We start from the raw sequence: 57,671 nt of genomic DNA, 5'->3' as shown, positions 1-57,671 counted from the left end.
CTTCAGGCTTTACGATGCTGCCGACCGGAGCAATGCAAGCGATTCCGGCGCATAAAGCTGACGCCATATGCCCCACGGGTTTGCCAGTGTCGCTGTACAACACTTCGTCCTAGTACGCCCGCAACCGGCCATTTGCTGCCCCTCCTCAATCGCACAGTGCCGTCATTCGAACGGCCGGTCTGCCCCGAAAACCGACGAATTACTAATTGGATGCGGATTGCTTTCGTTCACGAACTTTTTCACTGTGGTCTCTGATTTCTACCGCGGTTCATCGCTCATGTTGAGGTTACCGGCGGCGTGCAATCATCGTGTAATCGGAACTGCCACGAAGCGATGAACACTTTGTTCGTTCACCAGCCGACGCAACCACTCGGGGGCGGGTCGCCGCGCTCAGCCTGCAGTTGACAATTTCCCTTCCAGCATCAACGTGCGGCAGAGCTCACTATATCAATCTCGACTCGTCGAATGGTTTGGCAACTGAACTAGTTCCCTTTGTATTGCCTTAGACGGGAGCCCCGTGCGACTATTTGGCGCTGATCCGTTCGACGCGCGGACCACCTACCCCTCTTCTATCCCTTGCCCAAAGACAATCAATGAGCGCGCCTGAGAAGAAGTTTATCTATGCGCTGGTCTATGACGAATTCCGAACAGCCCAAGATCTTCAAGAAGGGCCGTGGGAAGTTCCCTTCTACATTGGACGGACGTCGGACCCGAGCCGGCGAATTGAGCAGCACAGGCGTGAGTCGAGGACGGGAAGCGAGGACAAATACGCTTTTATCCGCAGCTTGGGGGAAAGCAACGCATCGTGGGATTTGCACGTGCTGCTAGAGGTTGACGCCGACGATACTGACCCTTGGGAATTTTGGTACGTCATTGAATACATCCGTAAAGGTCATAGCCTTAAGAATATGCGGTTCGGCGATTTTAATCACTTGACCGCTATTGGAATACACGGCATTGCTCGCGATGAGTCTGTCAAAGACATCACCTCGCTGAAAAGACGCCTGGCAAAAGCGCCATCGCGGTCACTGGCAGTCTACGCGTCTAGCGAAAAGGTCCAGGTACGCGCTATCGCTCGAAGCATTAGATTCCTGCGCAACGAGACGAAAACGTTAGATGGTGGCATCAAATCGCGTATGAAAGTCTATGACACGGGTGAGGGAACGGAAGAAGTATGGGCCGACGCATCAATGACACCGGATGAGATCGCGACGTCCCTAACTCCGAGGGCAAAAGAAGAGGCAAGGCGAATATTCGGATGGCTGACGAGCCTGCGCAGTCAAAGTCAATAGCCGCCCATATCTATGGCTCTGGTCGGCAGTAGCATCATTTAGCGTCTGGCCCACATTCGAAACCCGTCATTGACGTCTCGCTAGGCTAGAAGTCCGCAGAGGGTCAAACTGAGCCGATCGGCGCAATCGGTAACCAAGAAGGCGACCAGAAATGAACGTTAGAAAAATATTATTGTTAGCCGTGCTGGCAACAGCTTCCGGCATGGCGCAGGCGCAGGTCAAACTCATGTTGTTCGGGGGCGCGAGCCATGACGTCTATTTGGGCTGCCTGAACTGCTCGGACCTGGCAGCTGACTCAGTTCAAAATGATATCGGTCAATACGGCTCAGACATTTCGCCGCAGAGTATTTTCAATGACATAGGTCAATACGGATCAGACATATCTTCAGAAAGCCCTTGCAATGACATGGCATCTGATCCGCCCGTTATCGTCGATCAAAATGGCGGATTCTACGGATATCTGACGCTTAATGATTCGCATCCCAAAGCGGTCACTGATCAGAACATCCTGGCATGGCTAAAATATAGGGTCTGTAAAGTGCAACGCTGACTGCATCGAGGGAGCGCTTCCGAGCCGCGCGGGTGAGTGTAACGGGTCGAGAGAACGCATTCGCGACCATGCGAGATTCGGAAGTCCATGCTGTTTGCTTGAGGCAGTAACCGGCCATCTAGAGCCATTCGCCAATGCCTCCACGAGGGCGGTCGAGCCGCTTGCTCGATAGGAATCAGCCTGCGCTGTGTTTTAGTTTTGAGTCGGTTTAAGCTATCAACTAGACTAGCGCAGGGAATCGAAAAGGTCGTCGAGCGTGCGATCGTCGTCCCTCATTTCATGCCGCTGCTCCTTCCACTCTTCATATTTCTGATCTGCGTATGCCTCTTGATGCTCTTCGAACTCAGCCTTAGCTTCGCGAGTTGTCTGGATCGGCCCGTCTAAGTTGAAATCCGTACGGCTAGCGATTGTCGCGAGATCGTCCATGAGAGTTTCATATTCGGGTTCGGACTTGCACTCGGACAATTCATGGTCGAAATAGCGCGCGCTATAAACCTTGGCAGCAGTGTAGAGATGGTCCTTCATCGCGTCGTCAAGGTCCTGTGACTCTAGCGCCTCCAATAGTTCGCGGAGCTCGTCTGACCTACAACCGGTTGACGCTTCCATCGTCAACGCGCGGGCGATGCGCATGCGTACCACTTCATTAGACGGCTGTATCGAGAGAGTACTGGCCTCGATCTTAGCCAGCAGTGCGATGCCGTCACCGATGTGGGTGCCTTCAGATTTCCAACTGGCGATGAGGCCATCAATCGCGGAAGTTACGATTTGACTGAGCACGTCCGACTGGAGCTTTTCCGCTAATTCGATCAGAGTCGCAATACGGAGCTCGATGCTGTCATCGACAAAGGCGACGACGTTATCCATCAAAACGCTGCGCGGTGCAGCAAGCAGGCGCCTGAACGTGTCGGCGATGCGCGCCGCCTCGCTAACGAGGTAGTTAAGGACGCGGGTGTTTTCCTTGGCGAGCGCGAAAGTCCAGATGCGACGAGCCTGTTCGAATCGGACCGCACCCTCGATCATATCTAGCGCATTGGGCGTGTCGTGGCGTACGACGGCGTTGAGCATATCGAGGACCGACGGATCAATGACTTCGATTCGATTTCCGGGTCGGACGAACGACCCGTTGAGCTCGCTGAGTGCCCGGCGCCAATCCGAAGGCTCGGTCTTTAATCCGTAGCGCTGAACCCGCAGCGCATGAAGCCCTCGGAAAGCACGTTCGAGTAAATGAGGACCACATTTGCCGCTGAACGTATACAGCGTAAGCAGAACGCTGCGTGCGGCATCGCTTATCTGCTGTTCATAGGCGTAACGCCATATCTCAGCTGGATCGGCGATTAAATCGCGCACGAAGCTCTGGTATCGCTCAGGCGGAACCGATTTGACACGTCGAAAGGTCGACAGCCAATCGACCAACCGCGGGTTGAATTTGCGGTGTTTGACGATTTCCATGTAGAAGCGGTCGGCGAGAAGCGCCGCCCGATAGTCATCTGGCAAGTCGCTGAAATATATGTGGTTATATAGGATTTCGGCACGCTGCACTCGGCTGTAGTCTCCGATCGCCAGTACGCAGCGGCTGTCGATGAGGCTGGAATGCGCAAGCTTTTCGGACGTGGCAATTGCTTGTTGGAGAATATGTTCGCGGGTTGTCATGACCAACCGAGCGGTGGGCGAGGCTCGAACCATCTCAATAAAATCTAGAATTGCACGATCCTCGTTGCGAGTAAATGCGGTGGTGCGCTCACCTGAAAATGTCGCGCCGAGGAAATCGTCGAAATAGAAAATCTGCTTCTTGCCAGGTTGATAGCGCTCACGGCCGGTTTGAAAGTCAGTAAGGATCGAAATAGTTTCGTAGCCACGCGAAAGGTAGGCGTAGAGCAGCACCTTGGCAAGCGAAGTCTTGCCGACTCCCGGCGCGCCGGAGATGATTGCCACGTGATCGCTCTCAAGCATCGTTAGCGCACGTGGATATGCAGCGCTACGTACGTAGCGGCGAATATCGCGGTGCACCTGTTCAACGTCGAATTCGCTTTGGACGAGCGATGCATTGTGGATTACGCGGTCAAGCACGGCCCTGCTTGTCAGCCAGAGTTTGTAGTGCTGCTGCTCTATTGTTGGATAGAGACCGAGTAGATTGTTTAGGTCATCGGGGCCCAAAATGTCCTCGGTCGCAAGCACGGCGCCGAACAGTGCCTGGATATCCGCTTTATTGGATGGCGTCAATCCGACTGACGTCACGAGCATGTAGCGCGCTGGCTTCAGCCTGGAGACTTTGATCACCTCCTTCTTGAGTTCGGCCATGAGGCCGGCAAGACCGGTTCCGGCGTAGTGTTTGCATTGGACGATAATGTCGCCGGCCGCGCTCGCGCGGCGAAAATCGATACCAAGGTCTCGGCCCGTCTTGAATGATTCGAGGGTGAATCCGTCGCGAGCCTGAATCAGGTCGCGCGAGAGTTCCTCGAAGTCGTGTGGGGAGAGCTGTTTGAAGTCGTAGTTCGGCATCAAAGGATTTCATGAAAGTTGAATCACCTCGACCGTGGACCTGTTTGATCTCACTTTTGTCGGACGCACGAATCGAGTTTTCCGGAAGTACCAACTCGTCAGGTCAATTGTAGATCGTACTGTTTCACTGCAGCGAGCGATTACTCGAATCGACATTCGGTCTTGCAATGAATGCCCCGAAACAGGTGATCATTTCGCTTCAGGAATTGGCCCGCTATGCCGGTGGCCGCTTCGCGTCCGCGAGCTGCCCTTTGCTGGGCGGCGCAGCGAATGTCTCAGAAGGGTCGGTGCTGCCTGTAGACGACCAGCTAGATTCTGGCTTCGCATGCCGTTTGCATGAGGCACCAAGCGGACCATCTTCAGTCGTTCGCCATGGCGCACAGACGGACCCTTGCGCGGGTGCGCAGTTTCGGAAAGAGACATCAGAATGGCCAGCATCGTTCGGAATATTAGTGATCAAGGCGGGACGGTCGATATCGGCTCCGTTCGGCTAAAAGTCGTCTTTCTGTGCCAGGATGCGACCGGCTGCTTCAAGTTCCGCTCCGGAGGTTAGTCGAAGCGATCGACTAGCGCGCCTCCGCGGAGCTCGCCGCCAGTTGCTGGTCCGTCAGGTCGCTCAAGTTTTAGCGCCTGTTGCCGAAAGGTATTAAAAGCAGGTTTGCTGACGTTTCCGAGAGAGCTGATGGATAAACATAGCAACGAATGGTTCACAGCGTTTCTTCGCGAAAAGGCGGCAGAGGCGAAGCGCGACTTAAAATACGACCCCCGGCAGTTTCTTTCTATGCTGGGTGCAGATGGCGGCTATTTGACTGTGGCAAAGCTGGTGGGAGGCAAAAATCCCTCTGACGGCTTCGTCAAGCTCTGGGAAAGTGGACGTCTGGACCTTTCCGTGGAAGCGCTAGTTCTCGAAACGGAATGGATCCGATTTTTTGACGAACAATTGCTCAAAGAGGCCGAGCGAAAGTTGAAGGGGGCCGGTTATCGATACGTACGGTATGTTGCCGCCGAGAGCAGCGAACGACTTCCTGCGGACGTGCTAAAGAAGGCCACGCCTGAGTACATCTGGAAGTCCGTTCAATTGTTTCATAGCGGGGATGTAAGCCACGCTTTTGGTTCATCCACGAAATACGACCTGATCGCCGAGAACGGTAAACGGTTTGCACCGAAAGCCGTCTTTGGCGTTGCCCTGTCCATGGCGTTAGACGGTGCGGCAATCGAGCCGAAGCATTTTTCAGGGGACGAAGCATCGCTATGTTTTGCGCTTCTGCGAGACGCTGGCTATCAAATTGTGCCGAAAGACTCCGACTCTCCGTCGAGCGATCCGGCGTCGATGCCGGAACAGGAGTGGATGGAAGGCGATCGGAAACTTGTCTCGCATCTCAGGCGAGAGCGGTCCACCGGACTGGCAAAAGCTAAAAAGGCGCAGTTTAGGCGTCTTCACGGAAAGCTCACCTGCGAGCGTTGCAAGCTGGATCCAGTTGCCGCATTCGGAACTGAGCATGCGGAAGCTTGTATCGAAGTCCATCACTCGACAACTCACGTCCGCCAGATGGGGTCCCAACACAAAACGACGCTCGATGACGTGCAATGTCTGTGCGCAAACTGCCATCGACTTCTGCATCGACTTTTGCGAGAGGAAGACAAAGTGCATGCCCACGAAGATACGTGATGATTTCCGAGCGACAGAATGCACGTGGGAAGTCGATCCGCGCTTCCTTTGCATCACATGAATACTGCCGCACACTAAAAACGCGGCGCTTGACCAGCGACGCTATGACCGGCTGCTACGGTCGCCTCATGCGGACCACATCAGGCAATAGCGGACCCGGAAGAAGTGTCGCAATTCAATTCGTGGAATACTGCTGCTCGCACTGTAATGCAACGCTGCGCGTCGAGCGCGGAGGAAATAAATGATCTACCGATGCAGCGCCTGCCGAAAAACCTCGTTTGAAACGACGTGTCCGTGGTGCACTGCCAATTCCCTGCAGGATTCGGTGCAGCGCCCGGCGCCAGGACAGCAAGTCCCCCTTGATCCTTCGTTCTACCCAGACTTTCAATATCAAACGAAGGGGTTTTTGAAAGACTTGTTAGGAAAGAAGAAAGAGCAAGCGCAGTTAGCTGAACTGCTTCGAAGTGTATTAAAGAAATATTCAGAATTTCGAAATCCATATTTCGCGAATTTCATTCATACAGTCAGACGTGGAGAGTCGGCCGGCAACGACGTCGCAACTCCGGGCGCGCGCATGAACGGGTCGTACTCACCTTGGGAGTTGTTCCGAGAGGTTCTCATTCGGAAGGGATTCAATGAGCTTGAAGATCTTCCACATCTACTAGATAAGCTCTTATATACGACAGATTTCAACAACTCATACATGGGTTTTTCCGCGGAAATTTCGAGGCACATGCAAGGTTCTGTGTTCGATATCCTACGGTCGTGGATTCAAGAGACAGGTGTGAGCTTCAGAGAGGACTTGAGTCTCCTTCTATATTTTTTGTGGAAGAACAACATTCGGCATCCGAAGTTGCCGTTCTCGGACGAAGCGTCTTCGATGTACGGAATCCCACTTTTGCCGCAGGATATTTTCGAATCTTGGTTGGCAACGTGTGAACACATTTACTTCGACATTCTCGTCGGGCGACTCGAAACAAAACTAGAATACTTTGATCCGAACCAATATGTCACGATGTATCACGTCGACGCCATGGACGGGTACAGTTTTGAGAAATTCCTCGCAACGCTGTTTAGAACTTTAGGCTTCGATGTAGAGGGCACAAAGTTGAGCGGTGATCAAGGCGCTGATCTTTTCGCGACAAGGTTCGGCAAGAAAATGGTGATTCAAGCCAAAAACTATTCTGGCAGTGTTGGTAATGGCGCCGTGCAGGAGGCGATCTCGGCCAAGAGCTTTTATGGCTGCGACGAGGCCATGGTGGTGACGAATTCCTATTTCACGAGGTCGGCACTTGAGCTGGCTACTGCCGCCTCCGTTCGCTTGATCGGCCGGCGCGAATTGCAGATCTATCTTGATGACTATAACCAGCAACTGATTGAGCGATTTCGCTCGTTAGACGTTGCCGGCGGCTCAGAGGCGGGTGGTGCCGGTTCCTGAAGGCAATGCACGCCAAGCGTGCGACAGCAGGGCGAAGTCCGCCATACCCGTTGGTCGGTAGAAGCACGAACTAAGTGGACCGCAGCGCGGATGTCGAATTGTCAGTGATCGCTGATCTGTCCACGCCTGCAACATGCCCGCCGCTCGCCGCGACGTTCTGTGCGGTTGTAGGTGCGAACGGCTGCTGTACGCCGCAATTCGCCGCGCGGATCACAACTTCGCTGGGGAGGGCGATCGCAACGGGTCGTGTGCTTTCGATCGCAAGCCGGCAACGTTTAGGCTGCGCGCGCCCATCGCATGAGACAGCGACCACCAGCCAGGGATATTCATCCGCGCAGTCCAATCCCGATTGAAGTGGTGGCATTTATGGGGGCATATAACCTGTCCGGAATGCCTGTGATGCAGCATTTGCAGGTTCCAGGGCGATAAATGTGTTTCCTCGTGGGGGGGCCACCATCCGGTCAGCGGGGCCACGCGCCGCCTCGCAGGAAACCGCGCATAAAACCCCGTTCGGCTCAGCCCGCACGGGGTTTTTTTGTTATTGAGCCTGCTCGCGCACCAGATCGCGATGCGTGAGATACAGGCGCAAGTCGAATTCGGTCTGATGGTAGCCCGGCTGCATGAACTCACACAGCCGGTAAAACGCCTTGTTGTGCTCGCTTTCCTTCAGATGCGCCAGCTCATGCACGACAATCATTTTCAGGAATTCCGGTGCGCCGTCCTTGAACAGCGACGCGATGCGAATCTCTTTTTTCGCCTTGAGCTTGCCGCCTTGCACCCGTGAGATTGTCGTGTGCAGCCCGAGCGCGTGCCGCATCACGTCGAGCTTGCTGTCGTAGACGACCTTGTCAATGGACGGCCCGCTGCGCACGAACTCGCGCCTGATCTCTGCGCAGTAGTCATAGAGCGCACGGTCGGTCTGCACCGCGTGTCTGCGCGGATACCTGTCGGCAAGATAAGCGCCCAGTTGCTGTTCGGCGATCAGCCGGCGAACCTTGTCCTGTAGGGCGGCCGGATAGGCGGCGAGGTATTTCAGATGCTGCATGGCGGGGTTTGAAGATGCGATGGGTGCCTGACGTATTGTAGCGGCGCGCAGCAACGACCCGCGCGACAAGGAACGGTCAGGCCGTCCCCTGTACGTGCTCATCACGTCCTGCCGCGACCACCGCCGTCCTGCATTCCTCTATCAGACCGCGGAAGGTCGTCGCGTTGCGCGCGCTACCCGCCACTCCGAGGTCGGGCGTGCTTTCCGTCTGCCCGCCGAACCCGACAATCACCGTGGCGGGAGAGGGTTGGCTGCGAATGCGTCGCAAGAGGTTGCGCAGATAAGGGGGCGCTTCGGCGGTATCAAGCGAGACGATGCAGATGATGTTGGCGCGGTCCGCCTCGCGCCCACCACCGCGCGTGTTGCGATAGTGTTCATAGGTTGTGGTGACCGTGGTGATCTGTTGCCGGGCGAGCAATTGTGTGGCGATTGCCGTGGCCACTTCGTCGAATGCACCGCGTCCCGAGATGCACAGAACGACCGCGTCGACAGCGACGAACGGCTTATCCCCCCTGTCGTCGCCGTCAACGGGGCCATAGCGAGGCTCGGCGCGGTCGCCCGCCTGCCTGGGCTCGCCCCCCTCGGCCTGGGGCAGCCGGTCTGGCGCACCATCCACCGTTTCGAGGTTTTCGATGATATCCACCACCGCCTCGTTGAAGCGCGCGAGCTGTTCCGACGTCAGCACGCCGCGCAGCGCATCGTTGCGCGCGAGGCGCAGCCCCTCAAGCGCGACCTGATCGTAGTAGTCGGTCACCGACATCTCACCAAGCAGACGGTCTGCCTGCACGATGGCCTCGTGAGGGTCGTCCGCGAGCAGGCGTTGATAGAAGGTCTGCGCCGGCGTCAGCGCGGGCTGGTCACCTAGCAGGATGGTCAGGAAATTCAGGCGATCCGCATAGCGGCCCAACGTGACGAGACACAGCGTGAGGGGCGTCGACAGCACGAGTCCGACCGGCCCCCACAGCCAGCTCCAGAAAATCGCGGCGACCACCACCGCGAGGGGCGAAAGCCCGGAGCGGCGGCCATACAGCAGCGGCTCGGCCACCTGGCCTGCGACCAGGTCGACGACCACGAACAACACCAGTGTCCAGACGGCCATCGTCCATTGGGGCTGAATCGCCGCGGCGAGGCACACAGCCAGCAAGGCGGCAATCCAGACGCCGATGTACGGCACGAAGCGCAGCAGCGCGGCGACGACGCCGAACAGCAGGGCGCCGGGCACGCCAATGCCGGCGAGTCCCACCGCGAGCACGGCGCCCACGCTGAGATTCAGGCCCAGTTGCGCGACGAAGTAGCGGCTCAGGCGGCTCGCGGCGTCGTTGATGGCGGTGGTGGTGCGATGCAGATCGCGCGAGCCGAACAGGCTGATCAGTCTGTCGCGCAAGTCCTCGCGTTGCAGCAGGATGAAGATCGTCACGACCAGCACAATAAAGGTCGTCTCGAGCGGCGCGATGGCGGGCGAAAAGGCCCGTTGCGCCAGTTGCATGGGCGTGAGGGCGGGCTCGTGGACCTCGACGGGCAATGGCGCGGGGGGCGCGTTTTTGCTGGCCTTGCCGAAACTGCGCGGCGCGGCCGGTCGCGATGGCGCAACCCGCTGCAGTGTGACCGCCGCTTTGCCCAACAGCACATCGGCGCGGCCGACGGTTTTCTCCTGCACCGTCTCGATCTTGCGTTCAATCGCCACCTGGTATTGCGGCAGATCCGCTGCCAGTTGCACGATTTGTGCGCCAATCAGCGCCCCCGCGCCCAGCACGATGGCTAGCGCAAAGAACACGGCAATGAAAATGGACGGCAACTGCCCCATGCGCAGACGCCGCAGCGCCGCCACCAGCGGCGCCAGCAGAAAGCTGAGCAGCACGGACAGCGTGATCGGAATCAGCACCGCGCGCCCGAAATACAGCCCACACACGACGACGACACCGGTGACGACCGACGCGAGCCCATGCAAGGTGGGCGCGCCCGTCGGATACACGCGGTTTGGCCGCCCTTGCGGCGGCAACGAAAGTTTCATGCTTACGAATTCCGGTTGGCGGGACGCGTAATGGCTCCCTCAGGGCCTTGAGGATACAACTGCGGAGCCTAGCAATCTACACGCCCGATACAGGCGATCGTCAGACCAGGGTTGTACGACATGGGTGGCAACGGGCGTCGAGCGTGTTCCGCGGCGCGCAGTTATGCGGCCCCGGCGTCTGGCGATTCCATCGGCTGGGACCTATGGTGTCCCATTGCGGCAGTAGTCGCGATAGCCCGGCTGAGCAGCCAGGCGTTCGAAGTAGTCCGATACGGCAGGGAAATCTGGGTGAGCGAGCGGGGTGCTGAACCAGCGGTTCAGCGACAGGCCAATGGGAATATCTGCGAGCGAAAAATCCGGGCCGGCTACAAATGCGCCGGTGGATTCTAGCTGCCGGTTCAGGATGCCGATATGACTCGCCCAGTTGGCCGATGAAGCCCTGATTGCTTCGGCGTCCTGATGAGCGGGCGAATTCCTGACCAACGCCAAAAGCGCCATCGCGTTAGGGTTCAGCGCGAGAAAATCCGCGGTCTCGGTGGATCTGAAGCCGGTGCCCCAGTCTTCCCGCTCAAAGGGAAGGTCGAGTTCAGCGCAGGTCCAGAGTACCTTGCGGACGTTGATCGACGTGGCCTTGCCGAGAATCTGCAGCATGGGCAATCCAGAGGGTGGCGGGCTCGATCATTCTACGAGGCTGGCTTTGGCCCTGACAGATACAGTTCAGGTCATATCGGGCGGATTGCGTGAAGCGTGCCGTTCGAAGGACCCGACCGGAGGAATGGTGAGGACCGCCGTGCTGAGGCGCATTGGAACCGGTGGGTAATCCCACGTGAACGCTGCCTCGACGCGCGGGGGCCAAACAACAAGGGGCGCTTGAGCGCCCCTTGGAACAGAGAGTAGAGTAGGCCGCGGGTTAGCCGACGATCAGCAGATAGCAGCCGCCAACCAGCAGAACGAACGACGCGAGAAGCGTGGCTGTTCCCATGCGTGTCATCAGACTTGGCCATTCTGGGCGCGGCAACGCTTCGATTTGCACAAGGCTGCGCACCGGAGCCGGATCGCGGCGCATGAAGAACGGCACCAGCGCGATGGAAAGAATCGCCAGCATGATGGCGAAGAACTTGAGAGCGAATGAGTAGTCCATGGGAGCGTCAATGTATGGCGCGCGTACGGATTGGGTGACGCGCTGAGCATCTCATATTAGGGAGTCGCCGCCTTTGCACCTATGAGACGAGTCTGAAATCAAGCGCTATTGCTATAGCGCGCAGTTCGATTTGCTTCGCTGTCGCCTTGGCCGACGCCATCGAGACGGACCCGTTAAGGTGGTTCGCTGGCCCACCGGCTAGCAGGCGACATGCTATGCTTTTGAGGTCCAGATCACGAATCGCTTCGTGGCCGCCGAATCATCCTTCGAGGAGAACACGTAATGTCGATGCGAATCCGAAAGCTGTTCCACGTCACGTTGGGCGGTGTGCTGCTGGCCGGTGCGGTCGGCGCCTATGCAGCGAATCTGGGTTTCCTCAACGACACGCCGATGGCCTACATGAAACAGCGTGACATCGACTCGGTGAAGGCGGCCGTGATGAAGGCGCTCGATGACAAGCAGGACGGCGAGTCGGCTACGTGGGTCAATGAGGGTACGGGTAACAGTGTGCGTATCGATGCGACCATCACACCGCAAAGCACTGCCAAGGACGGTGAGCGCACCTGCCGCGACACGTCGGTCGTGCTGAACTCCAAGGGTCAATCGATGACACTGAAGCCGCAATTCTGCCGTCAGGGCGCAAGCGGTCCGTGGCAACTGCAGAAGAAGCACTGAGCAGGCGCAGCGGAAACGCGCACATGCTCTGTCTGTTGTCGTCTTCATGCGTAGCACGGGTGCCGGGCGGAGTCTCGGGCCGGTGAGCGCACGCATCGTTTCCTGTGGTGTTGTGCTGCTCGATCCGCAAGGGCGGGTCCTGCTCGCCCACGCCACCGAGACGTCGCATTGGGATATTCCAAAAGGGCACGGCGAGGAGGGCGAGGCGCCGCATGTCACGGCGTTGCGTGAAATGGTCGAGGAGACCGGCATCGCGATCGGCGCCGATCGCCTGAAAGATCTCGGCCTGTTCGTTTATCGGCGTGACAAGGATCTGCATCTGTTCGCCGCGCGTGCGAGAGCGGACGAACTGGACCTGACGCATTGCGTCTGCACGTCGCTGTTTCCGCGTCGCTCGGACGGCACGATGATTCCTGAGATGGACGCGTACCGCTGGGCCGCAGCGCACGAGGTCGAGCGGTATGCAAGCCGCAGCCTCACGCGGCTATTTCAGACCACTCTATCGCTCGCTGAATTGCATCAAGATCTGTGACTGCGCATCGCGTCCCGTCACATCACGTCATGTAGAACAGACCACAGCAGACACCCATCAATCAAGCGCACGATCGTTCGGATGCAAAAACAAGGCGCGATTCGCCGCCGACATCGGGAAGTTCAGATTGATGCCATGAGGCGGAATGGGCTGTGTGAACCACACGTTGTAGAGCCGTTCCGCCGCGCCCGAGGTCTGCATCTGCTCGATCACACCGTTCACGAGGTCACGCATCGGCGCGTCCCCTTTGCGGAACATGCACGCATACACCTCATAGCCGAGCGGCGTACCCGTGACGGCAAAATCGTCCGGATGCGGGTCGGTCGCCTTGAAGCCGTAGATGATCGGCTCGTCCATCACGAATGCCACCGCGCGATCCTCCTTCACCGCAGCAAACGCCTCCGGATGGTCCCGCGCGCTGGTAATCCGCATGTTCAGATGCTTTTCGCCGTTCAACTGACGCAGCAAGCGTTCGTCGGATGTGCCAGCGGTTGTGACTACCGGTTTGCCGGCCAGGTCTGCGAAATCGGTGACGCCTGAACGGCGCCGCACAATCATGCGAACCGCGTACTGGAAGAAACTGTCGGAGAACGCTACCTGATTTTCACGTTCGTGCGTGTGCGTGGTGGAGCCGCATTCCAGGTCGATCTGATTGTTCAGCAGCACCGGAATGCGATTGGATGAGGTGACGGTCACTTCACGCACTTTCAGATCGGGCAGGTCGAGCGTTTTCTTGATCTGCTCGACGATCTGCAGGGCGATCGCTTGCGAATAGCCCACCGTGCCATTGCCGTCGGAGTACGAGAAGGGTATCGAGGCTTCGCGCACGCCAAGCACGACGACGCCGTCGTCATGGATTTTTTTGAGGGTGCCGGTGAGTTCCTGTGCCTGCGCTGAGCACGCGAACCATGCCGCCGTGAGCGCGGTCAGCGCGTGGCGCGTGCGTGACGGATGGCTGACTGCAAACATCATCGTTTCCCCCGGGACTGTGCGTGCACTGTCGCTTTCGATGGACCGTTATGCAACGAACGAGTTACGTACTTGCAACGAACCGGCCGGATGCATCAGGCAAACTTCACCCGTCGCTTCCGGCCGCAACGTGATGCGGCCATGCCACGCCTGCTGCGCCGGTCCAGCTTACGCTGGCTTGCCCCAACTGTCGCGCAGACTTACGATCCGATTGAATACGGGCTTACCCGGCTTCGAATCGATACGGTCAGCGACGAAATAGCCGTGCCGCTCGAACTGATAACGCTGTTCCGGCAGTGCGTCGCGCGCACCCGGCTCCAGCCATGCGTTGACCACTTTCTTCGAATCCGGATTGAGCGCTTCGAGGAAATCGCGTCCGCCTGCGTCAGGTTGCGGCTCCTTGAACAGACGGTCGTAGATGCGCACTTCCGCCGGACACGCGCTCACGGCGCTGACCCAGTGGATGTTGCCCTTGACCTTGTAGTTGTTCGCGCCTTCGGTGCCCGATCTGCTGTCCGGGAAGTAGTTGCAATGGACTGCGGTCACATTGCCGTTTTCGTCCTTGTCCGCGCCCGTGCATTCGATCACATAGCCATAACGCAGCCGTACCTTGTTGCCCGGGAACAGGCGGAAGTAGCCCTTGGGCGGCGCCTCGTTGTAGTCGTCGCGCTCGATCCACAGTTCGCGCGAGATCGGGAAGACACGCGTGCCGTGCTCCGGATGATGCGGATGCACCGGCGCGTTGCATTCCTCGATCAGGTCTACGGGGAAGTTGTCGATGATCAGCTTGACCGGATCGAGCACGGCGGCCGTACGCGGCGCCTTGTCGTCGAGATCGTCGCGCAGCGCGCCTTCCAACACGCTCATGTCGATCCACGAATCGACCTTCGTCACGCCGATGCGCTCGCAGAACAACCGGATCGCTTCCGGGGTGAAGCCGCGGCGGCGCAAGCCCACGATGGTGGGCATGCGCGGATCGTCCCAGCCGTCCACGTGGCCTTCGTTGACGAGTTGCAGCAGCTTGCGCTTGCTGGTGATCGCGTACGTGAGGTTCAGACGCGAAAACTCGATTTGCTGCGGCAGCGGACGCGTGAAGATACCCGCTTCAGCCAGCTCGTTCAGAATCCAGTCGTATAGCGGCCGGTGATCTTCGAACTCCAGCGTGCACAGCGAATGCGTGATGTTTTCCAGCGCGTCCGAAATGCAATGCGTGTAGTCGTACATCGGATACACGCACCATTTGTCGCCAGTGCGGTAGTGGTGTGCGAAGCGGATGCGGTAGATGACCGGATCGCGCATGTTGAAGTTCGGCGATGCCATGTCGATCTTCGCGCGCAGGACGTGTTCGCCCTCCTGGAACTCGCCAGCTTTCATGCGGCGGAACAGATCGAGGTTCTCCTCTACCGAACGCGCACGGAACGGCGAGGGCGTGCCCACTTCCGTGGCGGAGCCGCGGTTAGCACGCATTTCTTCGGCCGACTGACTATCCACATAAGCCTTGCCGCGCTCGATCAGCATCTCGGCGAACTCGTACAGCTTGTCGTAGTAGTCGCTGGCGTAATACAGGTGCTCAGCGCCGTCCTTGTTCCACTCGAAGCCGAGCCACGTGACGGCGTCGATAATCGATTCGACGTACTCGACGCTTTCTTTTTCCGGATTCGTATCGTCAAAGCGCAGATGGCAGATGCCGCCGTAGCTGCGTGCGACGCCAAAATTCAGGCAGATACTCTTCGCATGGCCGATGTGCAGGTAACCATTCGGCTCAGGCGGAAAGCGCGTTTCGACACGCTGGCCCCACTTTCCGGAGCGATTGTCGTCGTCGATGATGTTGCGGATAAAGTTGGATGCCGCGGGCGCGTCGTTGCGTTCGGTATTCATGCGAGAAGAAGAAAGTCGGTCGGGGGCGCGCAATGCGCTCACTTGTCTGTCAATTCTACCTGACACCTCTTCATCCAGCAGACCGAGTGCGGCCTCCAGCCAACGTTTCGCGGTATTTCCTGCTCTGCTGTTGTTGTGTTGTTGCCCTGTTTCATGCTGTAACAGGACGTAAAACGCTTTGTTGGCGGCGGAATCACGCCTTTAGGATGCGACCGACGCGGCGCCGCTCTGGCACGCTTAGCGTTGTCGAATCCGCCACACGTGTGAAAAGGAAATCCCTCATGAGTCGGAGTACTCACATCGCGCTAAAACTCGCGGCCTCTACGGTGGCGCTGGTCGCGGGCCTCGCGGCGAACCTTGCCGCCGGCACCCCGGCGCTGGCGAAAACGGCCCCGAAGCCGATTCTGGACGCTTCGGCAGTTGCAGTGCCCGATCAGTACAGCGCTGAGACGGCGCAACAGATCTTCAAGGAAGGCGGCAACGCCGTGGACGTTGCCGTGGCGATCGCCTTTACGCTCGCCGTCACCTATCCGGATGCGGGCAATCTTGGCGGCGGGGGCTTCATGACGCTCTTCGTCGACGGCAAGACGTATTTTTTGGACTACCTCGGACGGGCGCCGCAGCAGTCGACGCGCGAGATGTACCTCGATGACAAGGGACACGCGATCGCGGGTATGAGCGTGGTGGGCAATCGCGCGGTGGCGGTGCCGGGCACGGTCGAAGGCATGTGGGAAGCGCAGCAGCGCTTTGGCAAGCTGAAGTGGAAGGAGGTGCTGGCGCCGGCCATCCACTATGCAACCGACGGGTTCAAGGTCGATTCGCGGCTGCAGCAGACCCACGACGATAGCGCACGGGGGTTCACCGGCAAGACCAATTTCGACGTGTATTTTTCGAACCTCAAAACAGGCGCGGTGTTCCGGCAGCCTGAGCTGGCGCAGACACTCGGCCGTATTGCCAGCGACGGCGGTCGCGAGTTCTACGAAGGCCACACGGCTGAGCTGATTGCCACACAAATGTATGGACACGGGCTCGTTACCAAGCAGGACTTGCAAGCCTACAAGGCGGTCTGGCGCCAACCGCTCACCGCTGACTGGAACGGGTACCAGGTGGTTACCGCGCCGCCGCCGAGTTCGGGTGGGGTCGGCCTGATCCAGATGCTTAAGATGAAGGCCGATATGAAGGCGACCTTCGACGGAGTGGAGTTAAATTCTCCGCCATATATTCACCTGATCGCGCAGATTGAGGACCGCGTTTTTGCCGATCGCCAGCAGTACATGGATGATCCCGATGCCACGCCAGTGCCCGTTGAAAGGCTGATCGGCGACGCCTATCTCGCCCAGCGCGCCAGCGAAATTAGCCCTGATGAAGTGCCTGGCGCGAAGCCGGTAAAGCCGGGCTTGGGCTTGGGCTCGAGTTCCGGGGACGCACAAGTCGAAAAGGCGCAGACCACGCATTTCTCGGTGGTCGACAAATGGGGCAACGCGGTGTCGAACACGTACTCGCTAAACGGCTCGTTTGGCTCGGGCGTGGTGGTGGACGGCGGCGGGTTTCTCCTCAATGACGAGATGGGCGACTTCGTGACCCAGCCAGGTGCAGTGGGCCTGCCTGGTGCCAGCGCCAACGACCTTAATACCATCGCACCGGGACGCCGGCCGCTCTCGTCGATGACCCCGACCATCCTGCTGAAGGACGGCAAGGTGTCACTGGTGATCGGTACGCCGGGCGGTTCGCGCATTTTCACAACGATCTTCCAGGTGATAACGGATATGGACGACTTCGGCATGTCGCCGGCCGACGCGGTCGACGCGATGCGCTTCCATCATCAATTACTGCCGCAAAAGACCATCTACTTCGAGCCGTACCATCCGATCACCGGCGATCTGGCGGATCAGCTCAAGGCCAAGGGCTACACGGTGGAAGGCCAATCCTTTAACGGCGATGTGCAACTGATCCGTGTCGATGGCACGACCCCGCAACCCGCCGCCGATCCGCGTGGCGTCGGCGTGGGCGGTGTGTTCCAATAAACGGCTGGCCGGAATTGGTGGTGAGGATTTAGCCGCTCACGATTCGCCGGTCAGGACCAGATCGTCACGGGGAGGCGCGATGCTCGAACAGCAGGTGTTGGTGTTGCCGGGTTATATGAACTCGGACGCGGGGCATTGGCAAACCCGCTGGGAGTCCTTGCACCCGACATTCGCGCGGGTGCGGATGCCCGACTGGGACCATCCGGTACGCGATGCCTGGTGTCGTACGCTGGACGCTGCAGTTCGTGCAGCGCACGGCCCGGTCGTGCTGGCTGCGCACAGTCTTGGGTGCCTCACGGTGGCGTTCTGGGCCGCGCAGTTTGCTAGCGCCGAGGGCCTCTCCAAGGTGGCTGGCGCACTGCTGGTTGCGGTGCCCGATCCGGATGGTGCGGGCTTTCCGCAAGACGCATCCGGTTTTGGGCCGGTGCCGCTGACCGCGTTGCCGTTTGCCAGCATTGTCGTGGCCAGCACCGATGACCCCTATGGCAGCGTGCCGTTTTCGCAGCGCTGCGCGGCGGCGTGGGGCAGCCGCTGGCACGAAATTGGGGCGCGCGGGCATATCAATGCCGATAGCGGACTGGGTGACTGGGAGCAGGGCCAGCACTGGCTGGCGTCGCTGGGGCAAGGCGGGCGTTCAAACGGTTGAGTGACGCAGGCGTCGCCTGGCCAGGCCACCCACACCCCGCCTGGCCGAACCACCCTTATCAAATGACCGATTGCGCGCGCAACGCCGCGATCCGCTCATCGTCGTAACCCAGCATATCGCGCAGGACCCGCTCGGTATGCTCGCCAAGCGTGGGCGGATGGGTGAGCGCCTGCGGCGGCGTGCCGCTCATGTTGATTGGATTGCGCACCAGCTTCACCGTGCCTCCGGACGGATGCGGCAAGTCCACCTGCATGCCGCGCGCCACCACCTGCTCGTTCTCGAATACCTCCGCCAGGTCGTTGATCGGTCCGCACGGCACCCCGGCGGCTTCGAGCGCGGCAATCCATTCGTGCTTATCCATCGTGCGGACCATATCCGCGAGAATCGGCACGAGCGTGTCGCGATTGCGCACGCGCGCGGGGTTGGTGGCAAACCGCTCGTCGTCCGCCAGCTCAGCCCGCTTGCCGGTTTCGACGAATTTGCGGAACTGCCCGTCATTGCCGACCGCGACAATGATCCAGCCGTCGCTGGTCTGGAAGGTCTGATAGGGCACGATGTTCGGATGCGCGTTGCCCCAGCGCGTCGGCGGCTGGCCGCTGGCGAGGAAGTTGGAGTTCATGTTGGCGAGCATGGCCACCTGCACGTCGAGTAGCGCCATGTCGATGTACTGACCTTCGCCCGAACGGTCGCGATGCGCTAGCGCGGTAAGCACGGCAACAGACGAATACATGCCAGTCATGAGATCGGCAATCGCCACGCCGGCCTTTTGCGGGCCACCGCCCGGCACGCCGTCGCGCTCGCCAGTGATGCTCATGAAACCGCCGATGCCTTGCACGATGAAGTCGTACCCCGCCCGCTGCGCGTACGGTCCCGTCTGGCCAAAGCCCGTGACCGAGCAATAGATGATGTCGGGTTTCACTTCCTTGAGCGACGCGTAGTCGAGACCGTACTTCTTGAGCTGGCCGACCTTGTAGTTCTCCAGCACGACGTCGCTTTGGGCGGCCAGTTCGCGGATGATCCGTTGACCTTCAGGCGTGGCGATATCGACGGTCACCGAACGTTTGTTGCGGTTCGCGGCGAGGTAATACGCGGCCTCAGCGGTATCGCGGCCCTCCGGCGTTTTCAGGTACGGGGGCCCCCAATGGCGGGTATCGTCGCCGACACTGGGGCGTTCAATCTTGATGACGTCTGCGCCGAAGTCGGCGAGCGTCTGTGCGCACCATGGGCCGGCGAGCACGCGGGTGAGGTCTAGCACGCGGATATGACTGAGAGCGCCCATATTCTTCCACTGTCTCCTGTATGGCGAGGCGGCGCGGCTGGCTTGCGAGCCCTATGCGCCGCGCGTTGCCGCGATTGCATCGATCTCCCGAATCTTAAGCGATTCCCGCGCAAGGGCCCATTCAGCCGAACGGCATAGGACGGATGAGGAGCCTCGTCCCGCCCAAATCCTGGCCGGATGGCCAGTGTTGCGCACAGGGGGCGCCGCGCCGCCGCGCAAGGGCGCCGATCCCGTATAATCAGTCGTTTAAGCAACAATCGGTTGGCGCATCACGAGATGTCGCCAGATCCCGCCAGCACCGTCCCCAGTACGCTATGAAAGCCGCCGAAATCCGCGAGAAATTCCTCAAGTTCTTCGAATCGAAGGGCCATACGATCGTTCGCTCGTCGAGCCTTGTGCCCGGCAACGACCCTACGTTGCTCTTCACCAATTCGGGGATGGTGCAATTCAAAGATGTGTTTCTCGGCACGGAGTCGCGTCCGTACTCGCGTGCCACCACGTCGCAGCGCAGTGTGCGCGCCGGCGGTAAGCACAACGACCTCGAGAACGTCGGCTACACCGCACGTCACCATACGTTCTTCGAGATGCTCGGCAATTTCTCGTTTGGCGACTACTTCAAGCGCGACGCGATCCACTACGCCTGGGAATTGCTGACAGGCGTCTATCAGTTGCCCAAAGACAAGCTGTGGGTCACGGTCTATCAGGAAGACGACGAAGCGCACGACATCTGGGCGAAGGAAGTGGGGGTGCCGGTCGAGCGCATCATCCGCATAGGCGACAACAAGGGCGCGCGCTACGCGTCGGACAACTTCTGGCAGATGGCCGACGTCGGCCCGTGCGGCCCGTGCTCGGAAATCTTCTACGACCACGGCCCGGAAATCTGGGGCGGCCCCCCGGGATCGCCTGAGGAAGACGGCGACCGCTACATCGAGATCTGGAATCTCGTGTTCATGCAGTTCAGCCGCGATGCGCAGGGCAACATGACGCCGCTGCCCAAGCAGTGTGTGGATACCGGCATGGGTCTGGAGCGGATCGCGGCGGTGCTGCAGCACGTGCACAGCAACTATGAGATTGATCTGTTCCAGGCGCTGATCAAGGCGGCTGGCCGCGAAACCGGCGTGGCCGACCTGACCAACAATTCACTGAAGGTGATCGCCGATCACATCCGCGCCTGCTCTTTCCTGATCGTCGACGGCGTGATTCCGGGCAACGAAGGCCGCGGCTACGTGCTGCGCCGTATCGTGCGTCGCGCCATCCGTCACGGCTACAAGCTGGGCAAGAAGGGTTCGTTCTTCAATCGTCTGGTGGCGGATCTGGTCGCTCAAATGGGCGAAGCCTATCCGGAACTGAAGGACGCCGAGCAACGCGTAACGGACGTGCTGCGTCAGGAAGAAGAGCGCTTCTTCGAGACCATCGAGCACGGCATGTCGATTCTCGAAAGCGCGCTGGCCGATCTGGAAGCGAAGGGCGGCAAGACGCTCGACGGCGAACTCGCGTTCAAGTTGCACGACACGTATGGCTTCCCGCTGGATCTGACTGCGGACGTGTGCCGCGAGCGCGAAGTGACGGTCGACGAAGCCGCGTTCGACGAAGCCATGGCGCGCCAGCGCGACCAGGCGCGTGCGGCTGGAAAGTTCAAGATGGCCCAGGGTCTCGAGTACTCCGGTGCCAAGACCACATTCCACGGCTACGAAGAAATCATCTTCGACGACGCGAAGGTTATCGCTCTTTACCTGGACGGCGCATCGGTCAACGAAGTCAAGCATGGCCAGCAGGCCGTGGTCGTGCTGGATCACACGCCGTTTTACGCCGAGTCGGGCGGTCAGGTCGGTGACGCGGGCGTGCTTGCTAACGCAAGCATGCGCTTCGCCGTGGCCGACACGCTCAAAGTTCAGGCCGATGTCGTGGGCCATCACGGCACGCTCGAACAGGGCACGTTGAAGGTGGGCGACGTCGTCAAGGCGGAGATCGACGCGGTGCGTCGCGCCCGCACGGAACGTAACCACTCGGCAACTCACCTGATGCACAAGGCGCTGCGTGAAGTCCTCGGTTCGCACGTGCAGCAGAAGGGCTCGCTGGTCGACGCGGACAAGACCCGTTTCGACTTCGCACACAACGCGCCGATGACCGACGAGCAGATTCGCCAGGTCGAAGCCATCGTCAATGCGGAAGTCCTGGCCAACGCGCCAGGCGTGGTACGCGTGATGCCGTTTGATGAGGCAGTGAAGGGCGGCGCCATGGCGCTGTTCGGCGAAAAGTACGGCGACGAAGTGCGCGTGCTGGACCTCGGCTTCTCGCGCGAGTTGTGTGGCGGCACGCACGTGCATCGCACGGGCGACATTGGCTTCTTCAAGATCGTGATGGAAGGCGGCGTCGCCGCAGGTATCCGTCGCGTGGAAGCGATTACCGGCGACAACGCCGTGCGCTACGTGCAGGAACTCGACGCACGTATCAACTCGGCGGCCGCTGCGTTGAAGGCGCAACCTGCGGAACTGACGCAACGCATCGTGCAGGTGCAGGACCAGGTGAAGGCGCTCGAAAAGGAACTGGGCGCGCTCAAGTCGAAGATGGCTTCGAGCCAGGGGGACGAGCTGGCTGGTCAGGCCATCGAGGTGGCCGGTGTGCACGTTCTGGCGGCAACGCTTGAAGGCGCGGATGTGAAGACCTTGCGTGAAACCGTCGACAAGCTGAAGGACAAGCTGAAGAGCGCGGCTATCGTGCTGGCATCGGTGGAAGGCGGCAAGGTTAGCCTGATCGCCGGTGTGACAGCGGAAGCAAGCAAGAAGGTCAAGGCCGGAGAGCTGGTCAATTTTGTCGCCCAGCAGGTGGGTGGCAAGGGTGGTGGCCGTCCGGACATGGCGCAAGCCGGCGGCACCGAGCCTGCCAATCTGGCGGCGGCGCTGGCAGGCGTGAAGGGTTGGATCGAAGCGCAACTGTAAGCGGCACATCAGGGAGCCGCGCAAGCGGCGCTCGAAGGCGAAAGAGAACGGCGAAAGGGCCGCGAGGATTAAACCTCGCGGCCCTTTTTATTCTGCAACCACCTGGCGTGAACGTTCGTGGGCAATCCCATTCCCTTCACATCCACCCAGCCGCAAAACAAATTTCCCGCTCCCGCTCTAAAATGACCGCTTTCCCGCCATCCCTGCGCGCCCATGACCGGACGCGCCGCTCGCCATGCAACATTTCGCATCCGACAACTATGCTGGCATCTGCCCCGAGGCGCTCAACGCGCTGATCGCCGCCAACAACAGCGGGCACGAGCCCGCTTACGGTGACGACTCGTGGACCCAGCAAGTCTGCGACCGCCTGCGCGATCTGTTTCAGACCGACTGCGAAGTGTTCTTCGTGTTCAACGGCACGGCGGCCAATTCGCTTGCGCTCGCTTCGTTATGCCAGTCGTATCACTCGGTGATCTGTCATGAACTCGCGCATATCGAAACCGACGAATGCGGCGGCCCCGAGTTTTTCTCGAACGGCTCGAAGCTGCTGACCGCGCCGGGTATCGGCGGAAAGCTGACGCCAGATGCCATCGAGGCAGTTGTTACCCGTCGTGCCGATATCCACTACCCGAAGCCGAAGGTCGTCACGCTGACGCAGTCCACCGAGGTGGGCACCGTGTATAGCGTCGAGGAAGTGCGTGCGATCGCCGCCATCGCCAAGCGTCGGCATCTGAAAGTCCATATGGACGGCGCCCGCTTCGCGAACGCGGTGGCCGCGCTCGACGTGCATCCGTCCGAGATCACATGGCGCGCTGGCGTCGACGTGCTGTGTTTTGGCGGAACCAAGAATGGTTTGCCGGTAGGCGAAGTTGTGGTGTTCTTCGATCGTGCACTCGCCGACGATTTTGCCTACCGCCTTAAGCAGGCAGGCCAACTGGCATCGAAGATGCGCTTTATCTCGGCGCCGTGGCTGGGTCTGCTGGACGGCGATGTATGGCTGCGCAACGCCCGCAACGCCAATGCCATGGCGAAGTTGCTTGAAGCTCGCCTCGCTGAAATTCCGGGTGTCAGTATCATGTTCCCCACTGAATCCAATGCGGTTTTTGCGCAACTGCCCACGCGGGTCGCGAAGGCGATGCGCGGGCGGGGCTGGAAGTTTTACGAGTTCATCGGCGCAGGCGGTTGCCGGCTGATGTGCGCATGGGATACGCAACCGGAAACGGTCGAGCGCTTTGCCGCCGAAGTGCGTGAGTTGTGCGCGACGGCCGCATGAGCGCGGGAGTTACGCATCAGCAGGCCTGTGCGACGCAACAGAAGCCGGTAACAGGCAGTGCACGCGGTCGACGCACCAGAAGTACCACACCACAACGAGACATCAAGAGACAACACCGCTTCCACCATGAGTGATTACCGTTTCTGCCCCCGCTGCGCAACGCCGCTCGCCGAGCGCGTCGACGTTGAACATGAAGGCGGCCGTGTGCGCCAGGCCTGCCCGGATAAAACCTGCGGCTACGTCCATTGGAACAACCCGTTGCCGGTCGTCGCGGCGATCGTCGAGTACGAAGGCAAGATACTGCTCGCGCGCAACGCCGCGTGGCCCGAGGGGATGTTCGCGCTGATCACCGGGTTTCTGGAGAACGGCGAGACGCCAGAAGAGGGGATTGCACGCGAAGTGCTTGAGGAGACTTCGCTGCAGACGGAGACCGTCGAGCTAGTCGGCGTGTATGAATTCATGCGCAAGAACGAGTTGATCATCGCTTATCACGTCCGTGCCTACGGCACGATTGCGCTGTCGCCGGAACTGCTTGAATACCGGCTGGTCGAGCCCGCCAGGCTGCGTCCGTGGAAAGCCGGTACGGGACAGGCGCTCGCGGAATGGATGCGCCGCCGAGGCTTGCCATTCGAGTTCGTAGAACGGCCCGGGCAATGAGATAGCGCGCGATTGCTGGTGGGAAGAACTGATCGCGTCAGGAATACGTAGGTGCGGGATTACATCGGTGCCAGGCGCACGCATACCCCTGGCTTGCACAGGTGTCAGGCTTAAACAGGTGCCAGTCTTACGCAGGTGCTGGGCGCACGGAAGCGCCACGATTATGCAGGTAAGTGCCGCCACGCAGATCAGGCGCGGGCGACGCCATTCTTTCCTTTCACCCGGAACGGAACGCAGACATGGCCTATATCTACTATCTAACCCACATCCATCTGGGCTATGACGCCCTGGCGCAACTCCCGTCGGAATGCGCGCGAATCGGCATCAAGCGGCCGCTTGTCATTACCGACAAAGGCGTGGTGGCGGCGGGCGTCGCACAGCGTGCGCTCGACGCGCTCCAACTCGGCGACGTGCCCGTGTTCGACGACACGCCGTCGAACCCCACTGAGGCGATGGTGATGGCCGCCGCAGCGCGTTATCGCGACGAAGGTTGCGACGGGCTGATCGCGGTAGGGGGCGGGTCGTCAATCGATCTGGCCAAAGGCGCCGCGATTGCCGCCACTCATCCGGGGACGTTGACGGAATACGCCACCATCGAAGGCGGTAGCGGCAAGATCACCGAGGCAGCCGCACCGTTGATCGCAATTCCCACGACGGCTGGCACCGGCAGTGAAGTGGCGCGTGGCGCGATCGTGATTCTGAACGACGGCCGCAAGCTGGGTTTTCATTCGTGGCATCTGCTGCCGAAGTCGGCGCTGTGCGACCCGGGTCTCACGCTCGGCCTGCCGTCCACGCTGACTGCCGCGACCGGCATGGACGCAATCGCGCACTGTATTGAGACCTTCCTCGCGCCTGCCTTCAACCCACCCGCCGACGGCATCGCGCTCGATGGCCTTGAGCGTGCGTGGGCCAACATCGAACGGGCGACGCACGATGGCAGCGACCGCGATGCCCGTTTGAACATGATGAGCGCATCGATGCAAGGCGCGATGGCGTTCCAGAAGGGATTGGGCTGCGTCCATTCGCTGTCGCATCCGCTGGGCGGCGTGCCAGTGAACGGGCGCACCTCGTTGCATCACGGCACGCTAAACGCGGTCGTGCTTCCTGCCGTTCTGCGCTTTAACGAAAGCGCAGAAACGGTGGTGGCGAACCGCCGATACGCGCGCATGCGCCACGTCATGGGTCTCGCCGACAACGCCGATCTCGCGCAGACGCTGTTCGACATGACCGCGCGCCTTGGCCTGCCAACCGGCCTGAAGCAGATGGGCGTCGATGCAAGCGTATTCGACAAGGTGATCAAGGGCGCGCTCGCCGATCACTGCCACAAGACGAACCCGCGCGAAGCGACCGCGGATGATTATCGCCGCATGCTGAACGAGTCACTCTGACGCCGCACGCTGACCTTGCACGAACCCACGCCAAGCCGCTCATCATGAAAAAACCCGCTCCCGCGCCGCGTAGTGCGTACCCGCATTTCCTGCTTATCACTACGCGATGGATGGATAACGACGTGTACGGTCACGTGAACAATGTCGTGTACTACAGCTATTTCGACACGGTCGTGAACGAGTATCTGATTCGCGCAGGCGTGCTCGATGTCGAGCACGGTGAGACCATCGGGCTGGTGGTCGGAACGCAATGCGATTATTTCGCGCCGCTAGTGTTTCCTGAGCACGTCGAAGCGGGCTTGCGGGTGGTGCGGCTCGGCTCGACGAGCGTGCGCTACGAGGTGGGTCTGTTCAAGGAAGGCGAGATGCTCCCCGCGGCGCAGGGGCATTTCGTGCATGTCTACGTGGACCGCGCGACGCGGCGCCCGGTTACGTTGCCCGCTTACTTGCGCGCCGCGCTCGAGCCGCTTGTGGTCAATGTGGAGTAGCGCGGCGCGTCATTCGTGATTGCCGTGTCGCGCAGCGTTAGCGTGATTGTTTGCCTTGCGGCGGTCGGCTCTCCTTGCTGTCTGATGGTCTGTTGGCGTTGGTTATTTTTCTGATTGTGATGTCCCGCCCAGCTCATAAGCAACAGAAAAGCCCTCCGCCGAAGACCTAAAAAATTACTTGGAATCCCGAGTAATAATCCACTCATGCGCCGGATCGTTCTTGAAATGCCAAACCCGATCCTTCCCAGCCATGACATTCAGATAATAGGAATCGTACCCATAAGGAACAATAACAGGGTGATAGCCTCTAGGCACCATCACCACGTCATGATCCTCAACCGCCATCGACTCATCAATATCGCGCAAGTCGGTGTACACCCGCTGGAAAGCAAACCCCTGCGACGGATTGAGCCGATGATAGTAAGTCTCCTCAAGCGAACTCTCGTGAGGCACATTGTCCGTATCATGCTTGTGCGGCGGATAACTCGAAGCATGCCCGCCAGGCGTACGTACTTCAACCACCAGCAATGACTCCGCAGGTTCCGTCTGAGGCAGGATATCGCACACGTAGCGGGTATTCATCCCCTTGCCGCGTGTCGAGCGCTTCATCTGCGAAGACTCAATCAACCGCACCGGATATTGGCCCTTCGCCGGCGCACTCGCCACGCCGACCTCAGCGTCGCGCACCGCCCGCACCGTCGCACTGACGCCCGGCGGCAAATACACAGCGCACGGCGACGCATCTTCGAAAACGCTATCACGCGAGCCGAGACTGCTCCACTTCGCGTCCTTGGTTTCGATATCCACGGCTCCCGCAAGCACCACAATGCAGACCTCGCGAGAAGGCTCAAGGATATGCACCACCTCTTGCGGACCCATCCGGTAAGCCGCGAAACCCACATAGCGCCACATCGCCGTCTCCGGCGTGACCCGCGCGATCGTCTGGCCTTCGCGCTGTGCCTTCACAAGCAAACTCATGCTGCCTCCTGCGTTGCAGGCGTACCCGCACCCAGCGACGCATCGACCAGCGCCCGCAAGGTCTGATAGCCCTTTTCGGCATACTCATACGAGCGCGCAATCACCGGGTCTTGTTCGGCTTCGACCACCAGCCAGCCACGATATCCATGCCGCTTCAGACGATCGATGATCGTAGGAAAATCCACCGCGCCATCGCCAGGCACTGTGAACGCACCGTTGATCACCGAGTCCAGAAAACTCCAGTTGCGATTGCGTGCGAGTTTCATCACCGCAGGTCGCACATCCTTGCAGTGGACATGGCACACGCGTCCAATGTACTTGTCGAGCACCGTCACGGGGTCGCCACCCGCAAACGTGATATGCCCTGCGTCGAACAGCAGGCCGACCGCGTCGCTAGTGCGCGACATCAACTGATCGACGTCGGCCGGCGTTTCCACGTAGGCACCCATGTGATGGTGATACGCGAGCCGCACGCCTTGGCTTAACGTATAACGGGCGAATTCGTCGACGCGCGCCGCGTAGGCGTCCCACTGCGCCGCGCTAAAAAAACGTGGCCGTTGATAGAGCGGCCGAGGTGCCCCCTGAATCGAATCGGCCACTTCGCCGTACACCATCACCGTCGCGCCGTTTTTGGCGAGCAGTTCCAGATGCGCGTCCGCCGACGCAATCTCATCTTCGACAGTGCCACGCGCCAGTCTTCCCGAATACCAGCCGGAGACCAACGCGAGATCGTATTGCGCGAGCAGCGTCTTCAACGCCTGTGGTTCGCGTGGAAATTTATTGCCGAGCTCAAACCCCTGATAGCCGATCGCACGGCCTTCGGTGAGCGCCTGCTCAAGCGGCGTTTCGCCGCCGAGCGAAGGCAGGTCGTCGTTCATCCACGACAGCGGGTTGATGCCAATGCGTACGTCGAACTGAGTCATGCTGCCATCCTCAATCGTTGATAGTGTCGTCGGCAGCCTGGGCGCGCGCTGCTATCTGTGCTTCGTATTGCGCGCGGGCTGCGCGAACCGTCTCGCGTGCCGATACTTCCGGTACGGCCACTTCCCACCACCAGCCGCCATCGTCGGTGGTGCGGGCTGCGTCCGTGTCGATACTGACCAGGTAGGTGCGATCGGCTGCGCGAGCGCGCTGCATCGCGGCTTCGAGTTCGGCCACGTTGGCTACATGCTCGGCCTGCGCACCTAGCGAACGCGCATGCGCGGCAAAATCAATCGCGGGTGCACCGAGCGGACCTTGCTGGCAATCGTCGAACATGTTGTTAAACGGCGCGCCACCGCAGGCCTGTTGCAGGCGGTTGATGCAACCGTAGCCGCGATTGTCGAGCAGGACGATGATCAGCTTCGCACCAAGCATCACCGAGGTCGCGATCTCGCTGTTCATCATCAGGTAGCTGCCGTCGCCCACCATCACGATCACTTCACGCTCGGGATGCGCGAGCTTGGCGCCCAGGCCACCGGCAATCTCGTAGCCCATACACGAGTAACCGTACTCGACGTGATAGGCACCGGGGCGTCCTGCTCGCCACAGCTTGTGCAGTTCGGCGGGCAGCGTGCCGGCCGCGCAGACCACGATATCGTCGGTCGTGGATTGGTCGCTCGAACGCTGTACGGCGCCGATGACGTCTGCGTCATACGGCAGCACACCGTCGCGTTGAGGGGTATGCGTGAGCGTGCCCACGGTGTCGCGCCAACTTGCCGAGAGCTTGTGGGCACGAGCGGTCCACGTCCGCTCGGCATGCCAGCCGTCCAGTTGTTCAGCGAGTGCGGCGAGGGCGAGACGCGCATCGGCCTGAACGACCAGCGCCCGATGCTTGAGGCCATCGAACGCATTTGCATTGATGCCGATGACTTCGGCCTGCGTGAACAGCGTGTTCGACCCCGTGGTGAAATCCTGCAGACGGGTGCCGATCGCAAGCACGCAGTCGGCATCATGGGCGAGGGCATTCGCGGCGGGCGAGCCGGTAACGCCCAGGGCCCCGGCGTTCAGCGGATCGTTCCAGGCGAGCGAGCCTTTACCGGCCTGCGTTTCAGCCACCGGAATGCCGTGCGCGGTCGCGAATGCGTGCAGCGCATCCGTGGCGTGGCCATACAGGACGCCGCCGCCGGCTACGATCATGGGGCGCTTCGCGCGTCGCAAAACGGCGAGTGCCGCCTCGATTTCCTCGGCAATCGGCGCGGGTGAATGGAAGCCCACCACGCGCGGCTCGAAGAAGTCCGCGGGGAAATCCCATGCGGTAGCCTGCACGTCCTGTGGCAAGGCAAGGGTGACCGGTCCGCAATTCGCCGCGTCGGTCAGTACGCGCATTGCACGCGGCAGGGCAGTGAGCAACTGCGCGGGATGCACGATCCGGTCGAAGTAACGCGAGACCGGTTTGAACGCATCGTTCGCTGAAATGCCGCCGTCGTGAAAGTCTTCGACCTGCTGCAACACCGGGTCCGGCGCGCGTGAGACGAAGATATCGCCGGGCAACAGCAGCACTGGCAAACGGTTCACGTGCGCGAGGGCCGCAGCGGTCAGCAGATTGGTCGCGCCGGGTCCAATGGACGTACTGACGGCCATCATCCGGCGCCGGAAGTGCGCCTTCGCGTAGGCAATCGCGCTGTGCGCCATCGCCTGCTCGTTGTGAGCGCGCAGCGTCGGCAGTTCGTGACGGTGCTGATACAGCGCCTCACCGATGCCGGCGACGTTGCCGTGTCCGAAGATCGCAAACACGCCGCCAAACAATGGCTCGACGCCGCTACCGTCCTCAGTCTTGACGCGCTGGGCGGCGAGATAACGCACCAGTGCCTGCGCGGCGGTGAGTCGCAGCGTACGCTGCGCAGACGGCGAATTGGATGCGCCTGTGCTGGTGCTGGCTGCATCGTGATGCAAGACGCGTTGGTTCATGCCGCCTGCTCCTGGTGAACGGGGTGCGACGTGCTCGCCTGGCTGGCCGAATCGCCGCGTGCGGCGCGCCACGAGGCGATCAACGTTTCAAAGGTGGCCCGCACGCGGGCGATCACTTCATCGTCGCTGATTGTTCCGGCGAGCCATGCCTGACTAGGCTCGTGGAAAATCGTACGGCCCACGGTGAAGCCGCGGCAGGTCGCGGACTGCGCTGCGGCGCGAAAGCCCTCGTTGAGTTGCTCGACGGCGGCAGACAAGCCCAGCAATACGACACCACGGCAATGCGGATCGCGCTCGGCGATCAGCGCGTCGATGGTCTGCCACTGCGCGGCTTCCATCGGTTCGAGCTTCCACCATTCCGGATAGATGCCGATGTTGTACAGGCGCTTCAACGCGCGATAGACCGTGTCCGGCGCTTGCGGCAAGTTCTTGGGCGGAATCACTTCGAGCAGCAGTTCATGGCCGCTTGCCTGGGTGGCGTCATAAAGCGCGCGTATCTGCGCTTCCTGTTCGAGCCGTTGTTCGATCGGCTCGTCCGGATGGTATTGAACCAGACACTTGACCACGTGCTCCTGCGGCCAGTTGATCAGCGTTGTGCCGATCGAGCGGCCATGATCGAACACGAGCGGCACCGAACCCGGCAGTTCCACCGGTCGGCCGATCCACCAGCCGCGGCCGGTCGCCGCGTTCAGCGCGTCCTGGCCGTAGCGGTCGTCGATCAGTACACCGATGCGGCCTTCCAGACCAAGCGCGGCTTCGGTCTGCGCCACTGCTTCTACAAAGAGTCCTTTGAGCCGCGCAACGCGCGCTTCGTCCGCACCGGTTTGCTGTGCGAGATCGAAGAACTGATTGCGGTGGTCGAACGCGAAGCCGAGGACTTCGCCCCATTGCTTGCGCGCTGGCGTGACCCGATGCAGCCGCGCGAGCTTCGCGTCGAGGTCGGGGCGGCGCATGCGTTGCGGATCGGCTTTCGCTTCGCTAAGGAAGTACTCGAGTTCGGCGGGCGTCGGCATGGCAGGCGCGCAACCGTGGCGCGAGACCACCAGCGCGCCGCTCGCGTTTGCCGCGCGTGCGCACGCTTCTAACGGTTCATCACGCAACCAGCCGGACAGGAACCCGGAGGCAAACGCGTCGCCCGCGCCAAGCACGTTCAGCACTTCGACTTCGACGCCGCCTTGAATCGGCGCATCGTCGAGTCTCGCGGGCACGTCGCCGTCGATGATCTGACAGCCCAGCGGTCCACGTTTCACCACGAGCGTGGCAGGGGTCACAGCCCGCACCATCGCAAGCGCATCAATCAGGTCAGTTTTGCCGCCGGCAATGCGAAACTCTTCTTCGGTGCCGATCACCAGATCCATCAGCGGCAGAATGCGCTGGATGTGCGCGGTGACGTCTTCATTAGCGACGAAGCGGGTCTCGCCATCAGCCTTGCCCGTGAGTCCCCATAGGACAGGACGGTAGTCGATATCGAGCACCGTACGCACACCGTTACGACGCGCGTAATCCAGTGCGCGGCGGCTGGTGCGGTTCACCTGTTCGGTCGAAAAGTGCGTGCCGGTGATCACCAGCGCTTTCGCTGAAGCAATGAAGGCTTCGTCGAAATCGGCTTCGTCCACGGCCATATCCGCACAATCTTCGCGATAGAAAATCAGCGGGAAGGTGTCGCGATCCTTGAGACCGAGTATGACGAGCGCGGTCAGACGGTCTTGATCGACGCGCACGTGGCTGACGTCGCAGCCTTCCTTGGTGAGCGTCTCGGTGAGAAAGCGGCCCATATGGTCGTTGCCGACACGCGCGAGCATCGCGGAGCTAAGGCCGAGGCGCGCACAGCCGAAGGCGATATTCGCGGACGAGCCGCCGAGATACTTCGCAAAGCTCGACACGTCTTCGAGCCGCGCGCCGACCTGCTGCGCGTAGAGATCGACGGCGAGCCGGCCGAGGCAGATAACGTCGCGGCTGCGGCCCGACGCAAAGCGGCTGGCAGCGGCAGGGGGAGGATTACGGGTAAGAGCCATGGAATTTCCTGAATATCGAAGCACGCTATGAAGCAAAGGCGCGGGTCAGGTGCGCGGGATCAATACGCGCAGCCTGGCCACATCGTCGCCAGGGCGTCGTGCCAATCAGATCGTCGCGCCTTCCAGCTCGCCGATCATCTTCTGCATTTCCGCTCCGCCGGCCATCATGTCGAGCACTTCATCCTTGGTGATGGTTTCCTTGGTGAAGGTGCCGAGCGATTTGCCGCGATTGAGCAGCGTAAAAGAATCGCCGATCGGGTAGGCGTGGTGCACGTTGTGCGTAATAAAGATCACTGAGATGCCTTTGGCGCGTGCAGTGTGAATCAGCTTCAGCACATTGAAGCTTTGCTTCACGCCGAGTGCAGCGGTCGGCTCATCGAGAATCAGCACGCGTGCGCCAAAGTGAATAGCCCGCGCAATGGCGAGACACTGCTTTTCGCCGCCGGACATGGTGCCGATCGGCTGATGCGGATCGCGCACGTTGATGCCCATTTCCGCGAGCTTATCGCGCGAGGCGGTGGCGCAGTGATCGAGGTCCATCACGTTGATGAAGCCAAACAGCTTTTTCTGCGGTTCGCGTCCCATGAAGAAGTTGCGCGCCACCGAGAGCAACGGCACCAGCGCAAGATCCTGATACACGGTGGCGATGCCCAGATCGAGGGCGTCTTTCGGCGACGTGAAGTGAACCGGCTTGCCGTCCACGAGGTACGTCCCTTCACTTGGCTGGTGAACACCGGCCAACGTCTTGATCAAGGTTGACTTGCCCGCGCCGTTATCGCCGAGCAGGCAATGCACTTCACCGCGTTTGAGGCGAATCGTGATGTCTTTCAGCGCAATCACGTTGCCGAAATAGCGGCTCACATTTTCGAGCGACAGGATGTAGTCGTCGCCAGCAGCTTGTGTCGTACTCATCTTGAGCTCCTTGCTTAGCGCGATGTCGAAACGCGGCTGCGCACGTAGTGGTTGAACAGCACCGCGAACAGCAACATCACGCCGAGGAAAACGCGGAACCAGTCCGAATCGATGTTCGTGTAGGTAATGCCGATCTGCACGACGCCGAAGATCAATGCGCCGAAGCAGGCGCCAATCACCGAGCCGTAACCGCCGGTCAGCAGCGTGCCGCCGATCACCGCCGCGATGATGGCTTCGAATTCGGCTTGCAGGCCACGGTCCGCCGCAGCCGAGCCGATGTCACACACTTGCAGCACGGCATAGAGGCACGAGCAGAATGCGGTCAGCACGAAGAGCGAAATCTTTACTCGACGAACCGGCACACCGACGTTTTTGGCTGCATTGGCATCGCCGCCCACAGCAAAGATCCAGTTGCCGACGCGCGTCTTGGCGAGGACGAAAGCGCATACCGCGGCGAGCCCAAACCACCAGAGGATGACCTTCGGGATCCCCGGCACGAGCGGATTACCGTTGTCGAGCATCTTCACGATGCCCATATGTCCGAGCGCGACGAACAGACCCTTGAACGCGACGCCCTGGAATAACGTATGGGCGAGCCAGTCTTGCGCCGCGACGTCGCCGACACCGGAGATGATGGTGCGATCCGCGAACATCACCGAGAGCGCCAGCGTGAGGCCGCGCAGAATGAACAGGAACGCGAGCGTGACGATAAACGAAGGCAGCCGCGTTCGCATTACGAGGTAGCCGTTCAGCGCCCCAAGCAGCATCGAACCAATGAACGCAAACAGGATGGATAGCGCGATCGGCCAGTGGAAATACATGGTGGGCAGCGCGACCATCATGCCAGCGAAGCCGATCATCGAGCCGATCGAAAGGTCGAACTCACCGGCGATCATCAAGAGGCACGCGCCGACGGCGATGATGCCGAGATACGCCGCCACCTGCGACCAGTTCATCACGCCGTCGAGGGCGAACATGCCGGAGTTGCCGGCGGCAAGCCCAAACACGAGGAAGACCATCACAGCGCCGGCCAGTGCGGCGAACTCAGGTCGGTTCAACAGATGTTTGAACCAGGATTCACTGCGCACGCGCTCATCGGATGCAACTGGCGTGGCTGACGTGGCCCCCGCGGCGGGTGCCGCGTCCTTGTCGGAGGGGGGGTGTTTAGCGTGAAAAGGGTTGGCGACGCCCATTGAAGCTCTCCTTGATGCACCGGTGCGTGGCGTCTCGTCGACGCTGCGTGAAAGGCGCGTGATGCAAGTGAAACATTGCAAAAAGGGGGGCGAGTGCGACCCGGCCCGTGACCGCTGGCGGCACGCGCTCCCTTCAAGTCAGCGGAAACAGGGGGCCCTGTTCCGCACTCCATGCGAGATTCCTTAGCGATACTGACCTGCGTACTTGATCACCTTGTCGATGTTCTCCTTGGTAATGAAACCCGGACCGGAGCCGATATTGCGCGGTCCGTAGGAAGGAGCCAGCCCGTAGGTGGACAAGCGGCCCTGGAATTTCGTATTGGCCTTCAGGATCTGGGCGATCTTCGCCGGATCTGTGGTGTGGTCTTTCTTCACGATGGCCAGCACAGCTACGGCGATATAGCCCTGCAGGTACGGTTGCTGGTCGATTGCGAACTGGCAGGTGCCGTCCTTGATGGCCTTGGCGATGTCATCGTCAAAGTCGAAGGTCGCGAACCACATCTTGCCGGCGAGGCCCATTTGCTGCAGCGCCTTGATGGTAGGTGCAGCCGACAGCGGCCCCAGTGCGAGTACGCCGCCCGTGTCCGGGTGATTGCGCAGATACGCGCTCACCTTCGACTGGATGCCGGTCGGATCAGTGCCGGCGTCGAGCGTGGAGGTCTTGAAGTCGACTCCGAGTGCGTCAGCAAAGCCGCGGCAACGTTCGAACGATGCCGGGTTGGTCGCATAGTGGTTTACGCAAAGAAACGATTTGACGCCCGCGGCTTTCGCCTTTTCACCGGCGGCTTTACCCGCTGCGTATTCAGGCTGGCCGATATGCATAATCGCGCCGAGATCCGCGCTTTGCTGTTCGGTGCCCGAATTGATCGTGACGAGCGGAATATGCTTTTCGGTGACCTTGGCGATCGAGCTCTTCAGCACGTCGTAGTCGGCGATGGTGACGATCACCCCGTCGTAATTGCGCGCCGCAGCCTGTTCGATCAGACGGGCCATGTCGGCAATGTCGCCGTTCGGAGGATTGCGGTAGTCGGTCTGGACGTTGAAGTCTTCGTCAGCCTGTTTGATGGCGTTCTTGATGGTGTTCCACCAGGAATCCGAGTCTGGTGCGTGGCTGATCAATACGAAGTGCGCATCGGCAGCGCGAGCTGCCGTTGTGGCTGTGATGCCCGCCGTCAGCGCCAGTGCCGCCACCAGAATCTTGAGCACAGCCTTGCCATTGCAAAGTCTCATTGTCTCCACCTTTATCGGTCTGTCGTTATTGAAGGGAGCGGGTGATCTCCAACTTTCGAGCCCTCTTAGCGTTTACACGCATGCTCGCTTCACCTCGCTCAGGACCAAGATTAGGCCATCTTTTGGGTCGATGCAATGAAAATTTCATGTCAAATAAAAATGGAAAATACTTTCCATTTGTGGGCGGTGCTGCCTATAATTTGCAACGTCAGCAGCCTGCGAAGGTCCTGTACAAAGAGCCATGCGGCGGCGCCAGAGCCGCTGTTGCGCAGTGCAATAAAGGATGGAAGGAAGAGCCATGGCGGAAGAGAGCACAGCAGAATTGCCGAGCGTCGACGATTTGATGCAGCGCATCGCGGATAACTACGAGTCGTTGCCGCGCCAGTTAAAGAGTGTCGCGACGTATCTGGAGCAGCACCGCTCAAGCGTGATGGTGGATCGCACTAGCGACATCGCGACGAGTTGCGGCGTGCATCCGTCGGCGGTCGTGCGCTTTGCGCAGCGTTTTGGCTTTTCGGGTTTCTCGGATCTGCAAGCCGTGTTTCGTCAGGCGTATACGGGGCAGGGTACGTCGTCGCCTAGTTATCAGCAGCGCATTCGCAAGTTGATCGACGACAAGCCGGGTGCGCTCTCGGGCGGTTCCGTCGCGCGTGAATTCATCGGGGCCTGTCGAGGCGGCCTCGACGAACTGGAAGCGGGTCTCGACGACGCGCAATTCGATGCCGCCGTGAAGATGCTTCAGCATGCCGACAACATTTACGTGTTAGGCGTGCGGCGTTCGTTTCCGGTAGCGAGTTATATCGTCTATGCGCTTCAGCACACGCCCAAGCGTGTGCACCTCGTGTCTGGCTTCGGTGGCATGTATCGCGAACAGATTCGCAGCGTCCGCAAGGGTGATGTGGTGATCGCGATCAGCTTCGCTCCGTATGCCAAGGAGACGCAGTACTGCCTGCGCGTGGCACATCACCATCAGGCAAAGACGCTAGTTATTACGGATAGCCAACTATCACCGCTGTCGCGCTACGCCACCAATCAACTGTATGTGAAAGAGGGGAGCGCGTTCGCGTTTCGCTCGCTCACCAGCACCATCTGCCTGTGCCAGGCGCTGTTTATCGCGCTCGCGTACAAGCTTGAATTGAACGTAGAAGAATCCAAGGACACTGGAGGATACGATGACTGATGTAGCTGGCAACAAGGTAATGGATGTAGCTGTGTTCGGTGCAGGTCGTATTGGCCGGATTCACGCGGCCAATCTCGCGCGGCAGCCGGGCGTGCGTCTCAAGTACGTGGTGGACGTGAACCGCGACGCAGCGGCAGCGCTCGCTGCGTTGCACGGCGCTCAGGTGACGGATATTGACGGCGCGATGGGCGATGCGTCGGTCGGTGCCACGGTGATCTGTTCAAGCACGGATACCCATGCCGATCTGATTCTGCAATCGGCTGCGCAGAAGAAGCATGTTTTCTGCGAAAAACCCGTGGACCTGACGCTGGAGCGTGCACGCGCCTGTGCGGACGCAGTGGCGAAAGCGGGCGTGGTGTGCATGATCGGTTTTCAGCGCCGTTTCGATCCGACTTTTGCGGCGGTGAAGGCACGTATCGAGGCGGGCGAAATCGGCACGCCGGAAATGCTGATCGTCACCAGCCGCGATCCGGGCGCGCCGCCGGTTGAGTACATCAAGCATTCGGGCGGCATCTTCAAGGACATGCTGATCCACGACTTCGACATTTTCCGCTGGATTCTCGACGACGAAGCCGAGACGCTGCACGCCACCGGTAGCTGTCTGAGCGATCCGGCCATTGCGGAAGCGGGCGATATCGATTCGACTGCAGTGACGATTCGCACGAAGAGTGGCCGTCTTTGCCAGATCAATACGGCGCGGCGCGCGGCGTATGGCTACGACCAACGCTTCGAAGTGCTTGGCAGTGCTGGCATGCTACAAGCCGGTAATGTGCGCCCCACCGAAGTGACCGCGTATTCCAAAACGGCAGTATCGAGCGACGTGCCTGAGGCGTTTTTTCTCGAACGCTATCGGGCTGCCTACGCGGCGGAAATCGCTCACTTCTTCGAAGCGGTCACTCAGGGCAAACCGGTTCGCACGACGGTGGCCGATGGTCTGAAGGCGCTGGAACTGGCTGACGCCGCCACGCGTTCATGGCGCGAAGGGCGTCCGGTGCGGGTTGGGGGAGATGCATGATGACGGGGACGAACCGGAAACTGGTGCGCGTGGGTGTCGTGGGTTTGGGGCGGCTCGGTAAACGTCACGCGGAGAATCTCGCGTACCGTGTGCCGGGCGCCGCTCTGGTGGCTGCCTGCAGTCCGCTTCAGGAAGAGCTTGCGTGGGCGCAAGAGAACCTGCCCGCGCCGCGCCTTTATGAGGACTACGCGGCTTTGCTCAACGATAGCGAGGTGGATGCGGTGTGGCTCGTGACGCCGTCTGCATTGCACGCGCAACAGATTGTCGATGCGCTGCGCGCCGGCAAGCACGTCTTTTGCGAGAAACCGCTTTCGCTGGATCTCGCGGAGTGCGAGCGAGTGTTAGCAGAATCCGAACAGCGGCCGCATCTGCAGGCCACCATTGGTTTCATGCGCCGTTTCGATCCGAGCTATCGCGACGCGTTCGACAAGATCGCCGCGGGCAAGATTGGGCGGCCGTTCATGGTGCGCTCACAGACCTGCGACAAGAACGATCCGGACGGCTTCTTCGTGCGCTTTGCGCCGACTTCGGGCGGGATTTTTCTCGACTGCACCGTGCATGATATCGACGTGGCGCGCTGGCTGCTCGGCAAACCTCGTGCGAAGCGCGTGTTTGCGAGCGGTACGGTGGCGCTGCATGAAGGGCTGCGCGAATTCGGCGATGTCGATAACGGCGTGGCGATCTGCGAATTCGAAAACGGCAGCCTTGCGATGTTTTACGCATCGCGCACCATGGCGCACGGCAACGACACCGGCAGCGAAGTGATCGGCACCACGGGGGCGATGACGATTGGCCAGAACCCGCGTCATAACCGCGTGGAGATTGCTGACGCGAGTGGCATCCGCAACGAGTGCACGCCGACTTTCTTCGATCGTTTCGAGGATGCGTTCCTTTACGAAGCGCGCGAGTTTGTGGCGGCGGTGCAGGGCGGGGCATCGTCCGGCGCGACGCTGGCTGATGCGCTGGAGGCGACACGGATCGGCAGTGCGTTGAGGGCATCGTTGCAGAGTGGAGAGGCGGTGATGTTGTAGGTTCGGTCTGGGGGGCGGTCAGCCGCGCTTCACGCCCCGCTTCGGCGGTCAAAGTGCGGCTGCTGTAGAATTTGACCCTCTGTCCGGCGCCTTGCGCGTTTCACGCGCTCTGACGCGACGCCTCATCTCGAAGGTCATCGTCGATGCAAATTCAGGTTCACAAGGAAGTCGATGCGCGCGGCCTGAACTGTCCGCTGCCCATTTTGCGCGCCAAAAAGGCGCTAGCCGATATGGAAAGCGGCCAGATACTCAAGGTGCTCGCCACCGATCCCGGCTCACAACGCGATTTCGCCGCGTTTGCCAAGCAGACTGGCAATGAAATTGTTGATGTCTCCACGCAGGACAAGGTGTTCACCTTTTTGATGCGGCGGCGCTGATACGGTGCTGGTTTGTCGCGAGGCAGCGGCTGGTCGGATCATGGCCTGGCGTGCTCCAAACGCGCGGTACTTGCCCACGAGGAGCCCGCCGTATATAGGCGCTCGGCACCGTAAATACTTCGCACCGTATCAGCACTCCGCGCCATAGAAAAAGGCGCTGTCGCACCGCAGATTGCGGGCCACAGCGCCTTTTTGGCGTCTAAAGCACGGTTTTCCGCGCTTTCACCTGTTTCGCTTAGCCTTCCAGCACCGGCGAGCGGGTGCGCAGATACTCTTCGAAGTCGGCCGCCACTTCCGGATGGCGCAGCGCGAATTCGACAGTCGCCTTGAGGTAACCGAGCTTGCTGCCGCAGTCGAAACGCGTACCGTGATACTTGTACGCGAGCACCTGTTCGTCGGCGAGCAGCGACTGAATGGCGTCCGTCAACTGCAGTTCGCCGCCGGCACCCGGCTTGAGCGAGCGCAGATGTTCAAAAATCCGCGGCTTGAGCACGTAGCGACCCACGACGCCGAGATTCGACGGCGCGACTTCCGGCGCCGGCTTCTCGACAATGCCCGACATCTTGACAATTGAGTCTTCCCACTCCTTGCCATCGACGATACCGTACGACTTCGTCTCCGATGCCGGGATCTCCTCCACGCCGATCACCGAGCTGTGATAGTGGTCGAACACCTCGATCATCTGCGCCATGACAGGCGGCTTGCCGTACAGCAAGTCGTCCGCGAGGATGACGGCAAACGGGTTATCGCCCACCAGCTTCTCAGCGCACATCACCGCATGGCCCAGCCCCAGCGCTTCCGCCTGGCGCACGTAGAAACAATCCACATGGCTCGGCTTGATGCTGCGCACCAGTTCCAGCAGCTTGTCCTTGCCGCGCGCTTCCAGTTCGGCTTCGATCTCGTACGACTTGTCGAAATGGTCCTCGATCGCACGCTTGCTGCGCCCCGTGACGAAGATCATCTCGGTGATTCCCGCTGCCATCGCCTCTTCAACCGCGTACTGGATCAGCGGCTTGTCGACGACGGGCAGCATTTCTTTCGGACTCGCCTTGGTGGCGGGGAGGAACCGGGTGCCAAGACCTGCTACCGGAAATACCGCTTTTGTAACTTTTAGCATGTGATTACCCTGAGTCCTCTAGTGGCGACGCCTGTGCCGAGGCACAGGCGCGGAGCATCAATCAGGCCGGCAGGCGCGCGAGCTGCGCATTCAGCTTGCCGATGGTCGATTCGTATTCTGCCAGCCTTTTCTGCTCCTGCTCAACGACTGCGGGCGGGGCTTTTGCAACAAAGCTTTCATTTTGCAGCTTTGCGTTACATTTCTGGACTTCAGCGCCCAACCGTGCAATCTCTTTCGACAAGCGTTCGCGTTCAGCTGCGATATCGATTTCCACCTTCAGCGCCAGCTTGTCGTTTCCTACGATAGCAATTGGCGCGCCATGCGTCTGTCCGTCGAGGCTTGCTTCGTCCGCGATGATCTGCACTTCCGACAATCGCGCCAGCGCCTGGGCGTACGGCGCAAAACTGCTCAGGCGCTCCGCGTTGCCGGTGGCGAGCAGCGGCACCTTGGTCGCGGGCGACAGGTTCATCTCTCCACGCAGGTTGCGGCAGGCGTCGATCATCGTCTTCAGGTCGGCCACCCACTGCTCGGCAGCCTCGTCCAGCTTGCCCGGCTCCGCGATCGGGTACGGCTGCACCATGATCGAGGCTTCACCTTCGGCCACACCCTGCGGGTAGCGGTCGGCGAGCGGCGCCACCTTTTGCCACAGCGCCTCGGTGATAAACGGGATCACCGGGTGCGCGAGGCGTAATACCGTTTCGAGCACGCGCAGCAAGGTCCGGCGGGTGGCACGCTGCTGTTCCGGCGTGCCGTTCTGGATCTGCACCTTGGCGAGTTCGAGATACCAATCACAGTATTCGTCCCACACGAACTTGTATAGGGCGTTGGCCACATTGTCGAAGCGGTAGTCGGCAAAGCCCTTGGCCACTTCGGCCTCGGCGCGCTGCAGATGCGAGACGATCCAGCGGTCGGCCTGCGAAAAGTCGAGATAGGCGCCCGGGCCACATCCGCCCGCGGCATCGGGACCACAAGCGTCAGCGGGCTTGCTGAAGCCGCAGTCGTGGCCTTCGCAGTTCATCAGCACGAAGCGGGTGGCGTTCCACAGCTTGTTGCAGAAGTTCCGATAGCCCTCGCAGCGTGCGAGGTCGAAATTGACGTTGCGGCCGAGCGTGGCCATCGACGCCATCGTGAAGCGCAGCGCGTCGGTGCCGAACGCGGGGATGCCTTCCGGGAATTCCTTGCGGGTCTTTTTCTCGATGGATGCCGCCTGCTTCGGATTCATCAGGCCGGTGGTGCGCTTGGCGACCAGCGCGTCGAGATCGATGCCGTCGACGATATCGATCGGGTCGAGCGTATTGCCCTTGCTCTTCGACATCTTCTGCCCTTCGGCATCGCGCACCAGTCCGTGCACGTAAACGGTGTCGAATGGCACCTTGCCGGTGAAGTGGGTGGTCATCATGACCATCCGCGCAACCCAGAAGAAGATGATGTCAAAGCCCGTAACAAGCACCGACGACGGCAGGAACGCTTGCAATTCCTTGGTCTCGTTGGGCCAGCCGAGTGACGAGAAGGGCACGAGTGCCGACGAGAACCATGTGTCGAGCACGTCTTCGTCACGCCGCAGCGCGCCCGTGTAGCCCTTGGCGGCTGCCTGGTCGCGCGCTTCTTCTTCGGTCTTGGCTACGAAGATTTCGCCGTTTTCGCCGTACCAGGCCGGAATCTGATGGCCCCACCAGAGCTGGCGGGAGATACACCAGTCCTGGATGTTTTCGAGCCACTGATAGTACGTGGTGGTCCAGTTTTCCGGCACGAACTTGATCTGACCGTTGCGCACCACGTCGAGCGCGGCTTCGGCGATCGACTTGCCCGGGTTGTACGTGCCCTCGGGCGCCGGCTTGCTCATGGCGACGAACCACTGGTCCGTGAGCATCGGCTCGAGCACCACGCCCGTGCGGTCGCCGCGCGGCACCATCAGCTTGTGCGGCTTGACGGATTCGAGCAGGCCGATGGCTTCGAGATCCGCGACCACCTGTTTGCGCGCTTCGAAGCGATCCAGACCGCGATACTTTTGCGGCGCGTTGTCGTTGATTTTCGCGTCGAGCGTGAGAATTTCGATCTGCGGCAGACCGTGGCGCTGGCCGACCTGATAGTCGTTCAGGTCGTGCGCAGGCGTCACCTTGACTACGCCGGTGCCGAATTCGCGGTCGACGTAGTCGTCGGCGATCACCGGGATTTCGCGGTCGGTGAGCGGCAGCTTGACCATCTTGCCGATCAGTTGCGCATAGCGCTCGTCTTCCGGATGAACCATCACGGCGACGTCGCCGAGCATGGTTTCCGGACGTGTGGTGGCAACCGTCAGATGGCCGGAGCCGTCGGCGAGCGGGTACTGGATGTGCCACAAATGGCCGTTTTCTTCTTCGCTGGCGACTTCGAGATCGGAGACTGCGGTCATGAGGACCGGATCCCAGTTGACGAGGCGTTTGCCGCGATAGATCAGGCCCTGTTCATAGAGACGGACGAACACGTCGCGCACGGCGGCGGACATCTTGTCGTCCATGGTGAAGTATTCGCGGGACCAGTCGATCGATGCGCCGATGCGGCGCACCTGGCTCGTGATGGTGGAACCCGACTGCTGCTTCCATTCCCAGACGCGTTCGACGAACTTTTCGCGGCCGAGGTCATGGCGCGAGACGCCTTGCGCGTCGAGTTGGCGTTCGACGACGATTTGCGTGGCGATACCCGCGTGATCGGTGCCGGGCACCCAGAGGGTATTTTCGCCGAGCATGCGGTGATAGCGGGTGAGGCCGTCCATGATCGTCTGATTGAAGGCATGGCCCATATGCAGGGTGCCCGTGACGTTTGGCGGCGGCAACTGGATCGAGAAGTTCTTGCGGTTCTCGTCGAACGCGGCGGGGGCGGCATAGCCGCGTTTTTCCCACTCCGGGCCCCACTGGGCTTCGATGTTGTGGGGCTCGAAACTCTTGGCAAGCGTGCTGTCGCTCATTGTTGGAAGTCTGCCGAAATGCGATGGAATCTTTGATTATAAGGGGTCCAAGGGTGGTGTCTGCGGCGCTTGTTATTGGGTTTTGGGCCTTTTTTGCGTTCCTGGTGGTTTGTTTTGCGGTCTGTTTGTGGTGTGGGCTTTGTCGTTTGGCTTGCTGGGTTGGCGTTTTGTTTACATTGTTGTTGGTCTGTTTGCGGTTGGTGGTTGGCTTGTGGTGTTGGTCTTTCTTTGCTTTCTTGTCGGTCTGTTGATCTATTGGCACTCCTCCTGCGGGGGCACTTTGCTTTGCTTGCCTTGCGGCGTTGGCCTTTCCTTGTATTCGTGTCGGTTTATTAGCACTGCCCCTGTGCGGGGCGGCACTCACTTTCTTTGCCGGCCGCAAAGAAAGTAAGCAAAGAAAGCGGGCTCACACCGCCAGCTTGTAGGTGTCCGCCTCGCCGGTGAACCGGCATTGGTCCGAGACGAGACCCGCTCGCGCGCCACCCACGTTAGTGGCAAGGCAGTCATCCGTTCCAGCGTTGCGCTGCGCGCCCCGCCGCCGGGTATAACCGAGCCCCGTCGGAAATTTCACGGGCGTTGGATCATTGCCGCCCACTCGTACACGAGAGTCCTGACAAATTGTCAGTTTGCGCAGGCGTCGCGGAGCGGCTTTCCCCTGCAAGCCGCTCCGCGACGCACGCAGTGCGGAGTGGGATGAATGAATGCTTTGTCGCTAACGCGTGTAGCACGAGAGACCGTCTTGTCTCGGACCACTCCGGTTTCGCGCCAGAGGGCGACACCTACAAGCTGGCGGTGTGAGCCCGCTTTCTTTGCTTACTTTCTTTGCGGCCGGCAAAGAAAGTGAGTGCCGCCCCGCACAGGGGCAGTGCTAGTAGACCGACACGAATACAAGGAAAGGCCAACGCCATAGGGCAAACAGCAAAGTCCAACGCCGCAGGGCAAACAGCAGCCACAAACAGACCAACAACAGTGCAAGAAAACCCCAAAATCCCCAATCAGACCACCCAACAAAGCGCCGCAGGCAAAAACCCAAAAAACCCAAAAAACCACCCTCACCCCTAAACCTTATAATGAGGCACGAACCGCCGCCGACCCCGATCCCCTGGAAAATGCCCGAACTCCTCAACAACCTGAACCCCGAACAACACGCCGCCGTCACGCTTCCGAATGAACCGGCCCTCATCCTCGCCGGCGCGGGCAGCGGCAAAACCCGCGTCCTCATCACGCGTATCGCATGGCTGATCCAGCAAGGCCTCGCGTCGCCCGCGACCGTCCTCGCCGTCACCTTTACCAACAAGGCCGCCCGCGAAATGATGGCGCGCCTCCAGGCGCTCCTGCCCATCGACACCCGCGGCATGTGGATCGGCACCTTCCACGGCCTCTGCAACCGGATGCTCCGCGCACATCATCGCGACGCCGGTTTGCCCGCCACCTTTCAGATTCTCGATACCGCCGACCAGCTCTCCGCCATCAAGCGTCTGATGAAGGGCCTGAACGTCGACGACGAGAAATATCCGGCCAAGAATCTGCAGTACTTCATCAACAACGCGAAAGAGCAGGGCTTGCGCCCCAAAGACGTCGACGCCACCGATAACTTCAACCGCAAGTTCGTCGAACTTTACGAAGCCTACGACCAGCAATGCCAGCGCGAAGGTGTGGTGGATTTCCCCGAATTGCTGCTGCGCTGCTATGAACTGCTCGCCCATAATCCGCCGCTACGTGCCCACTATCAGGCGCGCTTCCGGCAGATCCTGGTCGACGAGTTTCAGGACACCAACAAGCTGCAATACGCGTGGCTCAAGCTGCTTGCCGGCCAAACCAATGCGATATTCGCTGTCGGCGACGATGACCAGTCCATCTATGCGTTCCGCGGCGCGAACGTCGGCAACATGCGCGACTTCGAGCAGGAGTTCAACGTTCGCAACCTGATCAAGCTGGAGCAGAACTATCGCTCGCACGGCCATATTCTCGATGCGGCCAATCAGTTGATCGCGAATAATTCGCGGCGCCTCGGCAAGAATCTGCGTACCGACGCGGGCCACGGTGAGCCGGTACGAGTCTACGAAGCCGCCACCGATACCCAGGAGGCCGGCTGGATCGTCGAGGAAATCAAGGCGCTGATCAACACCGGCACCTCGCGCAGTGAAGTCGCCGTTCTCTACCGTAGCAACGCGCAGTCGCGCACCATCGAACACACGCTGGTGAACGCGGGCATCGCTTACCGTGTGTATGGCGGCCTGCGCTTTTTCGAACGTCAGGAAATCAAGCACGCGCTCGCCTATCTGCGCCTGATCGACAACCCGAATGACGACACCGCATTCGCGCGCGTCGTCAATTTCCCGACGCGTGGTATCGGCGCACGCTCGATCGAACAGGTGGCGGACGCCGCGCGCCTCTACAATTGTTCGATGGCTGCGGCGATTCCTTATGTGGCTGGCAAAGCGGGCTCGAGTCTCGCCAGCTTCGCCAACCTGGTCGGCAAGATGCGCGCGGAAACGCAGCAGATGAGCTTGCCGGAGACGGTCGAATACGTGGTGCGCGCGAGCGGTCTCGCGGACTTCTATCAGACCGAACGTGAAGGACAGGACCGGCTCGAGAACTTGCAGGAACTGGTCAACGCAGCGGCGGCGTTCGTCAGTGAAGAGGGCTATGGACTCGACACGCCCGCGCGTTCCATTCCGCTGCGTCCCGGCGCAAGTGCTGCGCCGGAACTGGCCGTGGCGATGGATGATCCCACCACCGTTGTTCTCGACGCGCCCGACTTCACGGACCCGGCGCAAAACCCCGACACGATGACGCCGCTCGCAGGTTTTCTCTCCCATGCGTCGCTCGAAGCGGGCGACAACCAGGCGCAGGCCGGCCAGGAAGCGGTGCAGTTGATGACGGTGCACGCGGCGAAGGGGCTTGAGTTTACTGCGGTGTTCATCACGGGGCTTGAAGAGGGCCTGTTCCCGCACGAGAACAGCGCAATGGAAACCGATGGCCTCGAAGAAGAGCGCCGTCTGATGTACGTGGCCATTACGCGCGCCAAGGAGCGCTTGTATCTGTCCTTCGCGCAGAGCCGGATGCTGCACGGCCAGACGCGTTACAACATCCGTTCGCGCTTCTTCGACGAACTGCCGCAGGAAACGCTCAAGTGGTTGACGCCCAAGGTCGAAGCCGGTGCGCGTTGGGGCGGCCGTTCTGATAACGCGGGGTATGGTCGGGACTGGTTCTCGCGGCCGGATCGTCAGCAGGGTTACAGTGGAGCGGTAACGTCAGCACCGCTGCCGGCTTTCGCCAATGAACAACGCGCGGCGGAAAGCGGTTTCCGGATCGGACTGCAGGTCTTCCACACCAAGTTCGGCGAAGGCACCATCACCGCGCTGGAAGGCGGCGGCGCGGATGCCAAGGCGCAGGTGAAATTCAAACGGCACGGCGAGAAATGGCTGGCGCTCGCGGTCGCCAAACTGCAGGCGGTTGAATGAGCGCGCTACAAAACGACGCAGTGACTGGGCGGCGTCCGCTAGGCGTGATGGCGGCATTGCCGCAGGAGCTGGGCAATCTGATCGAGGTGATGCGCGCCGAGTCCGGCGTGCGCACGATCACGCACGGCAGCCGCGACTATCACGTCGGGACCGTATACGGTGCGCCATGCGTCGTGACGCTGGCACGCATCGGCAAGGTGGCCGCGGCGGCAACGGTCAGTGCGCTGATTCACGCATTCGAGGTCGATGCCGTCGTGTTCACGGGCGTGGCGGGCGGAGTCGGGCGTGAGGTGAGGATAGGCGATGTCGTCGTGGCCGACACGCTCATGCAGCACGATCTCGATGCATCGCCGCTATTTCCGCGCTTTGAAGTGCCGCTGCTCGGTATCGCGCGCTTTGTGGCGGATCGGTCGCTGGCCGCGCAACTCGCGGCGGCCGCTGAGCGGTTCATCGCGGAGGAGGGCGCGGCACTCGCGCAACGCTTTGCGATTCAAGTGCCGCAGATGCATCGTGGGCTCATCATCAGTGGCGATCAGTTTGTCGCCAGTGCGGCAGCCGTCGAAACGCTGCGAACCGCGTTGCCCGATGCGCTCGCTGTCGAGATGGAAGGTGCCGCTATCGCACAGGTCTGTCACGAGTATGGCGTGCCGTGCGCAATCGTGCGCACCGTGTCGGACACCGCGGATGCTCATGCGCCGGCTTCGTTCGCGACGTTTTTGACCGAGCTGGCCGGCACTTATTCGAACGGGATTCTGACGCGGTTTTTGCAGGCGCGCGCCTGAGCGGCGTATCGCGGCGTTGTCAACAACTAAGCGTTGCCTCCTGCATTCAGCGCATCGCGTATCTGGAGCAGCGCCGCGGGGTCTTCGATGGTGGGCAGATCGCCCGGATCGCGTCCTTCTGCTAGCGCCGCAATCGCCCGGCGCAAGAGCTTGCCCGAGCGGGTTTTCGGCAACATTGACACCATGTGCACCCGTGCTGGCCGCCCGATGGCGCCAAGTTGCCGGTCGACGGTTGCGGCCAACTCCGCCTCCAGTTTGATGCGTGCCTTGTCGGCCGCATAGCGGTCCGCTTCACGCAGCACCACGAAGGCCAGCGCTACCTGGCCTTTCAGCGGGTCGGCGACGCCCACCACCGCGACTTCGGCCACCGCCGCATGGCTCGACAGGGCCTCTTCGATTTCCCGAGTACCAAGCCGATGACCAGCCACGTTGATCACGTCGTCAGTACGTCCAAGTATGGTCACGTAACCGTCGGCATCCTGGATGCCCCAGTCGAACGTGGAATACACCTGCTGGTCCGGCACGCTTGACCAATACGTGCTGACAAAGCGCCGATCGTCGCCCCATACCGTCGACATGCAGCCAGGCGGAAGCGGATAGCCGAGCGTGATCACGCCTTTCTCGCCTGTCGCGCAGACCTCGCCGGTGTTTTCGTTGCGCAGCGTCAGGTTGTAGCCATATACGGGCACGCCAGGTGATCCGAGCTTGGGCGGCAACGCTTCGACGCCGCGCTGAATGGCGAGCATCGGCCAGCCGGTTTCGGTCTGCCAGTAATTGTCGACCACCGGTTTGCCGAGCGCGCCGGCAATCCATGAGGCGGTGGGCTCATCGAGCGGCTCCCCGGCCAGAAACAGGGCGCGCAGGCTCGACAGATTGGACTTCTTCAGAAGCGCTGGGTCCTGTTTCTTGAGCACACGCAAGGCGGTCGGCGCGGTGAACATCAGATTGATCTTGTGCTGTTCCACCAGGCGCCACCAGATGCCGCCATCCGGTCGGATCGGCGTGCCTTCGTACATGACAGTCGTTAGTCCGGCGAGCAACGGCGCGTAGATGATGTAGCTGTGGCCGACCACCCAGCCGATATCCGACGCGGTGAACATGGTGTCGCCCGCGCGGCCTTCGAAGATGTATTCCATCGACGCGGCTAGCGCCACCGCATATCCGCCCACATCGCGCTGCACGCCTTTGGGTCGCCCAGTCGTGCCGGACGTGTAGAGCACATAGGAAGGCTCGTTCGATTCGAGCCACTCGCACGGTACATGCGCGTTAAAAAACTGCTCGCGCAGCGGCTCATAAGCGACCAGGTAGCTGGCGTTCAGGCGCTCCGGCGCGAGTTGCCGGTCGATCAGCAGCACATGCGGCGTTTTGTGCTGCGCGCGGGCCAGCGCTTCGTCGACGAGCGGCGTGTAGTCGATCACCTTGCCGCCGCGTGCGCCGGCGTCGGCGGTGACGATCAGCGCCGGTTTGGCGTCGTCGATACGGGCCGCGAGGTTAGGCGCAGCGAAGCCGCCGAATACCACCGAATGAATCGCACCAAGCCGTGCGCAGGCCAGCATCGCGAAGACGGCTTCGGGGATCATCGGCAGGTAGATCAGCACGCGCTCGCCGCGCTTCACGCCGAGCGAGCGCATGACGGCGGCCATCCGGTTGATTTCCGCGTACAACTCCGCGTACGTGTAGCGGCGTTCGATGCCCGTTTCCGTCGATACATAGACGAGGGCGTTCTGCTGCGCCCGCTCCACCAGATGCCGGTCGACTGCGTTGTGGCAAAGGTTCGTCCGCCCGCCGACGAACCAGCGCGCGAACGGCGGATTCGAGGTGTCGAGCACCGTGTGAAACGGCGTCTCCCAATGGATGCGCCGCGCTTCGTCGCGCCAGAAGTCTTCCGGATTCTCGATGGAACGGCGGTGGAAATCGCGGTAGCTGGTCATCGGCAGCGATCCTTCCTGCAGCGTGGGTGAGCGGACGGTGGGGCGCACGCTCAGTTGCCGGGCGAGCGTCGACAGGATGCCCTGCGCTGCGAGAGTGCGTGTCCGCACAGCATAGAGCAGGCTCACCAAGGCGGACAACGCGGGTTCACCATAGGGCGAGAGTCCGGGAGTCCGGGAGTCCGGGAGTCCGACACGACCGCCGCCCGAGCTACTACAGAGGCAAGCATGCCGTGCAACGGCCATCGCGACCCGCAGCCACCAACTCTTGCCAAGCCACGCCCAAAGAAAAAGGCGCCGCAGCGCCTTTTTCAGTCAATCTCCGAACCCGTTACCGAACGGCCCAAAGCCGTGGCATCAAGCCTTGGCTTTCTTGCCCTCGATATTCGGCAAGAGCACGGTCAATATGCCGATCAAAGGCAGGAACGAGCACACCTTATAGACGAAGCTGATGCTCGTCGCATCGGCCAGTTGGCCAAGCACCGCGGCTCCGATGCCGCCCAGGCCGAACGCGAAGCCGAAGAAGAGTCCGGCGACCATCCCGACCTTGCCGGGAATCAGTTCCTGGGCATACACGAGGATTGCAGAGAATGCCGACGCCAGTACCACACCAATCACGACAGTCAACACGCCGGTCCAGAACAGATTGGCATACGGCAGCAGCAGCGTGAACGGCGCAACGCCGAGGATCGATACCCAGATCACATACTTGCGGCCAATCTTGTCGCCAATCGGACCGCCGATCACAGTGCCCGCGGCAACAGCGGCGAGAAATACGAACAGGTGGACCTGCGCGGCCTGTACCGGCAGATGGAACTTGTCGATCAGATAGAACGTGAAGTAACTGTTGATGCTGGCGAGGTAGAAATACTTCGAGAACACCAGCAGTACGAGCACACCCATGGCGAACAGCACCTTGTTGCGCGACAGCGTCGGATGACCGGCTTCCGCGCTTCGTGCCTTTTTGGTCGCGGGATGCTGCTTGTACCAACGGCCAATCTGCGTAAGCACGACGATCGCGACGAGCGCCGCCACCGAGAACCACGCAATGCTGCGCTGGCCATGCGGAATCACGATCAGCGCTGCCAGCAACGGCCCGAGCGACGAGCCCGCGTTGCCGCCCACCTGGAACAGCGACTGGGCGAGACCGTGACGGCCGCCCGAGGCCATGCGTGCCACCCGCGACGATTCCGGATGGAACACGGAAGAGCCGCAACCAACCAGCGCGGCGGCGACCAGCAGCACGCCGAAACTCGGCGCGATCGACATCAGCACAAGACCGGTAAGCGTAAAGCCCATGCCCACCGGCAGTGAATACGGTTTCGGATGCTTGTCCGTATAGGTGCCGATGAGCGGTTGCAGCAGCGAGGCAGTGATCTGATAGGTCAGCGTGATCAGGCCAATTTGCCCGAACGACAACGAAAAGTTGTCCTTCAGCATCGGGTAAATGGCGAGGATCAGCGACTGGATCATGTCGTTGAGCAGGTGCGAGAAGCTGATCGCGCCGAGGATTGAATACACGGTGCGCTGTGCCTTGGCCGCGAGTGGCGGCGCGGCTTGAGCGCCGGGAGGACTGGCGGCGCCAGCGAGGGCGCTTTTATCGAGACTGGTTTCCATGCGATTTATGGAGGCTGAAAAGGGGGTTAGCGAAGCGCGGAGTTCTGTATCTGGGCAATTTGCGGCTTTTGGACGCATTCACCGCCGTTCTCTACGATTTGATGAATTGTAAGTTGGCTTGCGCGAAATGTTAGGACAAGTTTTGTCGCGATTCGGACATTTGTTTCGCCGTACGCGGCACCACGATGGGGCGAGCTCGCGCGATGCCGGGGCGTCGAGGGCTGCCCTGCTGCCTCGGAGTTGGGCCGTTTGCAAGCCGGGTAGACGCATCGCCTCTGGGAATTTTGGCCATGTATAAAGCCGTCGCAGAGGCGCGGCCTACTTGGCGAAGCGCGGGGAAAGGCAGCTGGTATTGGCATTAAAGATTGCCGCTGCAGATGCCGTAGACCCTTGAGATAACCTGGAAAGTGGGAATTTACCTTTCAGGCAGGTATACAAACGTGGCGCGGGGACCAAAGATATGAAAGCAGTTTCGCTGGGCAACCAGTCGGGCGTGGGTTTTGTGGCGAATGGCGAGCCGGCTGGGGGGGCGCCCCACTCGCAAAAACCGGCCGGCCGGAGTAAGGGCTTGTCCGTGAAAGCGACGTTGCGACTGGCGTTCGCCTTGCTGCTGATTGGCACGCTGGTGATTGGTGTGTTTTCGTTGGCGCAGATCAGCCGTCTGAATGGCTCGGCGCAGTCGATCTACGATCAGGGTCACGTCGCAAGCCACGCCGCCGAAGAAGCGCGTGGTTACGTACTGCGCGCGAGCCGTGCGCAGAAGATGATGTTGACCGCGACCACGGGCAAGGAGCGCGACGAACTTGGCGCGGATATCGAGAATGGGCTCGCAGGGCTTTCCACGCAACTGACCACGCTGCAACAGTACGCCGATCCCACCGATACCGATGCAGCCGCGCAGCAGAAGAAATTCGCCGACGCGGTCGCGACGTGGAGCGGCCATCTGCGTGACTTCGTGACGCTTGTTAAGGCGCAGCCGCTGGATCTGTCGCAGATGAACTGGCAGGTCGGCACGCAGGACGTGTCGTTGCTGGTTGAGACCGAGAAGCTGGAGAAGATGGTTGATGGCCTCGTCGAGCAGCGCGGGGTGGCCGCGAAGGCCACGATCGAGGCGTCTCGCTTTATTTATCACTCGTCCTTCGTGATGATGGCCGCGATGACGATTGGACTGATCGTGCTGGCGTTTGCCATCAGTGAATGGGTGGTGCGGCGGCTCGCGCGGCAACTCGGCGGCGAGCCGGTGTATGCGAAGGAGATTGCGAGCCGGATTGCATCAGGCGATCTGTCGAACCGGATTGCGCTCGCCCGCAATGATCATTCGAGCATGCTGTCGGCGCTGCGCGACATGCAAGGCGGATTGTCGACCACAGTCTCGGACATTGCCGCCAGCGCGGACGCCATTGCTACTGCATCGGGGGAGATTTCGACGGGCAACCTGGATCTGTCGCAGCGCACGGAACAGCAGGCAATGGCGCTTGAACGCACGGCGAGCAGCATGGAGCAGTTGACCTCGACGGTGCGGCAAAACGCTGACAACGCGAAGCAGGCGAGCACGCTGGCGAACAATGCATCGGAGATCGCAGAAAAGGGCGGCGCAGTTGTAGGGCGCGTGGTGGCGACGATGAACCAGATCAATGAGAGCGCGAAGAGCATTGCCGACATCATTGGCGTGATCGAGGGCATTGCATTTCAGACCAATATTCTGGCACTGAACGCAGCTGTTGAAGCGGCGCGGGCGGGCGAGGACGGACGCGGCTTTTCGGTGGTGGCGGGAGAGGTGCGCAACCTGGCGCAGCGCAGTGCGGGCGCGGCCAAGGAGATCAAGACACTGATTAGCGCGTCGGTGGAGCGCGTGGGCAATGGATCTGCGTTGGCGCAGGACGCCGGCCACACGATGGATGAGATCGTTAAGGCGGTTAAGCGGGTGACTGACATCATGGGGGAGATCTCGGCTGCTTCCGCTGAGCAGAGTTCTGGAATCGAAGAGATTAACTTGGCGGTTACGCAGATGGATGCTGGGACTCAGCAGAACGCGGCGTTGGTGGAGGAGGCTACCGCGGCGGCTCGGTCGCTGGATGATCAGGCCAGGGCTCTGAAGGTTATGGTGGGGAAGTTCAGGTTGAATTGAGGTTTTTTTGCCTGCGGCGCTTGTTTGTTGGTCTTGTTCTTTTGCTTGTCTGTTGGCTGTTTCTTGAATTGTTAAGGGCTCTGGGTGCTTGGGTTGTTGGCCTTTCCTTGATTTCTTATTGGTTTATTGGCGTTGCCCCTGTGCGGGGCAGCACTCACTTTCTTTGCGGCCGCAAAGAAAGTAAGCAAAGAAAGCGGCTCACACCGCCAGCTTGTAGGTGTCGCCCTCTGGTGCGAACCCGGAGTGGTCCGAGACGAGACGGTCTCTCGCACCGTCGGCGTTAGTGACAAAGCGCTCATCCGTTCCAGCGTCGCGCTGCGCGCCCCGCCGTCGGGCAAAACCTCTTCTGAAAACTCCGTCGGAATCCTGAATATTTCATCAATCATCCCGCAGGCGAGACCGCGTGACGCGGTCTCGCGGCTAGTTCGCAACACATCGGGCGGGAGATTTTCCGGCTTTAGCGAGTCTGATACGCGACGCGTGGCGTTCCGCGTTTCCAAGACGGGATGGCGCGAAGTGGTCGGCATTTACCTGCGTTGCGAACCGGAGATACGAAACGCAGGATAATCGCCTCTTTGTGGGCCGATGGCACGAACGTGCCACCCATCCCCGGCGTTCCTGCGCAAACCCATCCGCGACGCACGTAGTGCGTAGTGGGGTGGATGAATGCTTTGTCGCTAACGCGTGTAGTGCGAGAGACGGTCTCGCCTCGGACCACGCCGGGTTCACGCCAGAGGGCGACACCTACAAGCTGGCGGTGTGAGCCGCTTTCTTTGCTTACTTTCTTTGCGGCCGCAAAGAAAGTGAGTGCTGCCCCGCATAGGGGCAACGCTAATAAACCAATAAGAAATCAAGGAAAGGCCAACGCCAGCAAGCGGACAACAGAGAGTCACTTAACATCAAGCCGACAAGAAAACAAGACCAACGCCAGTAGCACCAAAAACAACAAGCGCCGCAGGCAAAAACCCTCACCCCGGCTGAACCACAACAGTACAAGTAGTCCCAGCAGACAAAACCACCCCAGCCGGCACCTGATCAATCCGAATCCTCACCGGCACACGCTGCGCCAACCTGACCCAGTTAAAAGTAGGATTCACATCAGCCAGCAACTCCCGGCTCTGCGGATTATCCCGATCATAGATACCGCGTGAAATACTCTCGACGTGCCCCTGCAGAACGCCACCGCTCATCAACCGCATCTGCGCCTTGTCGCCAATGTTCACATGCGGCAGCTTGGTCTCTTCAAAATACCCATACACCCAGAACGAGTGGCTATCCACAATGGCAAGCTTCGCCGCGCCCGCCGTCGCGTAGTCACCCTGGAATACCTCCAGATTGGTCACGTAGCCATCCACCGGCGACACAACCCGAGTGCGCTCCAGATTCAACTTCGCTGCATCAAGCGCGGCCTGTGCCTGCTGATACGCAGCCTCCGCAGCCGACGCCGTATGCGTCGCGTTGTCCATGCTTTCCTTCGATACCACCAGGCTATCCATGTCAGCACGCCGTTTCGCGTCGTCACGGCGCATCTGTAATTCCGCCTTGCGTGCGGCGAGCGCCGCCTCGGCCTGCTCGACCGCGATCTGGTAGTGCGACGGATCGATCTGCATCAGCAGGTCGCCCTTTTTCACCATTTCATTGTCGTGCACCGGCAGCGCGACCACCGCGCCCGAGACATCCGGCGCGATGTTGATGACGTTGGCTCGCACCCGCCCGTCACGGGTCCATGGCTGATCCATGTAGTGAACCCATAAGGTACGGCCAATCAAAATCGCGATGACGAAAATAACGGCTGTCGCGACAAAACCCACAAGATTTCGGATGGTCATGATTCGGCTCTGATCAACGATAAACGGCGAGACCGAGCACGCCGCACACACATACGAGCAAGCTGGCCCGGAACAGGTTGGGATGCCAGACAACGCGATACAGGCCTGTATAGGCCAGCACACGGTCAAGCAACCAGGTCAGTAGCGCACCGGCCACGAATAACAGCACGATGGCCGGCACATAAGCATCAAGGACGGCAACTTCACGTGGCATGAGGAACTCCTTCTTGCGCCGCGGTCCGCGTGCCAACCAATGGTTCCAGTGGCGATTGCGGATCGAGCAGCGCGGTACGAATGAAATGCAGGTGACTCAAAATGCGTTGCAACTGGTGACGCTCGTCGCGCGGTGGCGCAAATGTCAGCAACACCTGCTGGACGGCAGCGATCGCGTCGGTTGTGGCGGCCAGCGCCTGATCCATCCGGCGCGCGTTCGGCCGGTCGAACAGCGCGGCGATGGCGCGCCGCGCATTGCGTTCGGCCACCCGCCACGGCATCTTTTCGGCATAGCGGGCGTCGCGCGGTAACGTCGCAAGCTCGCTACGCAGATCAAGCGTGGCGTTACCCACTTCGAGCACCGCAAACATCCAGCGCAACGTCTCGCGCTGAAACGCGGGCTCGTTTTCAGCCAGCGCGTTGATCTGGAACATCAGATCGCGCGTGCCGCTTTCGAAACGCGAACGCAGTCGCGTCAGACGTGCTTGGCAGGTCGACACGACCTGGCGGCGCAGATCGATCAACAGACGGTTGCGCATCCACGGTATCGAGGGCGGCGCGAAGGTTGCGCACACCAGTGACGTCACCAGCATCGACAGCACGATCGCAATTGCGTCGTTCATGAAGGCGGACGGATCATAGTGAAACAGGTTGTCGGGGCCCGCCAGCGCGCAGAAAAACACGCAGTAACCAAAACCGTAGCCGAGCAGTTTCGGCCGCGTCGTCATGAACACCCCCAGCGCGAGACACGGTGCGAGCACGGCACACAACAGCGGGAAGCCGTCGATATGCGGATACACGCCAAACGTCAGCACCACGCCGACGATCGATGCCAGTGCCGTGCCGGCCGCCATCTGAAACGCCATGCGTGCGGGGTAGGGTGATGATGAAGCCAGCGCGCAGACGGCCGCACCGGTCAGCACCAGCGACACGCCGCTCGGCCACGCGGTGGCGATCCACACGGCGCTCAGCAGCACCACCACGAAGGCGGCGCGCAAGCCGCCGATGCCCGCTGCGAGCGCGTTGGTCTTCGGCGTGTAGCGTTCGACCCAGCGCTCGCGCTCGTGGGTGTCCACAGCGAGCGACGCATAGGTGGCCGCGTAGGCGTGCAGATCGTCGACGAAGCGGTACAGCAGTTCCGCGGCCGTGTCGAAGTCGAGCAGTGGTGTGTCGGCCTGCGCTTCCAGTACGGCGCGCGTTGTGCGGACCCGCTGCGGCAATGCTGCTTTGTAGGCTTCGAGTTGCGCGGCGGCGTGCACGGCATCGGCGGCGGTCAGCACGGGCTCCCCGGATTTGTTCAGGAGCGGCGCGATCTCCTTGAAATACGGTTCCAGCGCTTCGATGACGGTGGCGGCGTGGGTGTCATGGAGCCGGTTCATCAACTGATGCAGCGCGTGAAAGCGCGTCGAAGCCGTCATGAACTCGCTGTTCAGACGAGACAACCGGCCGCTACGCATGCGTGATTCCGGGCTCTCGAAAACAGCGACACTGCGAGTGTTTTCAAAGCCGACGATATCGGCGACAAAGCGCGCGTTGGTCGCTTCGATTTGTGCACGGTCGACCTGTCCTGACAACGATGCCGACACGTAGTCGACGAACGCGCTAAAGCGGGCCCGCACTGTGGTGCGCAGTTGTTCGCCCACGTACTGCGGGAAGACCAGTGCGCTGACCGCACCCGAGCAGACGATGCCCAGCGTAATCTCGGCCACCCGCGTGAGCGCTGACATATATGCGGCGTCGGGATTCTGCGACGCGGGGATGCCAATCAGCGCTGCGGTATAACCCGCGAGCACGAAGCCATAGGAGCGGAAGTTGCGGTTGCGTGCCGAGCCTGCGGTACAGATGCCGACCCAGATCGCAGTCGACAGGATGAACAGTTCCGGTTGCTGCGAAAACAGGCTGATCAACACCAGCATCACGACGAGACCGACAAGCGTGCCGCTGATCCGGTAAAAGCTTTTCGCGAGCACGCGACCGCTTTGCTGCGTCATCAGGATGAACACGGTGGTCATCGCGGTGCGCGGCTGCGGCAGGTCGAGTTTCATCGCAATGCCGAGCGCGAGGAAGGCAGCGGCCAGCGCTTTCATCACGTAAATCCACGTGAGACCGTCGGTGCGGGCCCAGTCGGCGGCGGCCGCGTAGAGCGCCGTGAAGCTCAGCGGCTGGCGCGAGGCGGAAGAGGTGGACATGATCGGCCCCTGCGCTTACTGAACAGCCGGCGCGTGAGCGGCGGTTGGAGCGTCGTTCTGCACGTGAGCTTCTGTAGATGCAGCCGCAGCCGCAGCGGCGCGGGCCGTGGCGGCTGTGTTCGTCACCGAGCCCGACACGTGCTCGTCCGTAGTCGTTTTGCTAGCGCTGGCAATAGCGCCCGCAGTCGTGCCAGCCACTGAGCCTGACACGTGCGCGTCCGCAGACGTTTTGTCGGCGCTGACG

45 protein-coding genes (1 of these 45 running past the window's edge) are annotated in these 57,671 nt (G+C 60.7%); 21 read left to right on the top strand and 24 right to left on the bottom strand.

Annotation, left to right across the window (positions count from 1 at the left end):
* From WCA85_RS12865 to WCA85_RS12855, 3 genes are all read left to right on the top strand, one after another.
* Positions 1 to 55, top strand: the end of a protein-coding gene (locus WCA85_RS12865) for a DUF5710 domain-containing protein (RefSeq protein WP_424064380.1). Its footprint begins 320 nt before the window's first position; only the last 55 of its 375 coding nucleotides appear in the window; its start codon lies beyond the left edge, outside the window; the stop codon is at positions 53 to 55.
* Between the two features lie 538 nt (positions 56 to 593).
* Positions 594 to 1,292, top strand: a complete 699-nt coding sequence (locus tag WCA85_RS12860; protein WP_424064378.1) for a hypothetical protein — start codon at positions 594 to 596, stop codon at positions 1,290 to 1,292.
* A gap of 151 nt (positions 1,293 to 1,443) precedes the next feature.
* A complete protein-coding gene (locus WCA85_RS12855) occupies positions 1,444 to 1,842 on the top strand; it encodes a hypothetical protein (RefSeq protein ID WP_424064376.1) in 399 nt (132 codons plus the stop codon).
* 225 nt (positions 1,843 to 2,067) lie between these two features.
* Here WCA85_RS12855 and WCA85_RS12850 read toward each other — a convergent pair whose 3' ends face one another.
* Positions 2,068 to 4,341: a restriction endonuclease gene (locus WCA85_RS12850; RefSeq protein ID WP_424064374.1), complete on the bottom strand. Its 2,274-nt coding sequence runs from the start codon at positions 4,339 to 4,341 to the stop codon at positions 2,068 to 2,070.
* A gap of 682 nt (positions 4,342 to 5,023) precedes the next feature.
* Between WCA85_RS12850 and WCA85_RS12845 the strand changes: the two genes are divergently transcribed.
* Positions 5,024 to 6,010: an HNH endonuclease gene (locus tag WCA85_RS12845; RefSeq protein WP_424064372.1), complete on the top strand. Its 987-nt coding sequence runs from the start codon at positions 5,024 to 5,026 to the stop codon at positions 6,008 to 6,010.
* 241 nt (positions 6,011 to 6,251) lie between these two features.
* Positions 6,252 to 7,448 (top strand): restriction endonuclease, encoded by a 1,197-nt coding sequence (locus tag WCA85_RS12840; protein WP_424064370.1) that lies wholly within the window; start codon positions 6,252 to 6,254, stop codon positions 7,446 to 7,448.
* A gap of 538 nt (positions 7,449 to 7,986) precedes the next feature.
* Here WCA85_RS12840 and WCA85_RS12835 read toward each other — a convergent pair.
* The 4 genes from WCA85_RS12835 to WCA85_RS12820 all read right to left on the bottom strand — a co-directional run bounded on the left by WCA85_RS12835 (position 7,987) and on the right by WCA85_RS12820 (position 11,645).
* Positions 7,987 to 8,493, bottom strand: coding sequence for a YgjP-like metallopeptidase domain-containing protein (locus WCA85_RS12835; RefSeq protein WP_424064369.1), 507 nt, complete (start codon positions 8,491 to 8,493; stop codon positions 7,987 to 7,989).
* Positions 8,494 to 8,569: 76 nt separating this feature from the next.
* On the bottom strand, positions 8,570 to 10,504 hold the full coding sequence (locus tag WCA85_RS12830) for an AI-2E family transporter (RefSeq protein ID WP_424064367.1): 1,935 nt from the start codon (positions 10,502 to 10,504) through the stop codon (positions 8,570 to 8,572).
* 201 nt (positions 10,505 to 10,705) lie between these two features.
* Positions 10,706 to 11,155, bottom strand: a complete 450-nt coding sequence (locus WCA85_RS12825) for a glutathione binding-like protein (protein WP_424064365.1) — start codon at positions 11,153 to 11,155, stop codon at positions 10,706 to 10,708.
* A gap of 259 nt (positions 11,156 to 11,414) precedes the next feature.
* On the bottom strand, positions 11,415 to 11,645 hold the full coding sequence (locus tag WCA85_RS12820) for a hypothetical protein (RefSeq protein ID WP_424064363.1): 231 nt from the start codon (positions 11,643 to 11,645) through the stop codon (positions 11,415 to 11,417).
* Between the two features lie 282 nt (positions 11,646 to 11,927).
* On the opposite strand from WCA85_RS12820, the gene WCA85_RS12815 reads away from it, so the two are divergent.
* Both WCA85_RS12815 and WCA85_RS12810 read left to right on the top strand, forming a co-directional pair.
* Entirely contained in the window at positions 11,928 to 12,320 is a 393-nt protein-coding gene (locus WCA85_RS12815; RefSeq protein ID WP_424064361.1) for a hypothetical protein, read from the top strand.
* Between the two features lie 82 nt (positions 12,321 to 12,402).
* Positions 12,403 to 12,852 (top strand): NUDIX hydrolase, encoded by a 450-nt coding sequence (locus WCA85_RS12810; protein ID WP_424064360.1) that lies wholly within the window; start codon positions 12,403 to 12,405, stop codon positions 12,850 to 12,852.
* 57 nt (positions 12,853 to 12,909) lie between these two features.
* Here WCA85_RS12810 and WCA85_RS12805 read toward each other — a convergent pair whose 3' ends face one another.
* Both WCA85_RS12805 and WCA85_RS12800 read right to left on the bottom strand, forming a co-directional pair.
* Positions 12,910 to 13,824: a transporter substrate-binding domain-containing protein gene (locus WCA85_RS12805; RefSeq protein WP_424064358.1), complete on the bottom strand. Its 915-nt coding sequence runs from the start codon at positions 13,822 to 13,824 to the stop codon at positions 12,910 to 12,912.
* A 165-nt stretch (positions 13,825 to 13,989) separates the two neighbouring features.
* Positions 13,990 to 15,699 carry a glutamine--tRNA ligase/YqeY domain fusion protein gene (locus WCA85_RS12800; protein WP_424064357.1) on the bottom strand — a complete coding sequence of 570 codons (1,710 nt, stop codon included), beginning with the start codon at positions 15,697 to 15,699 and terminating at the stop codon, positions 13,990 to 13,992.
* 281 nt (positions 15,700 to 15,980) lie between these two features.
* Here WCA85_RS12800 and ggt point away from each other — a divergent pair, with 281 nt between their 5' ends.
* Both ggt and WCA85_RS12790 read left to right on the top strand, forming a co-directional pair.
* Entirely contained in the window at positions 15,981 to 17,723 is a 1,743-nt protein-coding gene (gene ggt, locus WCA85_RS12795) for a gamma-glutamyltransferase (RefSeq protein ID WP_424064355.1), read from the top strand.
* A 79-nt stretch (positions 17,724 to 17,802) separates the two neighbouring features.
* Entirely contained in the window at positions 17,803 to 18,369 is a 567-nt protein-coding gene (locus WCA85_RS12790) for an RBBP9/YdeN family alpha/beta hydrolase (RefSeq protein WP_424064353.1), read from the top strand.
* Between the two features lie 58 nt (positions 18,370 to 18,427).
* On the opposite strand, the gene WCA85_RS12785 is transcribed toward WCA85_RS12790, so the two are convergent.
* Complete coding sequence (locus WCA85_RS12785) at positions 18,428 to 19,648, bottom strand: CaiB/BaiF CoA transferase family protein (RefSeq protein WP_424064351.1); 1,221 nt, start codon at positions 19,646 to 19,648, stop codon at positions 18,428 to 18,430.
* 314 nt (positions 19,649 to 19,962) lie between these two features.
* Between WCA85_RS12785 and alaS the strand changes: the two genes are divergently transcribed.
* From alaS to WCA85_RS12760, 5 genes are all read left to right on the top strand, one after another.
* Complete coding sequence (gene alaS, locus WCA85_RS12780) at positions 19,963 to 22,587, top strand: alanine--tRNA ligase (protein WP_424064349.1); 2,625 nt, start codon at positions 19,963 to 19,965, stop codon at positions 22,585 to 22,587.
* 235 nt (positions 22,588 to 22,822) lie between these two features.
* Positions 22,823 to 23,860 carry a threonine aldolase family protein gene (locus WCA85_RS12775; RefSeq protein WP_424064347.1) on the top strand — a complete coding sequence of 346 codons (1,038 nt, stop codon included), beginning with the start codon at positions 22,823 to 22,825 and terminating at the stop codon, positions 23,858 to 23,860.
* A gap of 126 nt (positions 23,861 to 23,986) precedes the next feature.
* A complete protein-coding gene (locus WCA85_RS12770) occupies positions 23,987 to 24,517 on the top strand; it encodes an NUDIX domain-containing protein (RefSeq protein ID WP_424064346.1) in 531 nt (176 codons plus the stop codon).
* 239 nt (positions 24,518 to 24,756) lie between these two features.
* Entirely contained in the window at positions 24,757 to 25,905 is a 1,149-nt protein-coding gene (locus WCA85_RS12765) for an iron-containing alcohol dehydrogenase (protein WP_424064344.1), read from the top strand.
* 44 nt (positions 25,906 to 25,949) lie between these two features.
* Positions 25,950 to 26,393 (top strand): acyl-CoA thioesterase, encoded by a 444-nt coding sequence (locus WCA85_RS12760; protein WP_424064342.1) that lies wholly within the window; start codon positions 25,950 to 25,952, stop codon positions 26,391 to 26,393.
* Positions 26,394 to 26,567: 174 nt separating this feature from the next.
* On the opposite strand, the gene iolB is transcribed toward WCA85_RS12760, so the two are convergent.
* The 7 genes from iolB to WCA85_RS12725 form a co-directional block, all read right to left on the bottom strand.
* Positions 26,568 to 27,371 carry a 5-deoxy-glucuronate isomerase gene (gene iolB, locus WCA85_RS12755; protein WP_424064340.1) on the bottom strand — a complete coding sequence of 268 codons (804 nt, stop codon included), beginning with the start codon at positions 27,369 to 27,371 and terminating at the stop codon, positions 26,568 to 26,570.
* Positions 27,368 to 28,294 (bottom strand): myo-inosose-2 dehydratase, encoded by a 927-nt coding sequence (gene iolE / locus WCA85_RS12750; protein ID WP_424064338.1) that lies wholly within the window; start codon positions 28,292 to 28,294, stop codon positions 27,368 to 27,370. Before iolE ends, iolB begins: the two co-directional genes overlap by 4 nt.
* 10 nt (positions 28,295 to 28,304) lie before the next feature.
* Positions 28,305 to 30,260 carry a 3D-(3,5/4)-trihydroxycyclohexane-1,2-dione acylhydrolase (decyclizing) gene (gene iolD / locus WCA85_RS12745; protein ID WP_424064336.1) on the bottom strand — a complete coding sequence of 652 codons (1,956 nt, stop codon included), beginning with the start codon at positions 30,258 to 30,260 and terminating at the stop codon, positions 28,305 to 28,307.
* Positions 30,257 to 32,275, bottom strand: coding sequence for a bifunctional 5-dehydro-2-deoxygluconokinase/5-dehydro-2-deoxyphosphogluconate aldolase (locus WCA85_RS12740; RefSeq protein ID WP_424064334.1), 2,019 nt, complete (start codon positions 32,273 to 32,275; stop codon positions 30,257 to 30,259). Before WCA85_RS12740 ends, iolD begins: the two co-directional genes overlap by 4 nt.
* A 105-nt stretch (positions 32,276 to 32,380) precedes the next feature.
* Positions 32,381 to 33,187, bottom strand: coding sequence for an ATP-binding cassette domain-containing protein (locus WCA85_RS12735; RefSeq protein WP_424064332.1), 807 nt, complete (start codon positions 33,185 to 33,187; stop codon positions 32,381 to 32,383).
* 14 nt (positions 33,188 to 33,201) lie between these two features.
* Complete coding sequence (locus tag WCA85_RS12730) at positions 33,202 to 34,380, bottom strand: ABC transporter permease (protein WP_424064330.1); 1,179 nt, start codon at positions 34,378 to 34,380, stop codon at positions 33,202 to 33,204.
* Positions 34,381 to 34,563: 183 nt separating this feature from the next.
* On the bottom strand, positions 34,564 to 35,610 hold the full coding sequence (locus WCA85_RS12725; protein WP_424064328.1) for a sugar ABC transporter substrate-binding protein: 1,047 nt from the start codon (positions 35,608 to 35,610) through the stop codon (positions 34,564 to 34,566).
* Positions 35,611 to 35,908: 298 nt separating this feature from the next.
* On the opposite strand from WCA85_RS12725, the gene WCA85_RS12720 reads away from it, so the two are divergent.
* The 4 genes from WCA85_RS12720 to WCA85_RS12705 all read left to right on the top strand — a co-directional run bounded on the left by WCA85_RS12720 (position 35,909) and on the right by WCA85_RS12705 (position 39,213).
* The gene (locus WCA85_RS12720; RefSeq protein WP_424064326.1) at positions 35,909 to 36,790 is read left to right on the top strand and encodes a MurR/RpiR family transcriptional regulator; all 882 of its coding nucleotides are present in this window, start codon (positions 35,909 to 35,911) and stop codon (positions 36,788 to 36,790) included.
* A complete protein-coding gene (iolG, locus tag WCA85_RS12715; RefSeq protein ID WP_424064324.1) occupies positions 36,783 to 37,805 on the top strand; it encodes an inositol 2-dehydrogenase in 1,023 nt (340 codons plus the stop codon). Before WCA85_RS12720 ends, iolG begins: the two co-directional genes overlap by 8 nt.
* Complete coding sequence (locus tag WCA85_RS12710; RefSeq protein ID WP_424064322.1) at positions 37,802 to 38,836, top strand: Gfo/Idh/MocA family oxidoreductase; 1,035 nt, start codon at positions 37,802 to 37,804, stop codon at positions 38,834 to 38,836. The genes iolG and WCA85_RS12710 overlap by 4 nt, the downstream gene beginning before the upstream one ends.
* 149 nt (positions 38,837 to 38,985) lie before the next feature.
* Entirely contained in the window at positions 38,986 to 39,213 is a 228-nt protein-coding gene (locus tag WCA85_RS12705) for a sulfurtransferase TusA family protein (protein ID WP_424064415.1), read from the top strand.
* A gap of 235 nt (positions 39,214 to 39,448) precedes the next feature.
* Here the strand turns inward: WCA85_RS12705 and galU are convergent, their stop codons facing one another.
* The 3 genes from galU to WCA85_RS12690 all read right to left on the bottom strand — a co-directional run bounded on the left by galU (position 39,449) and on the right by WCA85_RS12690 (position 43,845).
* Positions 39,449 to 40,330: a UTP--glucose-1-phosphate uridylyltransferase GalU gene (galU, locus tag WCA85_RS12700; protein ID WP_424064320.1), complete on the bottom strand. Its 882-nt coding sequence runs from the start codon at positions 40,328 to 40,330 to the stop codon at positions 39,449 to 39,451.
* A 61-nt stretch (positions 40,331 to 40,391) separates the two neighbouring features.
* Positions 40,392 to 43,274 (bottom strand): valine--tRNA ligase, encoded by a 2,883-nt coding sequence (locus WCA85_RS12695; protein ID WP_424064319.1) that lies wholly within the window; start codon positions 43,272 to 43,274, stop codon positions 40,392 to 40,394.
* 406 nt (positions 43,275 to 43,680) lie between these two features.
* A complete protein-coding gene (locus WCA85_RS12690) occupies positions 43,681 to 43,845 on the bottom strand; it encodes a hypothetical protein (protein ID WP_424064318.1) in 165 nt (54 codons plus the stop codon).
* A gap of 538 nt (positions 43,846 to 44,383) precedes the next feature.
* Here WCA85_RS12690 and WCA85_RS12685 point away from each other — a divergent pair.
* The gene (locus WCA85_RS12685) at positions 44,384 to 46,741 is read left to right on the top strand and encodes a UvrD-helicase domain-containing protein (protein ID WP_424064316.1); all 2,358 of its coding nucleotides are present in this window, start codon (positions 44,384 to 44,386) and stop codon (positions 46,739 to 46,741) included.
* Positions 46,738 to 47,523: a 5'-methylthioadenosine/adenosylhomocysteine nucleosidase gene (locus WCA85_RS12680; protein WP_424064315.1), complete on the top strand. Its 786-nt coding sequence runs from the start codon at positions 46,738 to 46,740 to the stop codon at positions 47,521 to 47,523. Before WCA85_RS12685 ends, WCA85_RS12680 begins: the two co-directional genes overlap by 4 nt.
* Before the next feature lie 26 nt (positions 47,524 to 47,549).
* Here the strand turns inward: WCA85_RS12680 and WCA85_RS12675 are convergent, their stop codons facing one another.
* Together WCA85_RS12675 and WCA85_RS12670 are read right to left on the bottom strand one after the other, a co-directional pair.
* Entirely contained in the window at positions 47,550 to 49,502 is a 1,953-nt protein-coding gene (locus WCA85_RS12675; RefSeq protein ID WP_424064413.1) for a propionate--CoA ligase, read from the bottom strand.
* A 306-nt stretch (positions 49,503 to 49,808) separates the two neighbouring features.
* Positions 49,809 to 51,068, bottom strand: coding sequence for an MFS transporter (locus WCA85_RS12670; RefSeq protein ID WP_424064313.1), 1,260 nt, complete (start codon positions 51,066 to 51,068; stop codon positions 49,809 to 49,811).
* 460 nt (positions 51,069 to 51,528) lie between these two features.
* Between WCA85_RS12670 and WCA85_RS12665 the strand changes: the two genes are divergently transcribed.
* Entirely contained in the window at positions 51,529 to 53,196 is a 1,668-nt protein-coding gene (locus tag WCA85_RS12665) for a methyl-accepting chemotaxis protein (protein ID WP_424064311.1), read from the top strand.
* 968 nt (positions 53,197 to 54,164) lie between these two features.
* Here WCA85_RS12665 and WCA85_RS12660 read toward each other — a convergent pair.
* The 4 genes from WCA85_RS12660 to WCA85_RS12645 all read right to left on the bottom strand — a co-directional run.
* Positions 54,165 to 55,025, bottom strand: a complete 861-nt coding sequence (locus WCA85_RS12660) for an efflux RND transporter periplasmic adaptor subunit (RefSeq protein ID WP_424064309.1) — start codon at positions 55,023 to 55,025, stop codon at positions 54,165 to 54,167.
* Positions 55,026 to 55,038: 13 nt separating this feature from the next.
* Positions 55,039 to 55,239: a DUF1656 domain-containing protein gene (locus WCA85_RS12655; RefSeq protein WP_424064308.1), complete on the bottom strand. Its 201-nt coding sequence runs from the start codon at positions 55,237 to 55,239 to the stop codon at positions 55,039 to 55,041.
* Positions 55,229 to 57,427: an FUSC family protein gene (locus tag WCA85_RS12650; RefSeq protein WP_424064306.1), complete on the bottom strand. Its 2,199-nt coding sequence runs from the start codon at positions 57,425 to 57,427 to the stop codon at positions 55,229 to 55,231. The genes WCA85_RS12655 and WCA85_RS12650 overlap by 11 nt, the downstream gene beginning before the upstream one ends.
* 15 nt (positions 57,428 to 57,442) lie before the next feature.
* Positions 57,443 to 57,671, bottom strand: a 229-nt coding sequence (locus tag WCA85_RS12645) for a hypothetical protein (RefSeq protein ID WP_424064304.1), incomplete at its 5' end; no start/stop codon positions are given.

The sequence above is a fragment of the Paraburkholderia sp. genome (genome assembly GCF_049581445.1).
In the GTDB taxonomy this organism is placed as follows: domain Bacteria; phylum Pseudomonadota; class Gammaproteobacteria; order Burkholderiales; family Burkholderiaceae; genus Paraburkholderia.
The sequence above is the reverse complement of the archived record's forward strand: the minus strand, read 5'-3'. Positions and strand labels throughout refer to the sequence as shown.

Bases quoted from the DNA above. Each gene is read 5' to 3' on its own strand.
- WCA85_RS12760 (WP_424064342.1), top strand. From the start codon at position 25,950: ATGAAAAAACCCGCTCCCGCGCCGCGTAGTGCGTACCCGCATTTCCTG.
- WCA85_RS12680 (WP_424064315.1), top strand. From the start codon at position 46,738: ATGAGCGCGCTACAAAACGACGCAGTGACTGGGCGGCGTCCGCTAGGC.
- WCA85_RS12845 (WP_424064372.1), top strand. From the start codon at position 5,024: ATGGATAAACATAGCAACGAATGGTTCACAGCGTTTCTTCGCGAAAAG.
- WCA85_RS12825 (WP_424064365.1), bottom strand. From the start codon at position 11,155: ATGCTGCAGATTCTCGGCAAGGCCACGTCGATCAACGTCCGCAAGGTA.
- WCA85_RS12765 (WP_424064344.1), top strand. From the start codon at position 24,757: ATGGCCTATATCTACTATCTAACCCACATCCATCTGGGCTATGACGCC.
- WCA85_RS12695 (WP_424064319.1), bottom strand. From the start codon at position 43,274: ATGAGCGACAGCACGCTTGCCAAGAGTTTCGAGCCCCACAACATCGAA.
- iolE (WP_424064338.1), bottom strand. From the start codon at position 28,294: ATGACTCAGTTCGACGTACGCATTGGCATCAACCCGCTGTCGTGGATG.
- WCA85_RS12655 (WP_424064308.1), bottom strand. From the start codon at position 55,239: ATGCCACGTGAAGTTGCCGTCCTTGATGCTTATGTGCCGGCCATCGTG.
- WCA85_RS12770 (WP_424064346.1), top strand. From the start codon at position 23,987: ATGAGTGATTACCGTTTCTGCCCCCGCTGCGCAACGCCGCTCGCCGAG.
- WCA85_RS12685 (WP_424064316.1), top strand. From the start codon at position 44,384: ATGCCCGAACTCCTCAACAACCTGAACCCCGAACAACACGCCGCCGTC.
- WCA85_RS12710 (WP_424064322.1), top strand. From the start codon at position 37,802: ATGATGACGGGGACGAACCGGAAACTGGTGCGCGTGGGTGTCGTGGGT.
- WCA85_RS12805 (WP_424064358.1), bottom strand. From the start codon at position 13,824: ATGATGTTTGCAGTCAGCCATCCGTCACGCACGCGCCACGCGCTGACC.
- alaS (WP_424064349.1), top strand. From the start codon at position 19,963: ATGAAAGCCGCCGAAATCCGCGAGAAATTCCTCAAGTTCTTCGAATCG.
- WCA85_RS12725 (WP_424064328.1), bottom strand. From the start codon at position 35,610: ATGAGACTTTGCAATGGCAAGGCTGTGCTCAAGATTCTGGTGGCGGCA.
- WCA85_RS12840 (WP_424064370.1), top strand. From the start codon at position 6,252: ATGATCTACCGATGCAGCGCCTGCCGAAAAACCTCGTTTGAAACGACG.
- WCA85_RS12660 (WP_424064309.1), bottom strand. From the start codon at position 55,025: ATGACCATCCGAAATCTTGTGGGTTTTGTCGCGACAGCCGTTATTTTC.
- WCA85_RS12775 (WP_424064347.1), top strand. From the start codon at position 22,823: ATGCAACATTTCGCATCCGACAACTATGCTGGCATCTGCCCCGAGGCG.
- iolG (WP_424064324.1), top strand. From the start codon at position 36,783: ATGACTGATGTAGCTGGCAACAAGGTAATGGATGTAGCTGTGTTCGGT.
- WCA85_RS12800 (WP_424064357.1), bottom strand. From the start codon at position 15,699: ATGAATACCGAACGCAACGACGCGCCCGCGGCATCCAACTTTATCCGC.
- WCA85_RS12730 (WP_424064330.1), bottom strand. From the start codon at position 34,380: ATGGGCGTCGCCAACCCTTTTCACGCTAAACACCCCCCCTCCGACAAG.
- WCA85_RS12735 (WP_424064332.1), bottom strand. From the start codon at position 33,187: ATGAGTACGACACAAGCTGCTGGCGACGACTACATCCTGTCGCTCGAA.
- iolB (WP_424064340.1), bottom strand. From the start codon at position 27,371: ATGAGTTTGCTTGTGAAGGCACAGCGCGAAGGCCAGACGATCGCGCGG.
- WCA85_RS12855 (WP_424064376.1), top strand. From the start codon at position 1,444: ATGAACGTTAGAAAAATATTATTGTTAGCCGTGCTGGCAACAGCTTCC.
- WCA85_RS12650 (WP_424064306.1), bottom strand. From the start codon at position 57,427: ATGTCCACCTCTTCCGCCTCGCGCCAGCCGCTGAGCTTCACGGCGCTC.
- WCA85_RS12815 (WP_424064361.1), top strand. From the start codon at position 11,928: ATGTCGATGCGAATCCGAAAGCTGTTCCACGTCACGTTGGGCGGTGTG.
- WCA85_RS12850 (WP_424064374.1), bottom strand. From the start codon at position 4,341: ATGCCGAACTACGACTTCAAACAGCTCTCCCCACACGACTTCGAGGAA.
- WCA85_RS12860 (WP_424064378.1), top strand. From the start codon at position 594: ATGAGCGCGCCTGAGAAGAAGTTTATCTATGCGCTGGTCTATGACGAA.
- WCA85_RS12720 (WP_424064326.1), top strand. From the start codon at position 35,909: ATGGCGGAAGAGAGCACAGCAGAATTGCCGAGCGTCGACGATTTGATG.
- WCA85_RS12830 (WP_424064367.1), bottom strand. From the start codon at position 10,504: ATGAAACTTTCGTTGCCGCCGCAAGGGCGGCCAAACCGCGTGTATCCG.
- WCA85_RS12820 (WP_424064363.1), bottom strand. From the start codon at position 11,645: ATGGACTACTCATTCGCTCTCAAGTTCTTCGCCATCATGCTGGCGATT.
- iolD (WP_424064336.1), bottom strand. From the start codon at position 30,260: ATGAACCAACGCGTCTTGCATCACGATGCAGCCAGCACCAGCACAGGC.
- galU (WP_424064320.1), bottom strand. From the start codon at position 40,330: ATGCTAAAAGTTACAAAAGCGGTATTTCCGGTAGCAGGTCTTGGCACC.
- WCA85_RS12790 (WP_424064353.1), top strand. From the start codon at position 17,803: ATGCTCGAACAGCAGGTGTTGGTGTTGCCGGGTTATATGAACTCGGAC.
- WCA85_RS12670 (WP_424064313.1), bottom strand. From the start codon at position 51,068: ATGGAAACCAGTCTCGATAAAAGCGCCCTCGCTGGCGCCGCCAGTCCT.
- WCA85_RS12740 (WP_424064334.1), bottom strand. From the start codon at position 32,275: ATGGCTCTTACCCGTAATCCTCCCCCTGCCGCTGCCAGCCGCTTTGCG.
- ggt (WP_424064355.1), top strand. From the start codon at position 15,981: ATGAGTCGGAGTACTCACATCGCGCTAAAACTCGCGGCCTCTACGGTG.
- WCA85_RS12785 (WP_424064351.1), bottom strand. From the start codon at position 19,648: ATGGGCGCTCTCAGTCATATCCGCGTGCTAGACCTCACCCGCGTGCTC.
- WCA85_RS12835 (WP_424064369.1), bottom strand. From the start codon at position 8,493: ATGCAGCATCTGAAATACCTCGCCGCCTATCCGGCCGCCCTACAGGAC.
- WCA85_RS12665 (WP_424064311.1), top strand. From the start codon at position 51,529: ATGAAAGCAGTTTCGCTGGGCAACCAGTCGGGCGTGGGTTTTGTGGCG.